The 56,177-nt window shown below is 55.6% G+C and carries 59 protein-coding genes and 4 pseudogenes (1 of these 63 running past the window's edge); 41 read left to right on the top strand and 22 right to left on the bottom strand.

The features are described from left to right. A protein-coding gene (locus tag B5F88_RS02895; RefSeq protein WP_242959609.1) for a hypothetical protein crosses the window boundary here: on the top strand, nt 1-109 show its end. It extends 782 nt beyond the left edge of the window; the window shows 109 of its 891 coding nt (coding positions 783-891); its start codon lies off the left edge, out of view; its stop codon occupies nt 107-109. Here the strand turns inward: B5F88_RS02895 and B5F88_RS02890 are convergent. The 9 genes from B5F88_RS02890 to B5F88_RS02850 all read right to left on the bottom strand — a co-directional run bounded on the left by B5F88_RS02890 (nt 24) and on the right by B5F88_RS02850 (nt 8,609). Further along, nucleotides 24-719, bottom strand: a complete 696-nt coding sequence (locus B5F88_RS02890; protein ID WP_087341479.1) for an RloB family protein — start codon at nt 717-719, stop codon at nt 24-26. The two genes, B5F88_RS02895 and B5F88_RS02890, sit on opposite strands and share 86 nt — an antisense overlap. 1 nt (nt 720) lies before the next feature. Continuing rightward, nucleotides 721-1,917 (bottom strand): ATP-binding protein, encoded by a 1,197-nt coding sequence (locus tag B5F88_RS02885; RefSeq protein WP_087341478.1) that lies wholly within the window; start codon nt 1,915-1,917, stop codon nt 721-723. Between the two features lie 197 nt (nt 1,918-2,114). Then, nucleotides 2,115-3,086, bottom strand: coding sequence for a PrgI family protein (locus B5F88_RS02880; RefSeq protein WP_087341477.1), 972 nt, complete (start codon nt 3,084-3,086; stop codon nt 2,115-2,117). A 32-nt stretch (nt 3,087-3,118) separates the two neighbouring features. Next, nucleotides 3,119-4,495 (bottom strand): C39 family peptidase, encoded by a 1,377-nt coding sequence (locus tag B5F88_RS02875; RefSeq protein WP_087341476.1) that lies wholly within the window; start codon nt 4,493-4,495, stop codon nt 3,119-3,121. Then, entirely contained in the window at nt 4,495-5,493 is a 999-nt protein-coding gene (locus B5F88_RS02870; protein WP_006573829.1) for a hypothetical protein, read from the bottom strand. Before B5F88_RS02870 ends, B5F88_RS02875 begins: the two co-directional genes overlap by 1 nt. An 11-nt stretch (nt 5,494-5,504) precedes the next feature. Then, a complete protein-coding gene (locus B5F88_RS02865) occupies nt 5,505-6,215 on the bottom strand; it encodes a hypothetical protein (protein WP_006573828.1) in 711 nt (236 codons plus the stop codon). A gap of 39 nt (nt 6,216-6,254) precedes the next feature. After that, a complete protein-coding gene (locus B5F88_RS02860) occupies nt 6,255-6,653 on the bottom strand; it encodes a fimbrial protein (RefSeq protein WP_204246187.1) in 399 nt (132 codons plus the stop codon). Between the two features lie 251 nt (nt 6,654-6,904). Next, nucleotides 6,905-7,456, bottom strand: coding sequence for a hypothetical protein (locus B5F88_RS02855; protein WP_006573826.1), 552 nt, complete (start codon nt 7,454-7,456; stop codon nt 6,905-6,907). A 16-nt stretch (nt 7,457-7,472) separates the two neighbouring features. Continuing rightward, the gene (locus B5F88_RS02850) at nt 7,473-8,609 is read right to left on the bottom strand and encodes a helix-turn-helix domain-containing protein (RefSeq protein WP_087341475.1); all 1,137 of its coding nucleotides are present in this window, start codon (nt 8,607-8,609) and stop codon (nt 7,473-7,475) included. A gap of 570 nt (nt 8,610-9,179) precedes the next feature. Between B5F88_RS02850 and B5F88_RS02845 the strand changes: the two genes are divergently transcribed. Genes B5F88_RS02845 through trmFO form a run of 7 tightly spaced genes read left to right on the top strand, consistent with a single transcriptional unit; the run spans nt 9,180 to nt 17,579 of the window. Beyond that, nucleotides 9,180-10,562: a potassium transporter TrkG gene (locus B5F88_RS02845; RefSeq protein WP_087341474.1), complete on the top strand. Its 1,383-nt coding sequence runs from the start codon at nt 9,180-9,182 to the stop codon at nt 10,560-10,562. A 28-nt stretch (nt 10,563-10,590) separates the two neighbouring features. Further along, nucleotides 10,591-11,244 (top strand): TrkA family potassium uptake protein, encoded by a 654-nt coding sequence (locus tag B5F88_RS02840; protein WP_087341473.1) that lies wholly within the window; start codon nt 10,591-10,593, stop codon nt 11,242-11,244. Nucleotides 11,245-11,254: 10 nt separating this feature from the next. After that, entirely contained in the window at nt 11,255-12,010 is a 756-nt protein-coding gene (locus B5F88_RS02835; protein WP_087341472.1) for an RNA methyltransferase, read from the top strand. Nucleotides 12,011-12,031: 21 nt separating this feature from the next. Next, nucleotides 12,032-13,258: a DNA-processing protein DprA gene (dprA, locus tag B5F88_RS02830; RefSeq protein ID WP_087341471.1), complete on the top strand. Its 1,227-nt coding sequence runs from the start codon at nt 12,032-12,034 to the stop codon at nt 13,256-13,258. A gap of 14 nt (nt 13,259-13,272) precedes the next feature. Further along, nucleotides 13,273-15,609: a type I DNA topoisomerase gene (topA, locus tag B5F88_RS02825; RefSeq protein ID WP_087341470.1), complete on the top strand. Its 2,337-nt coding sequence runs from the start codon at nt 13,273-13,275 to the stop codon at nt 15,607-15,609. A 24-nt stretch (nt 15,610-15,633) separates the two neighbouring features. Continuing rightward, nucleotides 15,634-16,251 carry a flavodoxin family protein gene (locus tag B5F88_RS02820; RefSeq protein WP_087341469.1) on the top strand — a complete coding sequence of 206 codons (618 nt, stop codon included), beginning with the start codon at nt 15,634-15,636 and terminating at the stop codon, nt 16,249-16,251. 20 nt (nt 16,252-16,271) lie between these two features. Then, on the top strand, nt 16,272-17,579 hold the full coding sequence (gene trmFO / locus B5F88_RS02815) for a methylenetetrahydrofolate--tRNA-(uracil(54)-C(5))-methyltransferase (FADH(2)-oxidizing) TrmFO (RefSeq protein WP_087341468.1): 1,308 nt from the start codon (nt 16,272-16,274) through the stop codon (nt 17,577-17,579). On the opposite strand, the gene B5F88_RS02810 is transcribed toward trmFO, so the two are convergent. Continuing rightward, nucleotides 17,576-17,827, bottom strand: a complete 252-nt coding sequence (locus tag B5F88_RS02810) for a DUF6809 family protein (protein WP_242959608.1) — start codon at nt 17,825-17,827, stop codon at nt 17,576-17,578. The genes trmFO and B5F88_RS02810 overlap by 4 nt on opposite strands. 76 nt (nt 17,828-17,903) lie before the next feature. Here B5F88_RS02810 and B5F88_RS02805 point away from each other — a divergent pair, with 76 nt between their 5' ends. The 13 genes from B5F88_RS02805 to B5F88_RS02745 all read left to right on the top strand — a co-directional run bounded on the left by B5F88_RS02805 (nt 17,904) and on the right by B5F88_RS02745 (nt 30,555). Continuing rightward, nucleotides 17,904-18,155: a helix-turn-helix transcriptional regulator gene (locus B5F88_RS02805; protein ID WP_087341466.1), complete on the top strand. Its 252-nt coding sequence runs from the start codon at nt 17,904-17,906 to the stop codon at nt 18,153-18,155. 10 nt (nt 18,156-18,165) lie between these two features. Then, a complete protein-coding gene (gene plsX / locus B5F88_RS02800) occupies nt 18,166-19,206 on the top strand; it encodes a phosphate acyltransferase PlsX (RefSeq protein ID WP_087341465.1) in 1,041 nt (346 codons plus the stop codon). Between the two features lie 87 nt (nt 19,207-19,293). Next, entirely contained in the window at nt 19,294-19,527 is a 234-nt protein-coding gene (gene acpP, locus B5F88_RS02795) for an acyl carrier protein (protein ID WP_087341464.1), read from the top strand. 65 nt (nt 19,528-19,592) lie between these two features. Next, nucleotides 19,593-20,264 (top strand): ribonuclease III, encoded by a 672-nt coding sequence (gene rnc, locus B5F88_RS02790; protein WP_087341463.1) that lies wholly within the window; start codon nt 19,593-19,595, stop codon nt 20,262-20,264. A 614-nt stretch (nt 20,265-20,878) separates the two neighbouring features. Continuing rightward, nucleotides 20,879-21,133, top strand: a complete 255-nt coding sequence (locus B5F88_RS20585) for a hypothetical protein (RefSeq protein ID WP_087341462.1) — start codon at nt 20,879-20,881, stop codon at nt 21,131-21,133. A 31-nt stretch (nt 21,134-21,164) separates the two neighbouring features. Next, entirely contained in the window at nt 21,165-22,355 is a 1,191-nt protein-coding gene (gene istA, locus B5F88_RS02780; protein WP_242959607.1) for an IS21 family transposase, read from the top strand. Then, complete coding sequence (gene istB, locus B5F88_RS02775) at nt 22,348-23,082, top strand: IS21-like element helper ATPase IstB (protein WP_087341460.1); 735 nt, start codon at nt 22,348-22,350, stop codon at nt 23,080-23,082. Before istA ends, istB begins: the two co-directional genes overlap by 8 nt. 402 nt (nt 23,083-23,484) lie before the next feature. Then, a complete protein-coding gene (locus tag B5F88_RS02770) occupies nt 23,485-24,090 on the top strand; it encodes an MptD family putative ECF transporter S component (RefSeq protein WP_087341459.1) in 606 nt (201 codons plus the stop codon). Nucleotide 24,091: 1 nt separating this feature from the next. Then, nucleotides 24,092-24,763, top strand: a complete 672-nt coding sequence (locus tag B5F88_RS02765) for an energy-coupling factor transporter transmembrane component T (RefSeq protein ID WP_087341458.1) — start codon at nt 24,092-24,094, stop codon at nt 24,761-24,763. A 14-nt stretch (nt 24,764-24,777) separates the two neighbouring features. Continuing rightward, on the top strand, nt 24,778-26,160 hold the full coding sequence (locus B5F88_RS02760) for an energy-coupling factor ABC transporter ATP-binding protein (RefSeq protein WP_087341457.1): 1,383 nt from the start codon (nt 24,778-24,780) through the stop codon (nt 26,158-26,160). A gap of 13 nt (nt 26,161-26,173) precedes the next feature. Then, on the top strand, nt 26,174-27,124 hold the full coding sequence (locus B5F88_RS02755; RefSeq protein WP_087341456.1) for an AraC family transcriptional regulator: 951 nt from the start codon (nt 26,174-26,176) through the stop codon (nt 27,122-27,124). Nucleotides 27,125-27,248: 124 nt separating this feature from the next. After that, nucleotides 27,249-29,015 carry an ABC transporter ATP-binding protein gene (locus tag B5F88_RS02750; protein WP_087341455.1) on the top strand — a complete coding sequence of 589 codons (1,767 nt, stop codon included), beginning with the start codon at nt 27,249-27,251 and terminating at the stop codon, nt 29,013-29,015. Nucleotide 29,016: 1 nt separating this feature from the next. Further along, complete coding sequence (locus B5F88_RS02745) at nt 29,017-30,555, top strand: ABC transporter ATP-binding protein (RefSeq protein ID WP_242959606.1); 1,539 nt, start codon at nt 29,017-29,019, stop codon at nt 30,553-30,555. 25 nt (nt 30,556-30,580) lie between these two features. On the opposite strand, the gene B5F88_RS02740 is transcribed toward B5F88_RS02745, so the two are convergent. The 6 genes from B5F88_RS02740 to B5F88_RS02710 form a co-directional block, all read right to left on the bottom strand. Continuing rightward, entirely contained in the window at nt 30,581-32,263 is a 1,683-nt protein-coding gene (locus B5F88_RS02740; RefSeq protein WP_242959605.1) for a recombinase family protein, read from the bottom strand. Nucleotides 32,264-32,319: 56 nt separating this feature from the next. Then, nucleotides 32,320-32,727 (bottom strand): DUF6870 family protein, encoded by a 408-nt coding sequence (locus tag B5F88_RS21270; RefSeq protein ID WP_242959604.1) that lies wholly within the window; start codon nt 32,725-32,727, stop codon nt 32,320-32,322. Between the two features lie 292 nt (nt 32,728-33,019). Further along, nucleotides 33,020-33,259 carry a helix-turn-helix domain-containing protein gene (locus B5F88_RS02725; protein ID WP_087341454.1) on the bottom strand — a complete coding sequence of 80 codons (240 nt, stop codon included), beginning with the start codon at nt 33,257-33,259 and terminating at the stop codon, nt 33,020-33,022. Between the two features lie 4 nt (nt 33,260-33,263). After that, a complete protein-coding gene (locus tag B5F88_RS02720) occupies nt 33,264-33,695 on the bottom strand; it encodes a sigma-70 family RNA polymerase sigma factor (protein ID WP_087341453.1) in 432 nt (143 codons plus the stop codon). Nucleotides 33,696-34,184: 489 nt separating this feature from the next. Further along, nucleotides 34,185-34,820 (bottom strand): CatB-related O-acetyltransferase, encoded by a 636-nt coding sequence (locus tag B5F88_RS02715; protein WP_087341452.1) that lies wholly within the window; start codon nt 34,818-34,820, stop codon nt 34,185-34,187. Between the two features lie 145 nt (nt 34,821-34,965). Continuing rightward, nucleotides 34,966-35,229, bottom strand: coding sequence for a CD3324 family protein (locus B5F88_RS02710; protein ID WP_087341451.1), 264 nt, complete (start codon nt 35,227-35,229; stop codon nt 34,966-34,968). A 297-nt stretch (nt 35,230-35,526) separates the two neighbouring features. Here B5F88_RS02710 and B5F88_RS02705 point away from each other — a divergent pair, with 297 nt between their 5' ends. The 5 genes from B5F88_RS02705 (at nt 35,527) to B5F88_RS02685 (ending at nt 39,123) form a co-directional block, all read left to right on the top strand. Further along, nucleotides 35,527-35,898: a helix-turn-helix transcriptional regulator gene (locus B5F88_RS02705; protein WP_087341450.1), complete on the top strand. Its 372-nt coding sequence runs from the start codon at nt 35,527-35,529 to the stop codon at nt 35,896-35,898. Between the two features lie 260 nt (nt 35,899-36,158). Continuing rightward, the gene (mobC, locus tag B5F88_RS02700; RefSeq protein WP_087341449.1) at nt 36,159-36,482 is read left to right on the top strand and encodes a plasmid mobilization relaxosome protein MobC; all 324 of its coding nucleotides are present in this window, start codon (nt 36,159-36,161) and stop codon (nt 36,480-36,482) included. Further along, nucleotides 36,449-37,783 carry a relaxase/mobilization nuclease domain-containing protein gene (locus tag B5F88_RS02695; RefSeq protein WP_087341448.1) on the top strand — a complete coding sequence of 445 codons (1,335 nt, stop codon included), beginning with the start codon at nt 36,449-36,451 and terminating at the stop codon, nt 37,781-37,783. Before mobC ends, B5F88_RS02695 begins: the two co-directional genes overlap by 34 nt. After that, nucleotides 37,780-38,145, top strand: a complete 366-nt coding sequence (locus B5F88_RS02690; RefSeq protein ID WP_087341447.1) for a cysteine-rich VLP domain-containing protein — start codon at nt 37,780-37,782, stop codon at nt 38,143-38,145. Before B5F88_RS02695 ends, B5F88_RS02690 begins: the two co-directional genes overlap by 4 nt. 75 nt (nt 38,146-38,220) lie before the next feature. Beyond that, nucleotides 38,221-39,123: a Bro-N domain-containing protein gene (locus tag B5F88_RS02685; RefSeq protein WP_087341446.1), complete on the top strand. Its 903-nt coding sequence runs from the start codon at nt 38,221-38,223 to the stop codon at nt 39,121-39,123. Between the two features lie 183 nt (nt 39,124-39,306). Here B5F88_RS02685 and B5F88_RS02680 read toward each other — a convergent pair whose 3' ends face one another. From B5F88_RS02680 to B5F88_RS02665, 4 genes and pseudogenes are all read right to left on the bottom strand, one after another. Beyond that, nucleotides 39,307-39,546: a helix-turn-helix domain-containing protein gene (locus B5F88_RS02680; protein WP_087341445.1), complete on the bottom strand. Its 240-nt coding sequence runs from the start codon at nt 39,544-39,546 to the stop codon at nt 39,307-39,309. Next, complete coding sequence (locus B5F88_RS02675) at nt 39,543-39,977, bottom strand: sigma-70 family RNA polymerase sigma factor (protein WP_087341444.1); 435 nt, start codon at nt 39,975-39,977, stop codon at nt 39,543-39,545. Before B5F88_RS02675 ends, B5F88_RS02680 begins: the two co-directional genes overlap by 4 nt. A gap of 1,121 nt (nt 39,978-41,098) precedes the next feature. After that, nucleotides 41,099-41,839: pseudogene (locus B5F88_RS02670) on the bottom strand (type IV secretory system conjugative DNA transfer family protein); the annotation flags it as partial. Further along, complete coding sequence (locus B5F88_RS02665) at nt 41,836-42,312, bottom strand: PcfB family protein (protein WP_076778845.1); 477 nt, start codon at nt 42,310-42,312, stop codon at nt 41,836-41,838. The pseudogene B5F88_RS02670 and the gene B5F88_RS02665, both read right to left, overlap by 4 nt. A 288-nt stretch (nt 42,313-42,600) precedes the next feature. Here B5F88_RS02665 and B5F88_RS02660 point away from each other — a divergent pair, with 288 nt between their 5' ends. Then, nucleotides 42,601-43,809 carry an IS110 family transposase gene (locus B5F88_RS02660; RefSeq protein WP_087341442.1) on the top strand — a complete coding sequence of 403 codons (1,209 nt, stop codon included), beginning with the start codon at nt 42,601-42,603 and terminating at the stop codon, nt 43,807-43,809. Nucleotides 43,810-43,967: 158 nt separating this feature from the next. Here the strand turns inward: B5F88_RS02660 and B5F88_RS02655 are convergent, their stop codons facing one another. Next, nucleotides 43,968-44,180 (bottom strand): DUF5348 domain-containing protein, encoded by a 213-nt coding sequence (locus B5F88_RS02655; protein WP_087341441.1) that lies wholly within the window; start codon nt 44,178-44,180, stop codon nt 43,968-43,970. Nucleotides 44,181-44,195: 15 nt separating this feature from the next. After that, nucleotides 44,196-45,344 carry a DUF6017 domain-containing protein gene (locus B5F88_RS02650; protein ID WP_087341440.1) on the bottom strand — a complete coding sequence of 383 codons (1,149 nt, stop codon included), beginning with the start codon at nt 45,342-45,344 and terminating at the stop codon, nt 44,196-44,198. 159 nt (nt 45,345-45,503) lie between these two features. On the opposite strand from B5F88_RS02650, the pseudogene B5F88_RS02645 reads away from it, so the two are divergent. From B5F88_RS02645 to B5F88_RS02580, 14 genes and pseudogenes are all read left to right on the top strand, one after another. Then, nucleotides 45,504-45,758, top strand: a pseudogene (locus tag B5F88_RS02645) (ABC transporter ATP-binding protein); the annotation flags it as partial. 11 nt (nt 45,759-45,769) lie between these two features. Further along, complete coding sequence (locus B5F88_RS02640; protein ID WP_087341439.1) at nt 45,770-46,138, top strand: metal-dependent transcriptional regulator; 369 nt, start codon at nt 45,770-45,772, stop codon at nt 46,136-46,138. A 62-nt stretch (nt 46,139-46,200) separates the two neighbouring features. After that, entirely contained in the window at nt 46,201-46,626 is a 426-nt protein-coding gene (locus tag B5F88_RS02635; protein ID WP_087341438.1) for a winged helix-turn-helix domain-containing protein, read from the top strand. A gap of 58 nt (nt 46,627-46,684) precedes the next feature. Beyond that, nucleotides 46,685-47,320, top strand: a complete 636-nt coding sequence (locus tag B5F88_RS02630; protein ID WP_087341437.1) for a TetR/AcrR family transcriptional regulator — start codon at nt 46,685-46,687, stop codon at nt 47,318-47,320. A gap of 8 nt (nt 47,321-47,328) precedes the next feature. Continuing rightward, a complete protein-coding gene (locus tag B5F88_RS02625) occupies nt 47,329-47,514 on the top strand; it encodes a cysteine-rich KTR domain-containing protein (protein ID WP_087341489.1) in 186 nt (61 codons plus the stop codon). A gap of 77 nt (nt 47,515-47,591) precedes the next feature. Then, complete coding sequence (locus tag B5F88_RS02620) at nt 47,592-49,352, top strand: ABC transporter ATP-binding protein (RefSeq protein WP_087341436.1); 1,761 nt, start codon at nt 47,592-47,594, stop codon at nt 49,350-49,352. Next, nucleotides 49,345-51,111 carry an ABC transporter ATP-binding protein gene (locus B5F88_RS02615; protein WP_087341435.1) on the top strand — a complete coding sequence of 589 codons (1,767 nt, stop codon included), beginning with the start codon at nt 49,345-49,347 and terminating at the stop codon, nt 51,109-51,111. The genes B5F88_RS02620 and B5F88_RS02615 overlap by 8 nt, the downstream gene beginning before the upstream one ends. After that, on the top strand, nt 51,108-52,145 hold the full coding sequence (locus tag B5F88_RS02610; protein ID WP_242959603.1) for an ABC transporter permease: 1,038 nt from the start codon (nt 51,108-51,110) through the stop codon (nt 52,143-52,145). The genes B5F88_RS02615 and B5F88_RS02610 overlap by 4 nt, the downstream gene beginning before the upstream one ends. A gap of 268 nt (nt 52,146-52,413) precedes the next feature. Beyond that, the gene (locus tag B5F88_RS02605; RefSeq protein ID WP_087341434.1) at nt 52,414-53,235 is read left to right on the top strand and encodes a ParA family protein; all 822 of its coding nucleotides are present in this window, start codon (nt 52,414-52,416) and stop codon (nt 53,233-53,235) included. After that, entirely contained in the window at nt 53,192-54,118 is a 927-nt protein-coding gene (locus tag B5F88_RS02600) for a ParB/RepB/Spo0J family partition protein (RefSeq protein ID WP_087341433.1), read from the top strand. Before B5F88_RS02605 ends, B5F88_RS02600 begins: the two co-directional genes overlap by 44 nt. A gap of 11 nt (nt 54,119-54,129) precedes the next feature. Beyond that, nucleotides 54,130-54,405 carry a DUF5720 family protein gene (locus B5F88_RS02595; RefSeq protein WP_087341432.1) on the top strand — a complete coding sequence of 92 codons (276 nt, stop codon included), beginning with the start codon at nt 54,130-54,132 and terminating at the stop codon, nt 54,403-54,405. A 27-nt stretch (nt 54,406-54,432) separates the two neighbouring features. Beyond that, a complete protein-coding gene (locus B5F88_RS21265) occupies nt 54,433-54,627 on the top strand; it encodes a hypothetical protein (RefSeq protein WP_087341431.1) in 195 nt (64 codons plus the stop codon). Nucleotides 54,628-54,695: 68 nt separating this feature from the next. After that, a pseudogene (locus B5F88_RS02585) lies at nt 54,696-55,073 on the top strand (helix-turn-helix domain-containing protein); the annotation flags it as partial. Nucleotides 55,074-55,119: 46 nt separating this feature from the next. Continuing rightward, nucleotides 55,120-56,177: pseudogene (locus tag B5F88_RS02580) on the top strand (nitric oxide reductase activation protein NorD); the annotation flags it as partial.

Genomic DNA, 56,177 nt, shown 5'->3' with positions numbered 1-56,177 from the left:
GGAATCCGAACCTGCCGCCGAGCCTATGCAGCCCGAAGATGACGCTGCCGGGGCGGCGGATACTGCGGTGGATACAGTAGTGATTCTATCAGTTGATAGATGTCGGTGAATGGATTAACGGCAATCCCAAACGGTTTATTGCAGTCATTTTGAATATGGTATTGTTCTACACGCTTGGCGTTCTGGATCGCATCAGTTGTATGTTCAGATAACTGCGCATACATATCGCCGGCTTTTTCATAATCCGGGAGGTAGGCGGTCAAGGCTGTCTTCACTGCAGGGTAATCTTTGAAAAATTTTGTTGTGTACTGGAAATGCAGCAGATACCAAAACTCAAAGCAAGGATTCGAGATCGCAATGTGAATTCCCTTTGCATCTGCCAGTTTCCTTGCTCTGGAGAGTAAGTTGTCTTTGGCGGCGATAGGATCAGGATTATTATAGTTTACATCACCGTCAGCAACGACCCACACCGCATCCCCATTTGATGCAGAAATCTGATTTTTACTTTGATATTCCACGGCTTTCCGAATCAGGCCAAGGTAATCGGTTTCACCTCCTTTGGTGCGGCTGCCGACTACACGAATGTCAATATTGGTCTGGCGGCTGCGATAATGTTCAAAATATTTCGGTTCAGTTTGAGAACCCTCCGTCACAATCAGAATGACAGGTTTTAGTTTTCTGCGCCGCTGCCCACGCTTTTCAATTTGTCCGCGTGCCATTTTACAGCCCTCCCTTGATAAAGGGAATCGCACCAAAACGGCCGATCAAATAACCCTTTTCTACTTTAGTGTCTTTGCGAACAGAAAAATCGTAAAGGGAGAACAGATCGGTGGCTGCTGTCTGCTCGTCTTTTTCTGTGAACCAAATTTGATCTCTTCTCAACAAATCCAAATCAAGAAGATTGGTGCTGTGAGATGTGAAGATCAACTGAGCACCCTTTGGATTGAATTCTGTGCTGTCAAACAGGGATACCAGATGCCTGGTCAATAGAGGATGCAGATGTGCGTCCATCTCATCAGCCACAAGAAGCGTTCCCTGGTCTAAAGCCTTTTTCACAACGCCGATCAGTTTGAAATAACTGTTGGTGCCGTCAGATTCCTCTGCCATATTTAACGCATAGGATAATGCATTTCCATTGGTATCCTGTACCGTGTGAATGGCCTCAATATTTGCAAAGCTGTCACCGTGCTGCGAAGGAGCAGGCTCTGCATCGCGCATTTGCAAAGCCTGTATTCCCAAATCTGCAACACGCAGCATAGATGCGATCACGCGCCGGTAATCATCATCTTTCAGCTGCTCTGCCTCAAGCCCATAAGCGTCCGCCACGGAATTCTTCGTGATAATCTGACAAGAAGCGAACCACTCCAAAACCGGAATCACTTTAGAGTAACTCCAGTTTGATGCAACTGACAAGTAGAGTTTGTTCGCAGAAGTGCGCTCCTTGAGCGTGTTTTGTTCATCTATATCCACCGTAAAACGAAAATCTTTGGTATTTTTTCTCTCAAAAATAAGCGCCTGTCTGCCGTTGGGATAGTAATATAGGTATTCTTCTGTAACAGCCTTATCTGCCACAGAAAAACCATACGCATATCGGATACCTTCAGTGGTAAAGATGACCTCAAAGCTGCTGGGGCGCGTTGGCGTTTCCGGATCAAACTTGAAAGGCGAACGGTCAATGGTCTTATGAAGCTGCTGGTTATGTGAGGTCAGCACATAGTTTACCATGAACCAGAACGCGTTTAGGACATTAGACTTCCCCGAAGCATTGGCTCCGTAAATGACAGCAGACTTCAAATAGCTTTTATTTCCATCCATGATAAGATGCTCTGGATGCTCATTATCCTTGCTGGCCAGCAGGGATAATACAACCTTATCTTTGATGGATAGAAAATTCTCCACACTAAATTGAATCAGCATAAGCGACCTCCTAAACCTTTTCTTTTATATATTATAGCCCGTATTTTGTGAAAAATCAACGCAAACGCAAAATAAATTCTTTGAAATGGGAATTTGGAAGGAAGCCTATGTGATAAAGATATACAGCGGTAGATCTGATAATGACAAAAAAGAAACCTGGAGAGCAGTTCGTTACTACTCTCCAGGCACTTTTGCTTTTACAGGTTCTGCCGGATGATCCGCGTGATGATGCCCACGGCCACGCCCCGCTCCATATCCAGGCGGGTGACGGCAAAGGACACATCATCCTTCTTTCCGGGCATCCGGTAGTCGTAGCAGGAGTGGGCTACCGCATTGACGCCATTGGCGAGCCGGACATAGACCACGCCTTTATGAACATCGGTGACCTTTCCGGCGTACTTGCCCTGGATGCGGCACTTCTGCAGGTTGTCCCGGTCAGTGTTTTCCGAAGTGCTCTTGATGTCGGCTCGGATGCCCAGGTCTTCCAGACTGTTGCGCCGCACACTGAGGATAATGCCGTTCTCTACCTTCTCGATGGGCAGATAATCCGCCACCGGATTGAGGCAGGCGGGCTTCTGCTCCTTGGCATGGGCAGGGCGTTTAGGCAGGCGCTCCTTTTCAGGGCGCTTCTTTGCTTTCTTTTTCGCCTTATTGGCCTTGGCAGGACGCTCCTTTTTGGCATTTTTCTTGGGCCGCAGCTTTTCACGGATCTCATAGCTGCGCACTTCATCAAACTCGGCCGGAAAATCTGCCTCACCAGACCGCCGACGCTTCGGGGCCTTTGGCTTTTTCTCCTTGGGAGGCCGCTGCTTGAGATGCTTGCCGGCCGATTTGGAGGGCGCCGCCTTATCCTCCGGCTGCTCACCGTCACCGCCGACAACGCGGCGGTTCCGCAGGTACTTCAAAAAGATGACCAGGAACTGCGAAAGGCTCTCACCGGATATGCCGATCAAAGCGACCAGCCCTACCGGAAGAGCGGTCAGGCACAAAATGATGATGCGGGTGGTCAGCCCAAACGGAAGGAACAGAAAAACCGGCGCCCCGATGGCAAACACCAGGATGCCGGCCTCGATCACATTCCGCGTACGGAACATACCGCCGAAAAAAGTGCCTGTTTCTATAAAATTCGGCGGTATGATATAAGTATCATGGTCGTTTTTGTTGCTCATGTATTACCTCGTTTCCGCAGCCGAGGGGCAGGTCAGCCTATGATCCAGAAAGGACCGCCTGCTCCAGCACGGCGGCTTGCTTCGTTTAGGATGATGGATAGATCCCAGAGCTGTTCGCTGCGCTTGTAGCTGGCCGGGTCCGCCACCATGATCTGACCGTCTTTCACGCCACGGAGAACGATAAAATGCCCGGATGAAGTAAAATGGCCCTCTGCCATAATCGCCACCACCAGCTTTCCTTCAGCCAGGGCGTCCAATATCCGCTGGGGCTCGGAAGTCGTGCAGCCGGATACCGGCAGGCCCCATGCCTCAGCGGCGGCGGGTATCAAAGCGTGATAAGAGCCGCTGCTCTTGCACCAGTAGCCGTTTTCGTAAGACCACTGAGCCATCGCCACCGGGTCCACAGTTTCATCCGTGAGGGAGGATACCACAATGGACATTGCGGTAGGCCCGCACCCGTAGCCGCCGATATTGTCGGTGCCGTAGGGCTGGCTGGCATAACGCTCGTCCAGCTGATTGAAATAGACCACCGGCGTCACGCCGTCTGTAAAGGTAACATCGCCCAGAGAGGGGATGCTGTTTCCAGTCCATTCCGTCAGGTTCTGCAGCAGGCCGTCCCCAAGGAACATGCTCAGGTTTGAGGCATAATCGGAGGCAAGCTCTTTCTGCTCGTCCGTAAGCGCGAAAACATGGTCGGCAAGATAGGACTCGCCGTTGTAGCGGATGGTGTAGACCATCCAGATCTCGGTAGTTGTGGTTTCCTCCCCGGTCTCCGGGTCTTCCGATGTGACCTCACGGCTCTCCCGCACGCTGGTATAAGAGTAGAGATGCTCTTTGTTCTCCCGCAGGACAGCGGCCAGATCATCCAGCGAAATGCTCTCAAAATCCTCATCCCGGGCAGCGCAATACTGCGAGATGATGAGGTTGGCGTTGTAGACAGGGCCGGAGGAATAGGGATTTTTAACCTCCATCTGGTCAGCGCCGGAAGCAGCAAAGTCCGCTTCAATGCGGGCCATCACATCGTCCAGCGCCTCACCCAAGATAGAGTTAATGGTAAAAGTGATGTCGTTGGCGTTCTCTACGATTGCAGTTTCGCTGTTGAGGACAGGCTGCTCCGTGTCTGCCGGCGAAAAAGCATTGATCAAACCGCCGAAAATCAGCCCGGGCAGCATCAAAATAAACAGGACCGGCAGCAAAAGCAGAATGATGATGACGGCGATGATCTTGCCAATATGCTTGCGCCCGGCCCAGACTGCCCCGGCCACAGCACCATAGGGACCACCGGCGGCAGCGCCTTTGGCCGCGCCGGAAATCGCCTTGCCGGCCTTGATGGCGCCCTTAACCGTATGCGCTGCGGAGGCCGCAGTGTCTACCGTTTCAGCAAAGCTGTCCTTGCGTTCTTCAGCCATCAAATCTTATCCTTTCGTTTGGGGGTGGGCGGCAGCTTCTTTACAATGGACTCGTTGTAGGCAATCGAGCCGTCCGGGGCCATGTAGGGCGTCTTGTCCACCGCGTCTACCGCATACTGCTTATACCAGGCAGTGCCGTCTACGGCGTGAACTGTCGTGTACTGGCCCTCCGGCGCAACATACTGGTCTGCATGGTACATACCGAAGGCAATGCCCTCCGGGTGCTCCGGTGTGACCTCCGTGCCGGTGATACGGCCGCCGCCGATTTCGACATTCTGGTAGGTGGGGATATTCTCTGCCCCAGGCCCAAGTGCCGTGTGGCCCATATAGGAGTGCAGGGCTTCAACCGCCTTCTCACCGGTGATCGTGCCCATTTGGGTGATGTTCCCAGTAGCCACGGAACCGATGACATTATTTGCAAAATTGCCGCCCTTGCTCACCGAGGAAGAATAAATGTGGCCGCCAACACCGCCTGCAGCACCGCCCACAAGACCGCCGAGGCCGGAAGGCTTGGCATCCGAGGGCGTTGTGGCCGTTTTGACGGCATTGTTCGTGACATTCCGCTTAATCACGCCGGCCAGACCGCCGCTGGCAAAGCCTGCGCCGAATCCGGCGGCGCCGCTTTTCCCACCTCCGCCATTGGCATTGACATGGGTAGAGTTGCTGCTGCGTCCGCCGCCAAAGTGATGGCTGGAAAAGTTCTTAAAGCCGCCGATGCCCTTGGCCGCAATCATGGCCTCGGCCAGCATACTGCCGCCGGTGTGTCCTACATTGACACCCAGGCTTGCCATGAACGAGTCAATTTTCTGCGATACCTTCAAAAAGCCTATCGCACACATGAACCAGATCAGGACATTGCCGGAAACCGCCTCCTTGCCCACAGCGTCCACCTGGGCTTGCACTTCTTCCTCAGAGATGGCAAAGGCCGGCTGGCAGAACAGGCAGGATAGGGCTGCAACCATCAGCGCGAGGAACAAAATTTTCTTGAATCTTTTCAAAGCGCCCCTCCTTACAAAGAGAGCGGATTGGCAATAAAAGAGCCAACCATGCTCGTGAACAGGCGCAGGCACCAGGCGTTCATAATCAGCAGAAAAATCTGCCCGCCCAGCATCCGGCACCAGGATTTCCAAATGTTCGATGTGGTCTGGCTTGCGCCCATCGAAAAAGCGACCGGCGCCGTATAGACCAGCACGCCCAGCAGAACATACCGTTCCGCCGCCTCCAGCAGCAATTTCAGGTAGTTCCAGGCCAGGATGATGACGAGGATCAAGGTGATCAGCGCCACAGCGCCATTGGCGCAAACGCCGATAATCACCAGCATGACCGAGTTAAAATCGGCAAAGCTGAGGGGCGGCAGCTCCGAATCCATGATCCAGCGGTACGGCGTGCCGCCGATGGTCAGGACGATGTTGACGATTTCATCGGAAAAGAGCGCCAGCAGGATGAAAATGACCGACCGGATGCTCAACTTGACCGGATCTTCCGCCTCAATCCCTGCGCCCAGGCCGAAGTTTTTGAACAGCTGCCAGACCCAATTCAGCAGGATAATGCCGACAGCCAGCGCCACAAAGACGCTATACATCGTTTCGGCAGCGGGAAAGTACCGCAGAAAAACAGCCATGTCACAGCCCAGAGCGCCCAAAACCGAAGTGGTCACCAGGTCAAGGCCGGCCATTACCTGCTCCGCGATCCATTCAACGATGCCATCCAGGATACCCATAGCTTACGCCTCCTTCCAGTGGGTATATTGCGGCGGCGATCAGCCTGTCCACTGACCACCAGAGAACAGAGGCGTCACATAAGCCATAATGAATCCAAGACCATTGAGGACGGCCCAGGTGATGCAGATACGCTTCAGCCACGCCCGGCTCTCATCGACTGTTCGGCCGGAGCGCGAAAAGTTCATAAGCAGAAGCGCCACCGAGGCGGTCACGATGGCCGCAATGGTGGAGATGGCGAGGATCTGCGTGTAGACATCCTGCATGATCTCCTTGGCCTTCGTCCAAACATCGGTTGCGGCAAAGGCCGGCTGGCAGAACATCATCGCCATCATCACACAGAGGAACGCCGTGTAGGCGATCCGGCCGATGGAAACTCGACGAGGCGGGCTGCTGTCATCTTCCCGCCGCTGCTGTTGAGGAATTTTCAGTTTTTTCAATTTGCGGACCTCCAATCCAAATGTGATGTTCGTCGCTCAAAGAAGCAAAGAAGGAGCCCGCATCCGTCGTGCAGATGTGGACTCCTTCTCCGGCCAAAGACCATTTAGGCAGCAAAAAAGCACCTCGGGAAAGGTGCTGTTCACTGCCTGTATTCAGTTTTGGGTGCAAGTTTGAGCATATTCAGTCTAACACATAGGGATTTACGGCTCAAGGGCAGGAACGCGCCAATTTCAGTCCCGAATTGTGCCAATTACTTGCCCGCCTGTTTCTCGGAGGATTTTGGCTCTGGGAAGAACTGCTCCAGCACATCCAGACTGTCCTTGGAGGTATAGCCCCATAGCACAGAACTGAGGGCTTCAATGGCCTCCCGCCGCTTACGGTAGTAGGTGCGGAAGGAGATGTCTCGGATATGTGGGCGCAGGTTCTCGATGATTTCCTCCACATTCTTCAACTGCTGAGGGGAGAGGAAGGAGTAGTACAGCAGCCAGTAATACGCCTCGCCGTTCTTATGGCGGGTGCGGAGCAATTCGACTGCCGAATCCAGGAGCTTCAGCATCTTGTGGCTGCGCTCAATGCACTTGGCATGGTGCTCAATGTCGCTCCCGTTCAGGTCTGCGCCGGCCAGGTAGACGGAATCCAGAAATTCCTCGATGGAAGTGCCGTATTCGATCTCGAACTTGGCCCGCACATGCTGGACGGAAATCTCCAAGCTCCAAACCACATCGCGGTATTTTTTCAGCAGTTTCCAGGTATCATGGTACAGAGGGTTCTCTGCGACATCTTTTTCAACAAATTTCTTCATGGTAAGACCTCCTTGTTCAATTCTCCACCGAGGGAGAGAGTGTAAGTTCAAAAGTGGCGACCTGCTTGTTCCCACACAGAACAGCAAGGCCAAAACGCATCAGGGACTGCTCTCGCGCGCGGGGGAGTAAATCTTCCCGGCAGTCGCCCGATAAGGGATATAACTTGTAGCGAGAGAGCGGGCAGCCAAAGCACGAAATCCCTTGTGCCATCAGGATTTGCGCCATTTTCTGAAGGATAATTTCAATGTGCGATTTTGAAACGCTGGCGAGTTCATCTGAAACGATGACCTCATGCTCCAAAGTAGAGGCGCCGTGGTCTGCACTATCCTCCTTCGGGAGTTCCAGGCGAATGTTAAGCGTCATAGCGACCTCCTCTTTATCCACCATCACATCCGAGATCTCAAACATGGTGGACAGATATTTTTGCAGATAAATCACGCTGCCATGCCGGCCCGGGAAGGACATGAGGGAGAGATAGTCCAGCGCGGCCAGCTTTTTCAGGACACGGCCGACTGTCGCCCGGGACAGCCCCCAGCGGGCAGCCAGCTCGGTGTAGGTGACAAGGGGATTTCCGGTGCCGTTGCGGAAATAGACCACCGGCCCCAGGTCTGACCCCTGCACCTGATTGTCGTTGTAGATGGCGGATACCCACAGGTCCAGCACAATGTCCATCTCGGAGCAGCGGTCTGAACTGATGAGGTCGGTGGCAACGGAAACCGGCAGGAAGAAAAAGCCGGTGTCCTTCTGGCAGGGGGCATTGTACTCCAGGACCGTATTATGCCGCGCCCAGTCGCAGATCTTATAGCGGACTACATTCCCGCGGCCCAGTGTCTGAAAGGAAATAAGGTTCTGCTTCTGCAGCCGTTCCAGTACGGCCAGCGCCTGGCACTGGAATCGGGTGCGGAACCATTGGGACAGCTCCTTGAGGGTGCAGACCCACTCGCCAGGGTAGACGGTATAGCTGATGCCGTCGATGCGGCGGTATGAGGTGCGGAAGTTTGCGTAGCTGCAAAGTACCGTAAAATAAAAAAGGCCGGAGCCTCCGCTTACGCGAATGCTCCGGTCCTCCATCAGAAAGCGGACGAACTGCCGGTAGATCCGGCAGCGTGGGTAGTCCACCACCTGTTTAATTTGTAATTGATAGGTTGGCATGGCTTTCTCCTTTTTATATATAAGGTATGAAATTGGAAGGGCCAACGAAAAAATCGTTGACTTGAACATCTTGGGGGCTTATGTTATTATTGTATTGTAAAAAGAATCGGCTGGGGGCTTTGTCGATTGGGTTCAGCTGATTGCTCTGAATGGCTTTCGTTGTTCTAAGGCACACAGCATTTGGGATGTTCTCCATTGCTCTACAATGTATCAGTCGATTTTTTGGAAATATTTTACAAAAAATTTTGTTTGGGACTTTTTGTAAAAATGCTCAAAAAAAGGACGGAAAATCGGCCTACAACTTTTTTACAACTTTTGCCCCGAACCAGACGGCACAGGAGGACACACTATGGAATCCAAAAAGTTAGAAAAACCTCGTGAAAACGGCACTTTTTCGACCGTACGAGGCGTGATGAAACCGGATGAAGAGGGTAGAAGGGTGTTCCCCACAATGAAGCCGCTGGACTGATCAGAACTGGCATACCGAAGGAAACCATTTCCTTCGGTATGCTTTTCTGCCTAAAACACAGGTGCGCGGGGCGGAAATGACCCGCGCCGGGAGGTCCCGTTGTGATCAAGAAAATTGCGCTCTGGATGCGGGATATGTTTATCCGCAACCGGAGCCTGAATGCCACCCGGGTGGTGGCGGTATCCTTTGCTGTTATCATCCTGGTAGGGGCGCTGCTGCTTACGCTGCCCATCGCCTCCCGGAGCGGGGAGAGCGCCGGCTTTTTCACCGGCCTGTTCACCGCCACCTCGGCTACCTGCGTCACCGGACTGATTCTGGTGGACACCTGGACCCAGTGGTCCCTGTTTGGGCAGGTGGTGATCCTGGCGATGATTCAATTGGGCGGCCTGGGCTTCATGACAGTGATTACCCTGGTCTCCTTCGCCCTCCACCGGCGCATTGGCCTGTCGGAGCGGCTCATTATGGTGTCCACCCTGAACCTGAACGACCTGGACGGGGTGGTGCGGGTGGTGCGTCACGCCCTGATGGGCACCTTCCTGCTGGAGGGGATCGGGGCGGTGATTCTCTCCGTCTGCATGATTCCGGAATTTGGCATAGCGGGGGGAATCTGGCGGGGTATTTTCCATGCCGTCTCCGCCTTCTGCAACGCCGGGTTTGACCTGCTGGGCGGGCGGTTCGGCGCCTTTTCCAGTCTGGTGGGCTACAACGACCATCCGGTGGTGCTGCTCACCATCGCCGCCCTGATCATGGTGGGCGGCCTGGGCTTTTTCGTGTGGGAGGACATCCTGCGGAAACGGAGCATCCACCGCCTGTCGGTGTACAGCAAGATGGTGCTGCTGATGACCGCCCTGCTGATTGTGGGCGGCGCGGCCTTCTTTCTGGTGGAGGAGTACGCCAACCCCGCCACCCTGGGGAATATGCCCTTTTGGCAGAAGCTCTGCAACGCCCTGTTTCAGTCGGTGACGCTGCGTACCGCCGGTTTTGACGCCATTGGTCAGGGCGGGCTCAGCGACTCCAGCAAGGCCTTTTCCTCCATTCTCATGCTCATCGGCGGCTCCTCCGGCTCCACCGCCGGCGGCCTGAAGACCGCCACTGTGGCGGTGCTGCTGCTGGCCCTCCGCTCCGGCCTGGCCGGGCGGGAGCAGGTGACCTTCCGGGGCCGCACCATCCCCTACCGCCGGGTGCTCAACGCTATGACCCTGGCCCTGGTGATGCTCTTTCTGTTTCTGGTGGGCTCCATGGTGATCTCCACCGTGGAGGGCCTGCCCTATCTGGACTGCGCCTTTGAGGTGGCCTCCGCCATGGGCACGGTGGGCCTGACCACCGGCCTGACCCCCAATCTCACGCCCTTTTCCCAGACCCTGATCATCCTGCTGATGTATCTGGGCCGGGTGGGTGTGCTCTCCTTCTCCATTGCCCTGATGACTCGGGGGAGGACCATGGACAAAATCAGATATCCTGAAATGAATGTGATGATCGGTTGAGCGATCGCTCCGGAAGGACGTGTATGGATTGAAAACCTTCGTCGTGATCGGCCTGGGCCGGTTCGGTACCGCTGTGGCCACCGAGCTCAGCTCCCTGGGCCATGAGGTGCTGGCCCTGGACGATTCTGAGGAAAATGTGGAGAAGGTGGCGGACAAGGTCACCCATGCGGTGACCGGAGACGCACGGGACCCGGCGGTGCTCCGGGCCCTGGGGGTGCGCAACTACGACTGCGCCATCGTGGCGGTGGGCGTGGATATCGGCACCTCTGCCCTGGTGACCCTGAACCTGAAGGAGCTGGGTGTGCGGCGGGTGATCTGCAAGGCCCAGAGCCATGTCCACCGGAAGGTACTGGAGAAGATCGGCGCCGACCGGGTGGTATTCCCCGAGCACGAGATGGGCGTCAAGCTGGCTCAGGGCCTGTCCAGCTCCAACGTGCTCAATTTCATTGAGCTCAGCGACGATTTCGGTATCGTGGAGACCGCGATCCCCAGAGAGTGGCAGGGTAAGACCCTTCTGGAGCTGGATGTGCGGGCGAAGTATAAGGTGAATATTATCGCTGTGCGGAAAAAGGGCGTGGAGGCCTTCAATGTGACCCCTGGCCCCGACACCAAAATGGAGGCGGGAGACACGGTGGTGGCGGTGGGCCGCACCGAGGACGTCAACCGGCTCCAGGACCTGTAAGGGGGCCGGTATGGAGCAGATCACCAGCCGGGCCAATCCCCTGATGGTCCATCTGCGGAAGCTGGGCGCCTCCCACAGCTACCGGAATAAAACGGGAGAGTACCTGGGCGACAGCGGCAAGCTGCTGGGGGAGGCCCTCCGGTGGGGAGCGGAGCTGATGGCGGTGGTGTGTACTCCGGGAACTGTATTGCCCCAGCTGCCCCCGGATGTGCGGGTGGTGGAGGTGCCGGAGGGGCTGATGGCCTATATCAGCCCCATGGAGACCCCTCAGGGGGTGCTCTTTTCCGCCCGGCGGCCCGGCAGCTCCCTGCCGGACGAGCTGACCGGCAGGCGATACCTGGCCCTGGAAGGGGTGCAGGACCCGGGAAATGTGGGCACCATCCTCCGCACCGCTGACGCCTTTGACGCCGACGGGCTGTTTCTGCTGGCGGGCTGCGCCGACCTGTACAGCCCCAAGACCCTCCGGGCCTCCATGGGGGCGGCCTTCCGCCGCCCGGTGTGGAGCTGTACCATGGAGGAGCTGCGGACCCTGCTGGACCGGGCGGGACTGCCCCTGATCGGCACCGCCCTGCGGGCGGATACGGTGGACGCCCGCCAGGCCGACCTGAGCCGGGCCGCCCTCCTCGTCGGCAGCGAGGGCCGGGGGCTGAGCCAGGACGCTCTGGCGGCCTGCGACCAGACCGTGCGTATTCCCATGAGCGAACGCTGCGAGTCCCTCAACGCGGCGGTGGCGGCCGCCATCGTACTGTGGGAGGGCTGGCGGTAGGAGAAAGGAAGGAGAGGGACCATGGCCCCGTTATCCTATCTCATCTGGCTGAGCACCCGGGAGAGCATCCGGGCGGATATGGCGGCGGGTCTGCTCCGGCACTTTGGGAGCGCGGAGGCGGCCTATCGCGCCGACGGGGCGGAATATGACCTGCTCCAGCTGCCGTCCCGCCTGCGCCGCTCCCTGCTGGACAAACGATTGGATAGCGTGGAGCGGATCCTGGAACAGTGCGACCGGCAGGGGATTGCCTTGCTTACCTGCCAGGACGGAGCTTACCCCGAGCGGCTGCTCCAGCTGGACGACTATCCCCTGGTGCTCTACGTGAAGGGCAGACTGCCCCGGGTGGACGGCGAGGTGGCCGTCGGTATGGTGGGCAGCCGGCAATGCACCCCCTACGGGGAGAGCATGGCGGGCCGGATCTCCATGGAGCTGGCCCGCAGCGGAGCTGTGGTGGTGTCCGGCATGGCGGAGGGCATTGACGCCGCCTCTCTGAAGGGCGCCCTCCAGGGCGGCGGCCGGGTGATCTCGGTGCTGGCCGGGGGCGTGGATGTGATTTATCCTGCCTGCAACCGCTGGTTGTACCAGGATATCCAGACCTCCGGCGCGGTGATCTCCGAAAACCCGCCGGGTACCCGGCCGGACGGCTGGCGGTTTCCCATCCGCAACCGGCTTATCAGCGGCCTGTCCCTGGGCGTGCTGGTGGTGGAGGCGGCGGAGCAGCGCAGCGGCTCCCTGATCACCGCCCACGACGCCCTGGATCAGGGGCGGGACGTGTTTGCCGTGCCCGGTCCGGCGGACGCCCCCATGAGCGGGGGCACCAATCTGCTGATCTCCCGGGGCGAGGCCAAGCTGGTCCGCTCGGCCTGGGATATCCTGTCGGAGTACACGGGACAATATCCCCATAAGCTGACCTTTCCGCCGCCCCTTACCACAGAGGAGGCCGACGCCCGACTGGCGCCCCAGCCCGTTCCGGCGAAGGCGGCGGAGCCGTCCCGGACGCCCCAGCCGGAGGAGGAACAGGCGCCCCGGATGAGCCGGGCAGAATTTGAGCGCCTGGGGGAGGAGCAGCGGGAGATCTTCCTGCTGCTGGAGGAGTGCCAGCTCACCGCCGACGAGATCGTGGGGCGCACCGATATCCCCGCCCGGCGGGTGAATACCGCCCTGACCATGCTGCAGACCCAGGGCTATCTGAAAGAATTACCGGGCCGGCGGTTTGCCGCCGCCGTCCGTTTTGACCAAGACCGATAAAGGAGTATCATGCTGTGGCAAAATCGAATCTGGTAATCGTCGAGTCACCGGCGAAGGCCAAGACCATTGGAAAATATCTGGGCCCCGGCTATGAGGTAAAGGCCTCCATGGGCCACGTCCGGGATCTGCCTAAAAGCAAGCTGGGCGTGGATGTGGAGCACGGCTTTCATGTGGACTACCAGCCCATCAAGGGCAAGGAGGAGGTCATCAGCGACCTGAAAAAGGCGGCCAAGAAGAGCGAGAAAGTCTTTCTGGCCACCGACCCGGACCGGGAGGGCGAGGCCATTTCCTGGCATCTGAAGGAGATGCTGGGCATCCCGGACGACAAGACCTACCGGGTGACCTTCAACGAGATCACCAAGAAGGTGGTCAACGACTCCATCGCCAACCCCCGGGCTATCGACATGGACCTGGTGAACGCCCAGCAGGCCCGCCGGGTACTGGACCGGATCGTGGGCTATCAGATCTCCCCGCTGCTGTGGAAGAAGATCCGCCGGGGCCTGTCCGCCGGGCGGGTGCAGTCGGTGGCCACCCGGCTGGTGTGCGAGCGGGAGGAGGAGATCAAGGCCTTCGTCCCCCAGGAGTACTGGTCCATTGAGGCCGACCTGGCCCGCATCGCCCCCAATCTGGGGCAGTTCAAGGCCGCCTTCCACGGCAGGGAGAAAAAGATGGAGCTCCACAGCAAGGACGAGGTGGACGCCGTCATGGCGGCGGTGGGGCAGGCCCCCTTTGCTGTCACCGGGGTGAAGCGGCAGGACAAGCTGCGCAACCCGGCGCCTCCCTTCATCACCTCCACCCTCCAGCAGGAGGCCAGCCGCAAGCTGAACATGACCCCCCGCCGCACCATGTCCATCGCCCAGCAGCTGTACGAGGGCGTGGACATCGCCGGAGAGGGCACCGTGGGTCTGATCACCTATATGCGTACCGACTCCCTGCGCCTGTCCGACGAGGCCACCGCCGCAGCCCGGGACTTCATCCTGTCCCGGTACGGGGCCAACTACTACCCCGGCAAGCCCCGGGTGTACAAGACCAAGTCGGGGGCCCAGGACGCCCACGAGGCCATCCGTCCCTCCAACGTGAACCTGACCCCGGAGGACGTGAAGAAGGATCTGACGGCGGAGCAGTACAAGCTCTACAAGCTGATCTGGAGCCGGTTCCTGGCCTGCCAGATGGCCTCCGCCATATACGACAGCGTCTCCATCGAGGTGACCTCCGCCGGCTACACCTTCCGGGCCACCCACTCCTCCCTGAAGTTCTCCGGCTATACCGCTGTGTATGTGGAGGGCAAGGACGAGGAGGAGGAGACCTTCCAGTCCCCCCTGCCCGATCTGAAGGAGGGGGAAACGGTGGAGCTGAAGGGCCTCAAGCCTGACCAGCACTTCACCCAGCCCCCCGGACGGTACACCGAGGCCACCCTCATCAAGGCCCTGGAGGAGAAGGGCATCGGCCGCCCCTCCACCTACGCCCCCACCATCTCCACCATCCTGGACCGGGAGTATGTGGTAAAGGAGGGCCGGGCCCTCCGTCCCACCCCCCTTGGGGAGGTGGTCACCGGCCTGATGAAGGACAAATTTACCGACATCGTGGACACCGCCTTCACCGCCAACATGGAGGAGCAGTTGGACGAGGTGGAGACCGGTAAGGTGGACTGGAAGAGCCTGCTGACCCAATTCTACGGCGGCTTCGAGAAGGAACTGAAGCAGGCCGAGGCCGACCTGGACGGGGAGCGCATCAAGGTGCCCGACGAGGTTTCCGACGTGATCTGCCCCAAGTGCGGCCGCAACCTGGTGTACAAGTCCGGTCGGTTCGGCCGGTTCCTGGCCTGCCCCGGCTGGCCGGAGTGCGACCACACCCAGCCCATTGTGGTGGAGATGCCGGGCAAATGCCCCAAGTGCGGCGGCAAGATCCTGAAAAAGACCTCCAAGCGGGGGTTTGCCTACTACGGCTGCGAGAACAACACCAACAAGGACGAGGCCCGCAAGTGCGATTTCATGACCTGGGACGTGCCGGTAAAGGAGACCTGTCCCTCCTGCGGCCACACGCTGTTTAAGAAGTCGGGCCGTGGCTTCAAGAAGCCCTTCTGCATCAACCCGGAGTGCCCCAACTTCCTGCCGGAGGACCAGAGGGGGTACAAGAAAAAGACCACCGCCGCCGAGACTCCGGCGGAGGGAGCCCCGCCGGAGGAGGAGAAGAAGCCGGCGGCCAAAAAGACCGCCACGAAAAAGACCGCCGCCAAAACCACCACGGCGAAGAAAACAGCAACAACGAAGAAAGCGACAACGGCAAAGAAAACGACGGCCAAAAAGACCGCCACGAAAAAAGCCGCCGCCAAGACTGAATCGGAGTCCTGAACGGCGGGCGGGAAAGGAGAAGCCATGAACATTCTGCTGCTGAACGGAAGCCCCCGGGCCAACGGCAACACTGCCCTGGCCCTGCGGGAGATGGAGACAGTGTTTGCCCAGCAGGGCATCGAGACCGAGCTGCTCCACATCGGAAGCCGGGATATCCGGAGCTGCGTGGCCTGCGGCCGGTGCAGCGAGCTGGGCCGGTGCGTGTTTGACGATCTGGTGAACGAGGTGGCCCCCAAGTTTGAAGCCTGCGACGGCCTGGTGGTGGGCAGTCCGGTGTACTATGCCTCGGCCAACGCCACCCTGGTGGCCTTTCTCACCCGCCTGTTTTACAGCACCCCCTTTGACAAGACCATGAAGGTGGGCGCCAGCGTGGTGGCCGCCCGCCGGGGCGGACTGTCCTCCACCTTTGACGAGCTGAACAAATTCTTTACCATCAGCGGTATGCCGGTGGCCTCCAGCCAGTACTGGAACAGCGTCCACGGCAGAGCGCCCGGCGAGGCTGCCCAGGACGCGGAGGGGATGCAGACCATGCGTACCCTGGCCCGGAACATGGCCTTCCTGGTGAAGAGCATTGCCCTGGGCAAGGCGGAATACGGCCTGCCCCAGCGGGAGCCCGTCCAGCGGACCAACTTCATCCGCTGATTCCACCCAAGGAGAAATATATGGAACCTGTATGCGTGATCGGCGCGGGTCTGGCCGGGTCGGAGGCCGCGTGGCAGCTGGCCCGGCGGGGGATTCCCGTGGTCCTGAAGGAAATGAAGCCCCAAAAGATGACCCCCGCCCACCACAGCCCCTGGTTTGGGGAGCTGGTGTGCTCCAACTCCCTGCGGTCCAATCAGCTGGAAAACGCGGTGGGCCTGCTGAAGGAGGAGCTGCGGCGGATGGACTCCCTGATCATGGCCTGCGCCGATACCCACAAGGTGGAGGCGGGGGGCGCCCTGGCGGTGGACCGCCACGGCTTTGCCCAGGCCGTGACCGAGCGGGTGAGGAGCCATCCCCTCATCACCGTGGAGGAGGGGGAGGTGACCGCCCTTCCGGCGGAGGGGAACGTGATCGTGGCCTCCGGCCCCCTCACCTCCGACCCCCTGGCCCAGGCCATCCGGGACTTTTTCCCCGAGAGCCACAGCCTGAACTTCTATGACGCCGCCGCACCGCTGGTCAGCTTTGAGAGCGTGGACATGGACAGCGCCTTTTTCGCCTCCCGCTATGACAAGGGGACCCCGGACTATGTGAACTGCCCCATGACCGAGGAGGAGTACAACGCCTTCTGGGAGGAGATGTGCCACGCCCAGGAGGCAGAGGTCCACGGCTTTGAGGACAAGCACGTCTTTGAGGGCTGCATGCCGGTGGAGGTGATGGCCCGCCGGGGCAAGCAGACCCTGTGCTACGGGCCGCTGAAGCCCCGGGGCCTCCGGGACCCCAAAACGGGGAAGGAGCCCTTCGCCGTGGTGCAGCTGCGCCGGGACAACGCCGAGGGCAGCATCTACAATCTGGTGGGCTTTCAGACCCACCTGAAATGGCCGGAGCAGAAGCGGGTGTTCTCCATGATTCCCGCCCTGAAAAACGCCGAGTTCGTCCGCTACGGGGTGATGCACCGCAACACCTACCTGGATTCCCCCCGGCTGCTGGACCGGTACTACCGGGTGAAAAAGGAGCCCAGAATCTGCTTTGCCGGGCAGATCACCGGGGTGGAGGGCTATGTGGAGTCCACCGCCTCCGGCTTTCTGGCGGCGGTGGAGCTGGCCCGGCGTCTGGGGGACAAGACCCCGGTGGATTTCCCCCAGGAGACCGCCACCGGCGCGCTGGCGCTCTACATCAGCAATGAGAGCGTCACCGATTTCCAGCCCATGAACGTGAATTTCGGTATCATTCCGCCCCTGGGCTACCGGGTCAAGGGCAAGCGGAACAAAAACGCCGAGTTGAGCAAGCGGGCTCTGGAGATTCTGGATACCCTGGACGTGAAGGACTAGAGCCGCAGCTCCCAGAACAGCTGTCCGGCCAGCCGGAAACCGTGCCGGAAGCAGGCCAGGTTTTCCTGATAGCGCTGTTCCCCCTCCAGACCGTTTAAACGGTCAACAAAGTCCAGACCCATGCTCTGGTGGAGCTGCTCATAGCAGCGGGACAGCCTGACAGCCCGGGCGTGATACCCCGGAACCTGCGTCAGGTCCAGATTTTCCTGGTTCAGCTGGTATGTAAAAAGTTCCTCGAGAAAGTCCATTATCAGATCACCTTCTATCAGCGAAATGCTGAATTAAGAATATCAGCATTTCGCTGAAAAGTCAAGGGGGAGTGGTATGTTTTCCAGAGAAATATTTGGCAGCCGCCTGCGCCGGGTCAGACAGGAAAAGGGGGAGTCTCAGACGGAGGCCGCCGCCGTTTTGAATGGAACAGCCACTCTGATCAGCGACATGGAGAAGGGGCGCCGGACCACAACGCTTGACAAGCTGGCCCTTCTGTGTGAGCATTATAACATCAGCGCCGACTATCTGCTGGGCCTGACCGACGAGCCACGGCCCCTTTTCCCAGAGAACGAACAGAGAAAGTAGAGGAGAACATATGAAGATCATCGTAGACGCCATGGGCGGAGACAACGCCCCGGTATCCAATGTGCGGGGCGCGCTGGCCGCGGTCCGGGAGTTGGGTGTGGAGGTCATCCTGGTGGGCCGGGGGGAGGAGATCCTCAAGGTCCTGAAGGAGGACGGCATCGACGATCTGCCCCCCGGCCTGGAGATCGTCCACGCCTCCGAGGTGGTGGAGATGTGCGACAATCCCGCCACCGCCTTCCGGGAGAAGAAGGACTCCTCTCTGACGGTGGGCCTTAACCTGCTCAAGGGCGGGGACGGGGCCGCCTTCGTGTCCGCCGGCAGCACCGGAGCCCTGCTCTCCGCCGCCACCCTGATGGTCAAGCGGGTGCGGGGGATCCGCCGGGCGGCCCTGGCCCCGGTGGTGCCCACCGGCGCGGGCGGCGCGGTGCTCATCGACTGCGGCGCCACCGCCGAGTGTACCCCGGAGTACCTGCTGCAGTTCGCCTTCATGGGCTCCTACTACGCCGAGCGGGTGCTCAAGCGGCCCGAGCCCAAGGTGGGCCTGCTGAACATCGGCGCCGAGCCCTCCAAGGGCACCGACCTGCAGCGGGAGGCCCACGCCCTGCTCACCGACGCGGACAAGGCCGGGCGGATCCACTTTGTGGGCAATGTGGAGGCCCGGGAGGCGGTGTTCGGCCAGGTGGACGTGATCGTGTCCGACGGCTACTCGGGCAACATCTTCCTCAAGACCATGGAGGGCACCGGCGGCTTTATGGCCAAGCAGCTCAAGGCCATGTTTACGAAGAATCTGTTCACCAAGCTGGCGGCGGTGCTGGTGTCCGGCGGGCTGAAGCAGTTCAAGAAGATGATGGACTCCGGCGAGGTAGGCGGCACCGCCCTCATCGGCATTTCCAAGCCGGTGATCAAGGCCCACGGCTCCTCCAACGACTACGCCATCAAAAACGCCATCCGCCAGGCCCGGGACTTCGCCGCCTCCGGCATGATCGACGATCTGGTGGAGAATATCGACCATATGCGCCTGCCGGCCGCCGGTCAAGTGGAAAAAATTTGACTTTCCTATTGACATGTTGGGGAAACTTGCCTATTATCATAGTGCAAACAAGCCGTCACACGACGGACGCGACAGGAGTAGATGAACATGATTTTTGAGAAGATCGCCGCTCTGCTGGCCGAGCAGTTTGGGGTGGAAGCAGACAGCATCACCATGGACACCTCCTTCGAGGATCTGGGCGCCGACTCCCTGGATATCGTGGAGCTGACTATGGCTGTGGAGGAGGAATTTGGCCTGGAGAACATGGACGAGGACGATCTTTCCGGTATCTCCGTTGTGGGTGACCTGGTCAATTATCTGAAAACCAAGCTGGAAGACTGAAACAGAAGGAAACCAGGGGAGCCCCGCCGCCGGCGGGGCTCCCGCTTTGAAAGGAAGGGACAGCGATGGAAGCGCTGGAGGAGAAGCTGGGCTATCGCTTTACAAACCGGGCGCTGCTAGAAAACGCCCTCACCCACAGCTCCTACGCCAACGAGCACAAGGCCAAGGGGGCCCAGAGCAACGAGCGGCTGGAGTTTCTGGGGGACTCGGTGCTGGGCATGGTGACGGCGGACTATCTGTACCGCGCCCACCCCGACCTGCCGGAGGGGGACCTGACCCGCACCCGGGCGGCTCTGGTGTGCGAGGGCAGCCTGGTGGAGGTGGCCCAGCAGCTGGACCTGGGGGCCTACCTGAAGCTGGGCAAGGGCGAGGACGCCGGCGGCGGCCGGGAGCGGCCCTCGATCGTGGCCGACGCGGTGGAGGCGGTGCTGGCGGCGGTGTATCTGGACGGCGGCATCGGCTCGGCCCGGAAGATCATCCAGCGGTTCATTCTGGACCGGGAGGAGGAGAAGAGCGCCAGCCGGGACTACAAGACCGCCCTGCAGGAGCTGGTCCAGCGGGAGAGCGGCCAGGTGCTGGGCTATCAGCTCATCGGCGCGGAGGGCCCCGACCATGCCAAGATCTTCTCGGTGGAGGTGGACCTGAACGGCGCCCCCATCGGCCAGGGCCGGGGCCGCAGCAAAAAAGAGGCGGAGCAGGCGGCGGCCAAAGCGGCCATTGAAAAACTGAAGGGCTGAATCCTCTGGGGACCACAGACGAGCTGTGGTCCCTTTTTTATGGGGCAGCGGCCCAAAAGGGTTTGCATTGAGGGGTATTCCTTGATATAATATTTTATTCAAAAGTTCAGTTTGCAGCGAGGTGGGTGCTTTTGTATTTAAAAGCGCTGAAAATACATAGAGAACCCACCAAACCGCTGTAATGCCTGGAAAATCGTTGATTTGATGGTATGGCTGCCTAATGAATTACACCAATTTTACACCAGTTGAGACAGGGTCTGATATAGCACGTAGGTATAGTACAGTTATAATTGGGGAAGCAGTCGTTTCGATTTTGCCTCTTTTGGCAGAAACGGCCGCTGCAATATAAAAGATTAAAGGGGTTTGGGGATGTACCAAGTAAAGAATACCCCAAAAGAATACTGCAAAAGAAACGCCCGAGACTTACGAGCCTCGGGCGTAATTCTATATTTGTGGTGTGTAAAATTGTTTTCGGTAAAATGAAAATGTAGCAAAGGCTACCCAAAAAGTGAGCACCCCAATGGCAAATAAAAATGAGCCATTGTCAGCACCCGAAATAAACGCTACCCTTTAGGTGGGATAACCCATAAGGGGGTAGCAGAAAGGTGTTACGAATGGCTCAAATCAAGTATATCAAAGACCTCTACGAAAATGAAGAGGCAAGTTTGCGGGAAATATGCCGCATAACCGGCCACAGCTTTGAGACTGTCCGCAAGTACGCCTACCAGGAAAACTGGAGCGAGGACAATCTGCCGGATATTGAGCCACAGAGCTATCCGGTGCTGCAAGACTTCATCCCCATCATTGATAAATGGCTGGAGGAGGACCGAAAGGCCCCCAGGAAACAGCGCCTACCACCGCCTGTGTGATGAGCATGGGTTTACTGGCTGCTATTCCACCGTGAAGAAGTATGTCCGCAAGAAAAAATATGTCATGAAAACTCTGAGTGCCGGGTATCTCCCACTGGAGCACCCCAAAGGCTGGGGACAGGTGGACTTCGGCCTTGCGGAAGGCGAATGGGCCGCTACTGGAGAACGCTTTCCGTTCTATGCGCTGACGATCTCATTCCCCGGCTCTAACAACGGAGTAACGCAAGCGTTCCCGTCTCAAAACCAAGAGTGCCTGCTGGAAGGCATGAAGCGGATTTTTGAGCACATTGGCGGCGTCCCTCCCAGGCTGCGGTTTGACAACATGACCACGGCGGTTGCTCAGGTACTAAAAGATGGTGAGCGTGTCCTTACGGACGGCTTTACCCGCTTTATGCTCCACTACCGTTTCCAAGCTGATTTTTGCAATCCGGCTTCCGGCAACGAAAAAGGCAATGTAGAGAACAAGGTTGGTTACAGCCGCCGCAATGCGTTTGTCCCGGTCCCAGTCATTACCTCGTTTGAGGAATTTAATGAACAGCTCTTGGAGTGGTGCGAAAAGGACGCTGACCGGCTCCACTACAAGCACAAGGTTCCCATCCGGGAACTTTGGGAAGAGGACAAGGCGGCACTTTTAGAGCTGCCGCAGTATCCCTTCTCTGTGTTCCGCTACACGACGCTTACCGTGAGTAAAACAGGCTTTGCAACGATTGAGACGAATAAATACGGGCTATCTCCCATGCTGGCCGGCGAAAAAGTACAGGCCAAAATCTTCTATGACCATGTAGCGTTTTACCACGACCACAGACCGGTTGGACGCTTTCCCAGAAGCTACAAGACCAATGATGAGGTCTACGACTGGACGCAGTATGTGTCCACCCTCTGCAAAAAGCCAGGAGCGATTGAGCATACCCGTTTCTTCCACCAAATGCCGCAACGGTGGCAGGATTATCTTGCTTCCACCAAGGGAAAAGAGCGGAAGAGCGCCCTGCAACTTCTCAGCGAAATCGTTGCTGACGGAAACTCTGAGTTCTGTGATGATGCTCTGGAAATGGCAGCCGCCAATGGCCGGGCCGATGTGGACAGCCTGCGGCAGTGTTATTACATGATTGCCAAGAAGGAGTACCGCCCAGATCCGCTTAAACTCTCCGGAGCCCCATTGCTGAACTACAATCCAAACCTCTCAGCCTATGATGGCCTGATGGGAGGTGAGGCTCATGGCTGAACAGATTGAACAGCTCATGCGGCAAGTGAAGCTGGGCGGCATGGCGAAAGGCTGGCGGAGCGTCCCCTACGAAAATACCGAGCAGTATGTGACCGATCTCTTGACACTGGAATTGCAGGAACGAGAAACCAACCGGATTAACCGCATGGTAAAGACGGCTGGTTTCCGGGTGATGAAGACACTGGATGATTTTGTGTGGAACTCCGCCATTGAACTTCCTGGCGGCTTGCCACAGGAATACATGACCGACCTCCAGTTCCTTGCCCCAAAAGAAAACCTGATTTTTATGGGGAGCGTTGGGACGGGAAAGACCCATCTGGCTACGGCTATTGCTTTGAAAGCCTGCCAGGAGGGGCGGCGTGTCCGCTTCTTTACTGCGGCGGAGTTGGCAAACATCCTGCTGGAGAAGAACACCAAGGGGACCTTGAACAACTACCCGGGTACGCTGAAAAAGGTAGAGCTTGTTGTGATTGACGAGATTGGTTTCGTCCCTCTGCACAAGGATGCCGCTGAACTGCTGTTCCAAGTGATTTCCGATTGCTACGAGCGCAAGAGCCTGATTATTACCTCAAACCTGGAGTTCTCTCAGTGGAACACCGTCTTTGGCGACAACCGCCTGACTGCGGCACTTGTTGACCGGCTTATTCACCACAGCCATATTGTGATTTTCTCTGGGGAGAGCTACCGGCTTACCCAGTCCCTAAACCGCCAGAGAGCATACACTTAGGGTACTCAAAATTAGTGCAAAAGGGCTTTGGACACCGATGTGAGCGTTTGGCCCCCCCAGGGGACTGATGTGAGCATTAGGCCCCCCAGGGTACCCACTCTTGCAAAAGGCCCTCATCTTTCCGGGTACTCAAAAGGTGAGCATTTGGTACTTGGGAAAAGCATTGCTCACGACATGAAATCTGGTGCTGAAGGTGCTCACTTTTTTGGGGCCCTTTTGCTCACATTTTCGTTTGACAAACACACACGGGGGCAATAATCTCGTCCAATCAGAGCAAAGTCGGCCAAACAGGGCAGACAACCAGATACTCAACTGATAAAATAAGGCGATGTGAGGAGGCCGAGCGGCGTCCTGTTTTTTCAACATATTGGTTAGCAATATCTAACTAAAGGAGAGTGCGTTATGTCTGAACCAATCAAGCGCCGCGGGATGAGCGGCAAGGATGTCATCACTGTAGGGATTTTCTCAGCCATCTACTTTGTCATCAACTTCGCCTTCATGCTCCTGGGCGGGCTGCACCCGCTGCTGTGGATTTTGATGCCCGGTTTCATCGCTCTGTTCACCGGCATCCCGTATCTCATGATGTGCGCCAAGGTGCAGAAGGTAGGCTCTGTCCTCCTGATGGGCCTCATCACCGGCCTCATTTACTATGTCACCGGGCAGTTTACCGTGGTGATCCTGGTCTCCTTCGTCCTGGCCTGCGGCCTGGCGGAACTCACCCGGGGCCTCACCCATTACCGGAGCATGGCTGGCAATCTGGTGTCCTTCGTCCTGTTCTCGGTGGGCATGGTGGGCTCCCCGCTGCCCATCTGGCTGATGCGGGAGGACTTCCTGCGGCAGATCACGGAGCAGGGGATGCCGGCGGACTATGTGAATACCTTGGAAGCCCTTTCCTCCAACGTCATGCTGGTGGTGCTGTTCCTGGCTCCCGTCGTGGGCGCCATCATCGGCGGCTTCATCGCCCGGGCCATGTTCCGCAAGCACTTTGAGAAAGCCGGCCTGGTGTGAGATGGAAACAGAGCAGCGAATCTTTGACCCGAGGGCGGGGCTCTGGCTACTGATCGCCGCGAACCTGATCGCCTTTCGTCCCCACGCCTTCTGGCTGGAATTGGCCCTGATCGGACTGCTGCTGGTACTGATACTGGGCCATGGGAGGCTGACCATGGCGGCCAAATGGGCGGTGGGATACTGCGCGCTGGTGGCCTTCCAGCAATTCATCCTGCCAATGTCCCCCATGATCATCGCCACCAGCTTCACCATCTTCGCCACCTACACCCGCCGGATGTTCCCATGCCTAATGACGGGGGCATTGATGCTGACCTGCACCCCGCTGCGATATCTGATCGTAGCCCTGCGGCAGTTACATATCCCCCAGAAGCTGATTGTGGCCATTTCCGTGACGCTGCGGTATTTCCCCGCCATCCGGGAGGAGATAGGCTATATCCGGGACGCCATGAAGCTGCGGAACATCCGGGGCCTTGACCGCCTGGAGTGTACGGTGATGCCTCTCATGGTATCCGCCACGGAGACGGCGGAAGAGTTATCCGCTGCGGCTGTGACCCGCGGGATCGAAAACCCGGCCCGCAAAACCAGCGCTGTATCCCTGCGGATTTCCCCTCTGGACTTTTTGGGGATGCTGGCAGGTCTGGCCTTGCTGGTGATCTCATTTGTGGTACAATAAGGGAGGCAATGACAATGATAAGCATTGACAATGTTTCCTTCGGCTATGGGGAAGCGCAGGAGACGCTCTCCCAGGTCAGCGCCGCCATCGCGCCGGGGGAGTGCGTCCTGCTGTGCGGGGCCTCCGGCTGCGGTAAGACTACGGTGACAAAGCTGATCAACGGCCTGATCCCGGCCTTTACCCCCGGCTGCCGCCTGGAAGGGCGGGTAGAGGTGGACGGACTTGACCCGGGAACGACACCTATGTACGAGCTGGCCCGGAAAGTCGGCTCCGTATTCCAGAACCCCAAATCCCAGTTCTTCAATCTGGACACGGACAGTGAACTGGCCTTCGGTCTGGAAAATGAGGGCCGGCCGCCGGAGGAGATCCGAAGGCGGGTGGCGGATACGGTGGAGGCCCTGCATCTTCAGGAATTGCAGAGGCGGAGCATCTTCTCCCTGTCCGGTGGGCAGAAGCAGTTGCTGGCCTTCGGCTCGGTCTATGCCATGGGCCCGGAGGTTTTTGTGCTAGACGAGCCCACGGCCAATTTGGACCAGGACGCCATCGCTCGGCTCCACGACCAGATCGCCTGTTTGAAACATCAGGGCCGCACGGTGGTGATCGCGGAGCATCGGCTGTATTTCCTTACAGATCTGATCGACCGGGCGCTCTATCTGCGGGACGGGGTGCTGGAGCGTACCTTCACCCGGGCGCAGTTCTGCGCCCTGACCGATAGGGAGCGGGAGGCCCTGGGCCTGCGCACCTTGATACCTGCGGGCTGCACCCTGTCAACTGTGGCGCCAGCCGGTGTGAAAGAAGGCTTGTCCGTAGAGGGCTTGACCTGCGCCTACCGAAAGGAACCTGCTGTGTTTCAAGACCTGTCCTTTTCTGCCCGCCCCGGGGAAGTGGTGGCTATCACCGGACCCAATGGCGTGGGCAAGACCACCCTCTCCCGGTGCCTGTGCGGCCTGATCCGGGAACAGGCTGGACAGATCAGACTGGATGGCAGACCGCTGAACCGAAAGGAGCGGCAGAAGGCGGCGTTCTGCGTCATGCAGGATGTGAACCATCAGCTCTTCTCCGACAGCGTGTGGGGCGAGTGCCGGATGTCCGCACCGGATGCGCCAGACTCAACAGTGGAAGGGGTGCTGGACAGCCTCCATTTGCTGCCCTTCCGGGAGCGCCACCCCATGTCCCTGTCCGGCGGGCAGAAGCAGCGGCTGGCGGTGGCCACGGCGCTGCTGTCGGAGAAACCGATCTTGATTTTTGATGAACCCACCAGCGGCCTGGACTATGCCCGTATGGTGGAAGTGTCCGGGGTGATTCGAAGCCTGGCCCAGCAGGGGCGGATCGTGCTGGTGGTCACCCACGACCAGGAGTTTTTGCAGCGCGCTTGCGACCGGGTGCTGCGGCTCTGAGAGGAGGAGAACCATGCTGGAACGCATCATGGCGGACAATGGCTTTCCCAGCCCCGTAGCAGAGAGTGGAGGATGCCGGGTCTTCCAGTTTCACAGTGAGTCCGGGGAGGGGGTCATGACCCAGTATGACCTGTTTCCCGGCGTCTATCTCATGTATAACGACTTCCACATGGAGAGCTATGACTCCGTGTTCCGCACCACGGAAGATATGCTGTGCATCGACTACTGCCGCCAGGGCCGGATGGAGTACCCGGCGGGGCCGGATGCCTACTCCTACGTGGAGGCCGGGGACTTAAAGCTGGACCGACGGCTGGAGCACCAGGGCCACTTCACCTTCCCGCTCTCTCACTATCACGGCATTACCATCGGCTTCACCCTGCCTCTGGCTGTTCAGTCTCTGAAGGAGTGGGTGCGGGAGTTCCCGGTGGATCTGGTGCGGCTCCAGGAGAAGTTCTGCGCCGGCCGCCACCCCAGGGTGATCCACGGGGCGCCCTCTGTGGACCACATCTTCCAGGAGCTCTATGCGGTGCCGGAGCAGATCAAACTGCCTTACTTCCGCATCAAGGTGCTGGAACTGCTGTTGTACCTGGACGCACTGGAACTGGACGGGAGGACAGAGAAGCCCTACTTCTACAAATCTCAGGTGGAGAAGGTAAAGGCCGCTCACCGCCTGCTGACGGAGGATCTGGAGCGGCACTACACCATCGCGGAACTCTCAGCGCGTTTCTCTATCCCTGCCACAGCCCTGAAGGAGTGCTTCAAGTCGGTCTACGGCCAGCCGGTCAATACCTATATGCGGAACCTCCGCATGGATCGGGCCGCTCTGCTCCTGCGGCAGGAGCCCCAGGCCAGCGTGGCGGAGATCGCCGGACGGGTGGGCTACGACAGCGCCAGTAAATTCGCTGCCGTGTTCAGGGAGGCCAAAGGGAAGACCCCGCTGGAATACCGGCGGGAAGGGCGGTAAATGTTTTCGTCCAAACGGGACCGAACCGGCGCGCCGGAGCGGACAGGAACAAAGTATCTCCCTATAATCGTTGTAGTTAGCGTGAGCGAACTACAACGATTTTTCTTTGAGAGGAGTGCTGTGTATGAAGGAAAGGACCTGGCTTGGCATCCTGCTGTCCTTCGCCGCGCCCTGCCGGGGGAAGATGGCCGCCTCTGTGGTGCTGGCTATTCTCAGCGTTGCGGGTGGCTTTGTGCCATACCTTGGCGTCTATCAGATCATCCGGCTGTTTCTGGAGCGGCAGGCCAGCTGGGAGGGCATCCTGTTCTGGTGCGGCGTATGCCTTGCGGGTTACGCCATCAAGGTGGCGGGCTACGCCTTGTCCACCATGCTGGCCCATGTATCCGCCTACACCATTCTGGAGGGCTTGCGCCTCCAGGCGGCGGACCGGCTTATGGGGGCGCCCCTGGGAGAGGTGGACTCCCGGCCTATCGGCGCCATGAAGAGCACCATCGTGGACCGGATCGAGGACATCGAGCCGCCCCTGGCCCACATGATCCCGGAGCTGAGCTCCAACATCCTGCTGCCCCTGGTGGTGGCTATCGCCATGTTTGCCATCGACTGGAGGATGGGGATGGCCCTGCTGGTGACCATCCCCGTGGCACTGATTCCCATGGCATTTGGGCTGCGGACTTATAACAAAAACTACGCCGCTTACATGGCGGCCAACGCCCATGTGAACAGCGTCATTGTGGAGTATGTGGAGGGTATCCAGGTGGTCAAAGCCTTCAGCCAGGGGGAGCGGTCCTATCAGAAATTCGCCAATGCGGTGAGATCCTTCCGTGATTTTACGATGGACTGGTTCCGCTGCACCTGGGCCTCCATGAACCTGTGCCTGTCCATCCTGCCCACTACCCTGCTGGGGACGCTCCCCATGGGGATCTATCTCTATCAGACAGGGGTGCTGGACCCGGCCCAGGTGACGCTGTGCCTGATGCTGGCGCTGGGGATCGTGACCCCGCTCATGAGCGCCACTGCCTTCATCAACTCCATGAAGAGCATGCAGTTTGCTGTGAAGGACACTCGGGAGCTGCTGGACCTGCCCCAGTTGTCCCAGGTGGAGCGGGACGCGCCCCTCAATGGCTGCGATATTCAGCTGCGGGATGTGTCCTTCTCCTACGGCGGCGATGGGGAAGAAGTGCTCCACCATCTGGACCTGACCATCCCCCAGGGGAAGTTTACCGCTCTGGTGGGCCCTTCCGGCGGCGGAAAGTCCACCATCGCCCGGCTGGCGGCCCGGTTCTGGGATGTGACCGGCGGCTCCATTACCCTGGGTGGGCGGGACATCCGGGAACTGCCTCTGAAACAGCTCTCCCGGGAGATCAGCTTCGTCACCCAGGACAACTTTCTCTTTGACTGCTCCCTAAAGGAGAACATCCGGCTGGGAAGGCCGGGGGCCTCGGATGAGGAGGTGTTTGCAGCCGCCAGGGCAGCCCAGTGTGAGGAGTTCATCGGCCGTCTGGAGCACGGCTGGGACACCGCCGCCGGGGACGCGGGTAAGCAGCTCTCCGGCGGAGAGCGTCAGCGTATCGCCATCGCCCGGGCAATTTTGAAGGACGCGCCCATCGTCATTTTGGACGAGGCCACCGCCTTCACGGACCCGGAGAATGAGGACAAGATCCAGAGGTCCATCATGGCCCTCTCAAAAGGAAAGACCCTGCTGGTGATTGCCCACCGGCTGTCTACCATTCAGAACGCGGATCAGATCGTGGTGCTGGAGAAGGGGCAGATCGTGGACAGAGGCACCCAGAGGGAGCTGCTGGATCGCTGCCCGCTGTATCAGACGTTGTGGGCGGCGCATGTTGGGGCACGGAGCTGGGCCGTGACATCGGGTGAAAAGGAGGGAAACTGAGATGTTTCACAGTGTCGGACGCATATTGAGGTGGGCGAAGGGCTACCGGAGACGCATGATTCTGGGCTTTGTCTGCTCCTTCTTCGCCACCTGGTGTACCGCCGGGCCGGTGATGCTGGCCGCCTGGGCCCTGGGCCGGCTGATCGGGAACGCCTGGGGAGAAAGCGAAATCTCCGCTTCGCTCCCTTGGCTGTGCCTGGTCGGGATCACGGCGCTGATTTTGCTGCGGTTCCTCTTCACCTACTGGAAGAACCGGCTCCAGGAGAGCATCGGCACGGAGCGGGCGGCAGACCAGCGCATGGAGCTGGGGGATGTGCTGAAACGGGTGTCCCTGGGATACTTCGCAAGGAACAACCTGGGGGACATCCTGACCGCCCTCACCACGGAGCTGAGCACGCTGGAACTTCAGAGCATGAAGATGGTGGACGCGGTGATCAACGGCTATATCCAGGTGGCGGTAATCCTGCTGTGCGTGGCCATCTTCTGCCCGCCCGCGGCCCTGGTGGCGCTGGTCGGCGTCTTGGTTTCCGCCTTTGCCCTGCGGGGCATCGGCCGGCAGAGCGCCCGCACCGCCCCGGTGGGCCACCGGGCCCAGGAGGCTCTCTCCGGCGCGGCCATCGAGTACATCCACGGCCTGCCGGTGGTGAAGTCCTTCGGCCAGGACGGGGTATCCGTCCAGCGGTTCCGAGAGGCATGCCGGGACAACAAGGCCATCCGCATCAAGAATGAGTTTGGATTCGTGCCCTGGAATTGCCTGCACCTGTTTGCTCTGCGGGCTGCGTCCGTGGGGCTGGTCCTTACCGCCGGGCAGCAGGCTCTGGTGGGGGCTTTGCCGCTCCCGTATTTCCTGATGATCGCCCTGTTCTCCTTCACTATCTTCGGCAGCGTGGAGGCCATCAACGACGCGGCACACGTCCTGTCGGTGACTGACTCGGTGCTGGACCGGCTGGAGGAACTGGAGCACACCGACTTCATCGACAAGGACGGACGGGAGATCACCCCGGAGAAGTTCGATGTGGCCCTCTCCCATGTGTCCTTCGGCTACGGCCAGCGGGAGGTGCTCCACGATGTGACCTTTACCGCGCCCCAGGGGACCACCACCGCCATCGTGGGGCCTTCCGGCTCCGGCAAGAGCACCATCTGCAATCTGGTGGCCCGGTTCTACGATGCGGACAGCGGGACCGTGTCCGTCGGCGGCCGCGACGTACGGGAGTACACGTGCGAGAGCCTGCTGCGGAACATCTCCATGGTCTTTCAGAATGTGTATCTCTTCCAGGACAGCGTGGAGAACAACATCAAGTTCGGATGCCCCGACGCCACCCATGAGCAGGTGGTGGCCGCCGCCAGGGCCGCTTGCTGCCACGACTTCATCATGGCCCTGCCAGATGGGTATGACACAGTGGTCGGGGAGGGCGGCTCCACCCTTTCCGGCGGGGAGAAGCAGCGCATTTCCATCGCCCGGGCCATCTTGAAGGACGCCCCTATTGTCATCCTGGACGAGGCTACAGCCTCGTTCTTTTATACACAACTTTGCGCCTGAAAAATCAGGAGAGGAAAGCCGCCGGTTAGACGGCCTCCGTCCTGACAACACTCAACTTCGGACGGTTCGCTTCGATAAAGTCCAAAATCCGTTGGTGCTGGTCTGCAAAGTTAAATTCCACATCAATTTGTTTTCCCTCGTAAATGTTAATCTGTTTAATCAAGGCAACAACAATACCGCGCTCCAAATGGTCGATGTTCTTGTACTTCAAAAAAGTTTGCAGGTACGGGTCGTCGGAAGTAATACCGTTTGAAACAAAGGTCTGTTCCTCTTGAAGATTAGCAATCGTCTGTCGGATTTCTTCGGCCTGTTCTTCAAACTTCGCTTTCATACGGTGGTATTCTTCCCGTGTCAAGTCGCCGCTTTTCCAGTCGATATACAGGCTGTCACAAAGGTTTGTCACCTTATGAAGTTCCTGCTCCTTGGTTTTAAGCTGCTTCTCGATCCTCGTTGATTGATTACGCACTACGGGGGCTTGGTTGATTTCATCAATAATTTGTGTAAGGGTTTCACAGAGGGCAATCTGTTTTTTAACGGTTTCAAAGACTACCTGCTCTACAAGTTCGTCCCGGATGGTGTGGCTGGTGCATAAACCTCTGTTCTTCATAATGTACGTTTTACAGCTATAATAAGTGTACCCCTTGGAAGTCCGGCGCGTCATGCCTCGCTTGCAATCTCCACAGCGGAGAAAGCCGGAGAACAGGTACACCGTTTTTGCTTTCGGGGAAGTACGCACATTCCGTTCCAAAAGTTCCTGCGCCCGGTCATAGGTTTCTTGGTCGATAATGGCCTCATGGGTGTTTTCCACCCAGAACCAATCTTCTTCCGGGATCGGGACAATGGTATGAACCTTATAGCTTTTTACTTGGTGCCGTCCTTGTACCATGTGGCCTAAATACGTCGGGTTTTTCAGCATATTCACAATGGTGCGGTCGCTCCAATAGACCTTGCCTGTCTGCGCATGGGGATTGTGATAGTTCAATCCCAACTGTTGCTTATAGGCTGTGGGGCTTGGAATACCTAAATCAATCAGTTTTCTTGCAATCGCGTTTTTGTTCATGCCCTCATATACATACCATCTGAAAATGTCTTGCACAACAGGGGCGGTTTCAGGATTGACGATTAGCTTATGATAGTCGTTCGGGTCTTTCAGATACCCATACGGGGCGAAAGCTCCGATAAACTGTCCTTGGCTACGCTTCATATCCAAAACGCTGCGGATTTTGATTGATGTCTGGTAGCAATGCTGGTCGTTCATGTAGCTTTGCATCTTGGTGGCAATGCTGCTGATTTCTTCGGGCCGTAGGTAGCTGTCCAGTGCTGGAAGCTCTACGGAGATAAAACGAACATCCAGAGAAACGAACACATATTCCAAATAGTGACCGCACTCATAGTCATTTCTGGACAATCGGGAAAGGTCTTTGACGATTACGCAGTTAATTTTTTTTGCGTAGATGTCGGACAAAAGCCTTTGAAAATCCTCCCGGTCGCTGTCGGTTCCCGTCCGGCCATCGTCCTGATAGTCGCCTACCACTTGGATTTCCGGGTGCTGGGACAGATAGTAGTCCAGTATGGCGTCTTGGTTCTCAATGCTGTAACTTACGTCGTGTCCGTCCTCTTTGGAAAGCCGTTTGTATTTTCCGCATTTCCAAATCTTTTTGCCGTTCTCTGTGAATGTGTTGTTAGAAGATTTTCTGCCTCGTTTCACGATACCTCCAATCCTCTATAATCACAATACGATTATAGCATAAAAAGGCGGGAAAATCAGCTTCTTTTCAGCCCAATAAAGTAATTTTTGAGAAGGCTGTCAAGGCTGTTCCCCTTGTCGGCAAAGTGAATAGAAACAACCGCATCCCCACAGCGAAAGCAGTAGGGATTTTTGATTTTTTCCAGATAGTCCATCATGCGCTGTTCAGGCGGCAGGGACGTATCAACGACAACAGAACGGATGTCCACAAGGTCGTCCTTGTTGACCTCTTTTATATTTTGCTGGCGCATACGAGCCAGCGCATCACTACTAATCACAGTGTCCTCCTTTCCGAACTGAAAGAGGACGGCATTGTTTGTTGCCAAAAATGGACTATAAACGGACGGCTGTTGGCACAGCTCCACGGGAATTTCACCCCGGCCCATGCTGATGGGTGCGCCGCGCAATGCTGTGAGGGCGTTCAACGCGGGAGTCTCATTGTCTTGCCTGTGCTTCATCGCCCACAGGTTGCCACACCTGTTTTACGGTCTGGTGTTTATCGCTCACCCGTTACAGTGGCCCCGTCCTGCGGGCTTGAAACGGCGTCATGGCGCATCGTCCGATTGGCTCAACACAGACAGATCGTGTCCGTCTGTCCTATGATGCGCCGCCGTTATCTTGCGGGCATATTTGTCAAGGTGCAGCCTGCGGCCTCCGGGTCAGCGAAAACGTGGAAAGGAAGAAATAAAGACATTTCCGTTTCCGGGGCCGGTTCCGTCACTCTATCGTGACAACGATGGAATGAATGAGCTTGATCTGCAATCGACGCTTCATGTACTCGTCCACGTCATAATGCACATTGCCGCTTCCGTCGATGTACTTTCGGACACACAATTTGTTTATGTACCCGTCGTAATGGCGCAGAATGCGGTCAATCGCATCAACGTCACCGGCGCAGGCTGCGTCAATTACAGCATCAGACAAAGGGGCAAAGCCCTTATAGCTCGGCTGCTTCATTTCCTCAACCTCCCTCCGGCATGATTGCCATCAGCTTCACTCGCAGTTCTTTCAGCGTCTTTGTCCTGTGGCGCTGTACGGCGCTTTTGGACATTCCCATGAGCCTGCCGATCTCCACGTCATTCAGCTCCATAACACAATGCAGGATCAAGATACTCTGTTCCTGCTGGGGCAGTACGGCAAAGGCTTCGGCTACAAGCTCGTTGTCGATCCGCAGGTCGTACCCGTGGGAATGAAAGATATAGCTTTCACACGGATAGTCGTCCCTGACCGAGAGCTTGTCCCAGTCCGCGGGGGAAAGCTCGTCCAGAGATATTTCCATATCCCGGCGGCGCTGCATCTCCCGCAGATAGTCAATGGCTTCATGGTAGAGAACCAGCTTGCAGTAACGGTCAAACTGGCCCCATTCGCCAAATTTGCGGTTGGGTGTTTCCATCTTCTCACCCCCTTTCTGTGGGGGATTAGGTGGGTTCCTCCCTTTCCGCACATAGAGCGAATGGAAATCGTTCTGCGGCCCGCTAAACGCCTCCTTTTTGAAATTTTTTTGAGAGAATTATTCGCCGCTGATACAGGCCGCAGAAAACAACAAATTTCGCCCGGCAGGTCATAGACCCACCGGGCGAAAGTGAAAGCAATATGAAGATAATTTACATGATATAGTTCATACTCATGGCCGCTTGTCCCCGCTGCCGAGGAAAGGCTTTTTAGGGGCGGTGCAACCCCTGTCTTATTTTGTCGAAACGCTTTTGGCTTCATGGCGGCTCCCTCCGTGGGCCGCCGATCCTGTCATCGTCAGGGCGTCGTCAGTTTGAGGGCAAAGAGAACGGCGGCCTTGATTTTCTCAAAACCGCCGAAAAAGAAATATAGGCGTGTCTATACGTCTACTGCACGACGGCTTTTTTTCTTTGCCGTCGTGCGGCAGTATTTACAAATATTTTCTTTCCAAATCGGTGATTTTTCCTGATTGAATTTCTGCAATATGCTCTTTGATTTGCTCTACCGGCCAATCCCACCATTTCATTTTCAGCAATGCTGCTATATCGTCGTTTGAAAAGCGTTTTCGTATTGGTTTAGCCGGAACGCCACCCACGATAGTATAGGGGGGAACATCTTTTGTCACAACAGCTCTTGTGCCAATGATAGCACCGTCTCCAATAGTTACTCCTGCGAAGATCACTGCCTCATATCCAATCCAAACGTCATTTCCGATAACAATGTCTCCTTTATTGTCCCACGCATCGGTTATATGGCTAACGTCAAGGCCCCATTCCTCAAAGAAGATAGGAAAAGGATAAGTCGCGAGTGAAGTCATACTATGATTAGCACTATTAAATAAAAAACGTGCGCCACAGGCAATGGAGCAAAACTTTCCGATAATCAACTTGTCGTGGTTAATAGGATAATGATAAAGAACATTATTCTTTTGAAAATCAACGGGATCATTTACAAAATCGTTATACATGGTATAGTCACCAACAACAATGGCGGGGTTGGTGATAACATTTTTCAAGTAGACGGTTTCTTTATCGCTGCTTCGCGGATATATTTTCTCTGCTTGCATAATTTTCCCTTTCTCTCTTTAGTCAATAAATATATTCTTAGTTGCGCTTCTATCATACTGCTGCAACAACAAGTTTTCTATCCACCAAATGATACCGAACCAATCTATATAAAAAGCAGGGGCTGCGAAATGCAACCCCTGCCACTTATTTCTGATAAATAATTTTTCTTATGGCATATACGGACAAACAATACTTCTCGGCTAACCGTTCCATAGAAATACCTTGTTGATATTCGTCTACGATTTTGCGGTTCCGTTGCAGTAATTCTCGTCGATAGCCCGATACTTCTCCCCATTGCTTTTGCTGTGCTTGATCGGTTGGTACATAAATATATCCACCTTGAATATAGCTTTGCAGCTCTTTGACAAGTTTTTCGGGAAGAAGAACCCTTGCATTGATATATTTCATGTTGGCTTCCTCCTTGATGGCATTATCAAGTAAGCAAAGCCAGCATAATGAATTATGCGACGCTGTTTACTCCATGCAACTGTCGCATCTTACTGGCTTTGCATGGAGCCACGCTTCGTTTCGTTTTGTCATTGATACCACTTCTTTCTTCGTTCAAACGTTATTATTATATCACGGAAAGACATCCTATGCAAGAAGCCCCAAATCAGATTATGAATTATAAAGTTTAATTCACCTGCATATAACAACATTCCATCGGGCAAATATGAATTATACAATGTAAATGGGTGATGTTATATGGCGAAAGTAGAAGATTGCCCCGGCTTTGAAACTTTCGGCGCGGATGTAAAGGCTGCGCGGAAAGCCCGACATCTGGCGCGTAAGGCGCTGGCGGAAATGGTAGGTATTGAGTGGCGGTATCTCGCCAACATTGAGAATAAAGGGACAATCCCCAGCCTCCCGGTCGTAATCCAGCTTATCAAGACCTGCGGGCTTCCTGTGGAACGGTATTTCAATCCCGAAGTGCTGCGCTCGGAAAGTGAGCAGCGCCAGCGGGTCGGCCACAAGCTGAAACTCTGTCCCGAAGAATACCTGCCGATCATCGAGGGCGCGATTGACGGGGCCATTAAAATTGAACAGCCAAAGAAGAAAGAAACGGGGGATGCCTGAAAACCATCCTCTGTTTTCTTTTGTTTGCGAGGGACGCGGAAGCGTCCTTTATTTTTTGCACTTTTTTCAGGAGAAGCCCGTATTTTGCGGGCAGTTTAAGGCGTTCGGGACGTTCTATTAGCGGAGAAGAACAAAAACAGCAAGCATAGGAAGTGTAGCCACACTTCCGAAAAACGCACCGTCCCGCCCCTGCCGGGCCGTCCGTTTTGCTTGTTGGGGAAATCCCCAAACCCCTTTGCCGGAAAGGAGCGTGAAACGCAATGGCAAACCGAAAGCGTCAAATCGTGCTGCGCGTCCCGGTGACGCCGGAAGAACGGGCCATCATCCAGCAGAAAATGGCCCAGCTCGGCACAAAGAATTTCTCGGCCTATGCCCGGAAAATGCTGATTGACGGGTATATCATCCACATGGACACCAGCGACATCCGGGCGCAGACTGCGGAGCTGCAAAAAATCGGCGTCAACGTCAACCAGATTGCGCGGCGTATCAACAGTACCGGGGCTGTGTACGCGCAGGACGTTGAGGACATCAAGGGGGCGCTGGCACAGATATGGCAATTACAAAGATCCATCCTATCAAGGTAAATCTGAAAGCTACCCTTGACTACATCGAAAACCCGGACAAGACGGACGATAAAATGCTGGTATCGTCCTTTGGCTGTTCCTACGAAACGGCGGACATTGAATTTCAAATGCTGTTAGATCAGGCGTTCAAGAAAGGCAACAATCTGGCCCACCACCTGATACAAGCCTTTGAGCCGGGCGAAACCACGCCGGAGCAGGCCCATGAGATCGGGCGGCAGCTTGCCGACGAAGTGCTGCAAGGTAAATACCCCTATGTGCTGACTACCCACATAGACAAGGGCCATCTGCATAACCACATCATTTTTTGTGCCGTGGATATGGTACAGCAGCGCAAGTACATTTCCAACCGGCGCAGCTACGCCTACATCCGGCGAACCAGTGACCGGCTGTGCAAGGAAAACGGCCTGTCCGTCGTGAAGCCGGGCAAGGACAAGGGGAAGTCCTACGCCGAATGGGACGCCCAGCGCAAGGGCAAGAGCTGGAAAGCCAAACTGAAAATTGCTATCGACGCGGCCATCCCGCAGGCCAAAGGCTTTGACGACTTCCTGCGGCTCATGCAGGCGCAGGGCTATGAAATCAAACCGGGCAAATTCGTTTCTTTCCGCGCTCCCGGTCAGGAACGCTTCACCCGCTGTAAGACCTTGGGTGAGAACTACACCGAGGAAGCCATCACCCGCCGGATCAAGGGGCTGGCCGTGGACAGAGGCCCAAAACGGAAAGCCACAAAGGAAATCACTTTACGGATTGATTTGGAGAACAGCATCAAGGCCCAGCAGAGCGCGGGCTATGCAAAGTGGGCGAAAGTCCACAACTTGAAGCAGGCCGCCCGGACGCTGAATTTCCTGACTGAACACGGCATAGACGACTATGCGGCGCTGGAAAGCAAGGTGGCCGAAATCAGCGCGGCAAACGACGAGGCCGCCGCTGCGCTGAAAGCGGTGGAACGCCGCCTATCCGATATGGCGGTGCTGATAAAGAATATCTCCACCTACCGGCAAACCCGGCCCGTGGCGCTGGAATACAAAAAGGCCAAAGACAAGGCCGCGTACCGGCGCGAACATGAAAGCCAGCTTATCTTGTATGAGGCAGCGGCAAAGGCCATCAAGGACGCAGGCGTGACAAAGCTCCCCAATCTGGCCGCCCTGAAAGCCGAATACCGAAAGCTGGACGAGGAAAAGGAACGGCTGTACCAGAAGTACGGCGAAGTGAAAAAGGAACTGGCCGACTACGGCATCATCAAGCAGAATGTGGACAGCATTTTGCGAGTGACGCCCCATCAAGAAAGGACACAAGAGCTATGAGCATACCGAGAATGAATTACCAGCAGTACCGCAAGGCCCGGAAGCTGACGCATGAGTGCTGCAATTACTGTGACGGGAACTGCCTGCTTTTGGACGATGGAGAGGAATGTGTGTGCGTCCAGAGCATTTCCTATTCGCTGCTGTGCCGGTGGTTTCGGGCCGCCGTCCTCCCGCTGGACGCGGCCCTGTGCGCCGAGATCAGCAAGAGCCGGGACGAGGTGAAACGCTGCGTCGAGTGCGGGGCCGTGTTCACGCCGAAGTCCAACCGGGCCAAATACTGCCCCGATTGCGCGGCGCGGGTGCGCCGGAAGAAAGAAGCCGAACGGCAGCGACAAAAATACTGGCAGCTTTCCGGGAAATGAGCTGCACCAGAGGTAGATTTTTTCAAAAAGATACGATAGACTATAATTATCCCCGCGAAAGAGAGGTACATAGCAATGGGTGAATTGATAAATACTAACGCGATCCAGCTATTTGAAGATAAAAAAATCCGTACCGCATGGGACGAAGAACAAGAAGAATGGTACTTTTCCATTGTGGACGTTATTTCCGTTTTGACCGGCACAGAAAATCCCCGCCGGTATTGGAGTGACTTAAAGCGGAAGCTGAAAAAAGAGGGTGCGGTTGAGTTGTACGAGAAAATCGTACAACTGAAAATGCTGTCCTCCGATGGGAAAAGGTATAAAACTGACGTTGCCAATACAGAACAGCTATTGCGGATTATCCAGTCTGTCCCCTCCCCGAAAGCCGAGCCGTTTAAGGCATGGCTGGCAAGGGTGGGCCGGGAACGGATTGACGAAACTATTGACCCGGAACAAGCCATTGACCGGGCGTTAGAAACCTATCTGAAAAAAGGCTATTCCGAGGAATGGGTACATCAGCGCCTTTTGGCAATCCGCATCCGCAATGAGCTGACAGACGAGTGGCAAAAGCGCGGCGTGGAAAAGGGAAAGGAATATGCAATCCTGACTGACGAGATTTCCCGCGCATGGTCGGGCATGACAACCCGGCAGTACAAGAAACTGAAAGGCTTGAAAAAAGAAAACCTCCGGGACAACATGAGTGATCTGGAACTGGTTCTGACAATGCTTGCCGAAGCTACCACAACGGAGATTTCTAAAACTGTAAAGCCCGCTACTTTTTCTGAAAATCAGAAAGTGGCGCAAAAAGGCGGTTCGATTGCGGGAAATACCCGGAAAGAGATTGAAGATACAACAGGAAAGCCGGTGATTACTTCCCAAAACGCCAAAGACTTCCGGCAGCTTATAACGGATATTGTAGAGGACGCCGCCGCCATGCCAGAGCAAACAGAGGAAAAAGACGACAACAAGGATGAATAACGCCTGCATTCTACGCATTTAGGCCGCTAAAAGTCCCGCCGCAGCGGGCTTCTGGCGAACGATTGACGGGGCGGCAATAGGATTTATCCAATCCCCGCCGAAACAGACTTCTAAATGCGTAGAAAACAACCCATAAGAAAGCGCCGGACGCGGCGGCCTGCTGGCCCTGCGCCCGGCGTTTTCTCATAGGCTGTCCTTTAGGATGGCCCGGATCAGCTTGTTTTGCAAGCGGTGTTTCATGTACTCGTCCAACCGCACATGAGGCGTCCCGTCCAGCTCGTAGAGCGTCCGGGTACACAGCTTGTTTATGTAGCCGTCGTAGTACCGCAAGATGCGCTCCATTGCCAGCGGATCACCAGCGCGGGCCTCTGCAAAGACTGACAGGGGCAGAAGCACCCTGCCGTGGAATGTGGGCTGCTTCATTTCGCGTTCCTCCCTCCGCTGTCCCCCAATCTGTGCCGCAGTTCGTTCAAAGTCTTTGTGCGGTGGCGCTGGACGGCGCTGCGGGACATCCCCACAAGGCCGCCGATCTCGCCGTCCGCCATAGCCGCGACAAAACGCAGAATTAAAATCTGCTGCTCCTGCTCCGGCAGGCTGGCAAAGGCTCCGGCCACCAGCTCGTCCCGGATATGCAGGTCATAGCCAAAGGCCGAGAACATAAAACTATCGCTGGGGTATTCATCCAGTGTACAGAGCTTGTCCCATTGCGCCGGGGAAATATCTTCTAAGGATGTTTGTCGGTTACGGTATCGCTGCATTTCCCGCAAATAATCAACGGCTTCATGGTACAGAACCAGCTTGCAGTAATGGTCGAGTTGACAGCGTTCCACATAATTAGGAGTGTATTCTTTCATCTTCTCACCCCCGATCTGCGGGAGAGTGAGAAGTAAAAGCTGCTGATACCACTCCTTTCACTGGCAGCAATGTGGCGGCCCCGGCCCGCACCGAATAACCGCAGGAAACAACAAATTTCGCCCGGTAGGTTGCAGACCCACCGGGCGAAAACGGAAGCGATATGCAGTTGATTTACATGGTATAATACATATTGGCAGGCGCTTTTCCCCGTAGATGGGGACGGATTTTTTTTGATAGCGCATACCCCGTTGTATTCTGTCGAAACGCTCTTTGCTTCATGGCGGCTCCCTCCGTGGGCCGCCGATCCTGCCAACGTCAGGGTATTGTTCTTTGTAATGGCACAGAATACGGCGGCCTTGATTTATTCAAAGCCGCCATGCTTTAGTTAGGCGCAGGAAAAGGGCTGCTGTACGACGGCTTTTTTTCTTTGCCGTCGTCCGGCAGAAATTGGGGTATCTTTATTTTGATATTATTTTAAGGCCCAATTCTCGCAGAAATCTCGCAGGGAAACAGGTTTTGACAAAATTCCCCCCTTGAAATCTCACAAGTTTGTGACATTTCAAAATTTCAGAATGATAGCTTGTCGTTCCTGTCCACAAAAGATAAGATAAAAGAAATTCCAAAAAAGCACTTCATCGTGAGGTTTCTGTGACATTTGATTGGTACACTATAAAGAAAAGGATGTGAGCGAATGAGAATTTTAGTGGTTGAAGATGACCGCCTTTTGAATAGGGTCAATTTATACTAAACCACACCGACTGCGCTTTAACGCACCCACGCATTTCTGCGTGGTTTTCTTTTAGACCTGTACATTCGCAGGTTCGTCAGTCCGCCCGCCAAAGCGAACATTCTAACCATAGGTATCTTATAGACCCTCGGCCTATAGGTAACACAGTCTGCCGCCAGACCACTTTCGACCACTTTTGGCAGTGGTTACGGTTACTCTCAGCCTTTGTCATGGGGCTTCGTACAAAAGCCATTACAGCTAATGCACGCCCATCAAGGGTAGGCGTTTCAGGGCGTTACCCCGTCATTCCACCTATCAAACTATCAGTTCTCCGAACAACGGAAAACCGTTGCCCGTGCGCAGACTTTTTACCGCCTGCGAACGAGTCGCACTGACCCAAAAATCCTCGGCGCTTTTTTCGCCCTCGCCCTTGGTGTTGCAGATCAGCGTGTTTACCAGCTTCAAAATGTCTTTCTCGCTGTGGATATAGCGGAACGGGTTATACCGCATACTCTTGGAAAAGTTAATGGTATTCAGCACCTTTACCCGGTAGCCGCTGCGGACAAGGAGCTGGCCCACCTCACCGATCAGGCTGCCCTTGGGATCGGTTATCACAAATGAGGTTGGGTAGTCTTTGGACACGCATTGCATAAGGTTGGGTTTTACGAAAAATCTCGTCTTGCCGGAGCCGGAACCGCCGATTACCAGAACATTTTTATTCCTTGCGGTTTTGGGGTCTTTGGGCCGGTTATTCATGGTGAGCCGTTCCGTCTGCGTCAGCAGAATGTTGTTGTCAAAGTTGGGGTCGATGTACGGGGCAATATCTTTGGCCGTCCCCCAACGGGCGCTGCCGTATTCCTCGCCCTTGCGGTATTTCTTGGCGTTCTTGCTTTTGCAGTACACCATGAGCCGCAGGGCGGCGGCACCGGCGACGCCGATCAGCAGGTCAAAAGGGTGGAAGCTGGGGGCGGCGTTTGCAAAGGCCGCCGAACAGCCGTCCATGAAGTGCAGCAGCTTTTCCGACAAGTCCACGCCTGCCGCCAGCCGGTATGCCTGCCCCAGCTTCCCGAACAGGTAAACGAAAATCAGGTACGGGAGATTGGACAGGATCAGTTTTTTTACTTCTGGTTTCACAGTGACAGCCCCCTTTCCTTGACTTTCTCCTTGGCCCGCTGCTGCGTCTTGGCCGCAGCCTTTTGTTTCAGGGCAGATAGGGTCTTTCGGATTGAGGGCCGTTCCTCCCGGCTTAACTTCTTGGCCGTGAACTCCTTGAACGCCTGTTCCAGATTGTCGGCCTGCTTGGTCTTGAAAATCACGATATAGCGCGGCGGGTGGGTGGAACTGTCTTTCCGCAGCGTGTAGTCAATATCGTATTTCTTGGCGCAGGGCTTGAACAGGCCAATATTCGCGTCGGTGATTTCGATGTTGGAGAGGGCCGAACCGTCCTTTTTGAGCTGCCGCAGGCTTTGGTGGCCGTGGTGGGGCTTGGCTTTGCCCTTTTGCCGGGCGGCCAGAAATTTCTTCATGGCCGCCTGCAATACTTGGCCGGTCAGCTTCCCGGTTTTCACCGCTAACGCTATGGTTTTCTGGTCTACTTCTTCCTGCAACTGCTATCCCTCCTATTACAATAAATTTGGACAGGAAAGCCGGGCAGCCAGTCCGGCTTTCTCTCCATCTCGTGCCTAAGCTACAATAAGGGGAGCAACTGGCTGACCAATCCCTCCTTGGGCTTTTATGTCCGTTCGAAAGACTGTCAGCCATCCTCTTGTTGCAGCGTTCGATTTGAGCAGGTTGAGCCACCGGATACCGGAGAGTTCGTGTCACCCAATAGATTGAATCGGCAACGAGAAAAGATGGATTTCCGGTTGCAGATTCTTGGTATTGGAGGAATGTGAATGAACTGTGTTGGCATCGATGTTTCCAAGGGCAAGAGCACGATTGCAGTCATGCGGCCTTTTGGAGAAGTAGTGGTTTCACCCTTTGAAGTGTGCCACACCGCCAGTGAACTGAGTGAGCTGGCAAGGCTGCTCAAAAGCCTGGACGGTGAGACCCGTGTGGTGATGGAATCCACGGGCAATTACCATGCGCCGGTGGCCTGGCTGCTCCACGGCGCGGGGCTTTATGTTTCTGTAGTCAATGCAATGCTGGTGCACGACTACGGGAACAACAGTTTAAGACGGGGCAAGACCGACAAGAAGGATGCCGTGAAGCTGGCCAACTACGGTCTTGACCACTGGCTCACACTTCCGAGATATGTCCCGGAAGAAGATGCCCGGCTCATGCTGAAGACCTGCTACCGTCAGTACCAACAGTATTCCAAAGTACAGACCATGCTGAAAAACAACTTGATCTCCCTGCTGGACACCGCTTTTCCTGATGCAAACCGCCTGTTTACCAGTCCGCCCCGCGCCGATGGCAGCGAAAAGTGGGTGGACTTTGTAGCTGCTTTCTGGCATTGCGAATGTGTCTGTGGCCTGTCTAAGAAAGCCTTTACCACCAAGTACCAGAAGTGGTGCAGAAAGCACAGCTACAATTTCAGTGAAGATAAGGCGCTGGACATTTATGTCTCCGCCTGTGGACGCTTCGGTGTCATGCCGAAAACAAAGACGGCAAAACTTTTGGTAGAACAGGCCATTTCCCAACTCCAGGCAACTTCCGCCGCATTAGCTGCTCTCAAACAGGAGATGCAGTCTCTGGCAGCTTCTCTGCCAGAATATCCTGTAGTGATGGGGATGTTTGGTGTTGGCCCCACACTCGGCCCCCAACTCATAGCTGAAATTGGAGATGTGCGCCGTTTTCATTCCAAGAAAGCGCTGGTGGCCTTTGCGGGTATTGACGCCCCGCCATACCAATCCGGCCAAATAGATGTCCGCAGCCGCAGCATTTCCAAGCGGGGATCTGCCTCCCTGCGCAGGACACTTTTTCTGGTGATGGGCGTCCTCCTGCAATGCGCTCCAATGGATGAGCCGGTCTACCAGTTCATGAACAAGAAACGCTCTGAGGGCAAGCCATACCGTGTCTACATGATGGCATCCGCCAACAAGTTCCTGCGCATCTACTACGCCTCTGTGAAAGCCTACTTGGATTCTCTGGAGCACAACTAATTTTCGTGTCATACCATCTGGTTGGCCGCCGTTTCGATTTTGAGATGCTCAGCGGCTTGATTTTGTGTTGTCTTTTTGCCGCTCCCTCAAATCTGAAATTTCTACTTGACTTTTGTTAGCAGGTCTTTGGAAGTCCAGCAGGCAGGCGGCGGGATGGCTTAAATCCGCACCCGCAGGCCGGAAAGGTCGTCGGCGCGGACGCCTACCAGATACCAGTCCTCGGCCATTTCAATGCGGGTGGGCCGCCATTTGCCGCCCACCATCACGTCAAAGGTTTCTCCACAGTGCAGCCCGCCATAGTAGTCTGCCAGATCAAAGCGGATGTCGTAGCGGTCTGCCTGTTCGTCAAAGATCAATGCACCCTGTTTCATAGGGCCGTCCTCCTTTCAGATTTTCCCGGTCGCCATATCATGGGCCACAAGGGAAGAATAGTAATTCCCAATCGTGGACGGGGCATTGAACAGCGCCGCTCGTAGATACTGCTTGATGTTTCGGATTTCCGTGGTGTTCTTGTTCAGGCAATCCAGCACGAAACGGATGTGTTCGCTGTCCAGCTTCATAAACTTGGATTTCACCAGTTCCGCCGGATAGTCGTCACCGGCAACACGGATGGTCTTGCGCCGGGTGCAGACGGTTTCAAGGATCAGGTCTACAATCTCGTCCAGACGGTCGCCGTCATAGGGCAGATCGGCTTTCAGAATGTCATAGCTGATATTGTCCTTGATGATTTCCTCATACACCCGGTATGCCTCATTCGCATCCTTTCGCTTCCGTTCCGGCGGCTGTACCGCCTTGCCCTCCGCAGGAGAGGGGTTTGGGGAAAGGATAGGAATGGATTGGGTACTTGATAGATCAGTAATTGATTTTTCTTTACTTGATATATCTTTATTTATTTGCATTGGATTTCCCGATACCGGGTTTTCCGACGTTGGATTATCCGATGTTGGATTTTCCAACACCGGTTTTTCCAATCCCGGCTGTTCTTCATCCTCTGCCTCTGGCCGAGGCTGCGGCTGTTCGTAGATGGTATAAACCATGTCGGCCATCTTGCCCTTGCCGTCCCGGTTCTGCTGGCGGGTGATATACCCGGCCTTTTCCAGTTCCCACACCGCCGTCCGTATGGCGTCGATGCTTTCCCGGTTGATAAGGGACAAGCCTTTCAGCGTATAGTCCCAATTTTCCGGCAGGGACAGCATTTGCGAAAGCAGCCCCTTGGCTTTCAGGGACAGGTCTTTGTTTCGCAGGTGGTGGTTACTCATTACCGTGTAGCCCCGGTTTTTCTCCACACGAAAAACTGCCATCTCGTTGTCAACTCCTTTCACTTGGAATAGAACCGCGTCAAGGGCGGTGAGCTTGCCCGGCTGGTAGGGACACTCTGCATACATGCAAAACTGGTATTTCCAGTCGGGACGGTAGAAACGGCAGTCGCCGCAATCCTCCGGCGCTCCGGCGTCGCCGCTGTCGTAGTGGTCGAAACCGGGCTTGCCTTGCATGAGGCTTTCAAAGGCGCGGTCGCTGCCGGATGTGAAATACATGGCGTCGCCTCCTTTCGGCTCTGGGAATAAAAAAGACGCCTTTCTCGTTGCAGACTAACGAAAAAAGCGTCTTAGTGTGATTATAGAGCCGTTTAATTGTCTTTAGATTTTTTGAAAAGTCCCGTATTTATGCGGGTTTGCGCCGGTTGTGCTAATGGGAACGAGGCTACAGCCAGCGTGGACCCGGAGAACGAGCACCTGATCCAGCAGGCCCTGTCCGCCCTGACCAGGGGGAAGACGATCCTCACCATTGCCCACCGGCTGGCCACCATCCGGAACGCCGACCAGATCCTGGTGGTGGAGGATGGCCGCATCGTCCAGCGGGGCACCCATGAGGAGCTGATGGTCCAGGGTGGGCTGTACCGGCGGTTCATTGAGATCCGGGAGCAGGCTGAGGGTTGGCGTATCCAGTAGGGAGGGGCATCATGGGACTCCGAGCATCTGGTGAAGATTATCTGGAGGCTATCTTGGTACTCCAAAAGCAGAAAGGGGTGGTACGCTCCGTGGATGTGGCCCGACACTTGGGAGTTTCCAAACCCAGCGTATGCCATGCGGTAGCAACACTGCGGGAGGGAGGCTTTTTGCTGATGGACGAAGACAATTTCCTGCACTTAACAGATGCGGGTTGCGAAGTTGCGGAGCAGGTTTATGAAAAGCACCGCTTTTTTACCCAGCGCCTGATTGCTGCCGGAGTGGACCCGAAAACCGCTGAGGCAGATGCCTGCCGGATCGAGCATGTCATCAGTGAAGAGAGTTTCCAACGACTAAAGGCAGCGGTAGAGGCTGAGTCATAAGCACAGCAAAAGGAGGGATCCGTGCGTACGGCTCCCTCCTTTTGCAGTCGGGAGGTAATATAGTGGAAGAAATCATTGTCATTCGGGCCGCAGACCCAGATGGCAGCCTATTCAGGGCAGTTGTAGATACTTTGCGCGACAGGAGTGGGCGGAGGGTCGAGGTCATTCCGCTGGTTTCGCATGTGCTGCGTATTGGGGAACTGGAGATTCATCATGCGCACCGCCGGGTACTCATGGCTGGTAGAGAAGTACAACTCAACCATGGGGAATATGCCATGCTCTACTGCATGGCCAGTGCACCTGGGCAGGTGTTTTCTAAGGAACAGCTTTATACAGCGGCTTGGGGTGAGGAGCAACTATATGGGACGAACTCTGTGGAAAATATCATCTGGAGGCTGAGGCAGAAACTGGAGGTGGATCCCAAGCATCCGACATACATAAAAACCGTCTTTCGGAGTGGATATAAGATAGTTAGCGGAGACTATTGACTGCTTGTTTCTTTTGTGCTATATTAAAACCGATGGTTTTGATTGATGAGGTGGTCACTTGGCAAAAAGAATAGCAGGTGTGACGGAAAAACTCATGGAATGTGCAAAAGAAGAATTTCTCACAAACGGATATGAGAACGCCTCTCTGAGAGTGATAGCAGAAAAAGCTGGCTCCAGCAAAGGGGCAATCTACATTCGATATCCGGACAAAGAGAGCCTGTACCGCTCTCTTGTGCAGCCTGCCATGGATGATTTTTGTGGCCTGATACAATCAGCGTTGGAGCAATTTAATCAGTTGCCTGGGGCTGAGCAGACCAGCCAAATGTATTCTTTCTCAGACCATGGCTTTTGGGCCTCTATAGACTATATTTATGACCACTTTGACGAGTTCAAATTGCTCCTGACCAGCGGGGAGAGCAGCACATATCAGGAGTTCCTTCATCGTGTTGTGGAACTGGATACACAATGCACTATGCGATATATTCAGGCATCCGGAAATGATGCGATCTCCAGCGGCCGCCTCACACCGGAACTAAGCCATCTGCTGTCCAGCGCCTTTTATACTGGCATATTTGAGGTGGTCATCCACGATATGCCAAAGGAGCAGGCGGTCGAGCATATCCAGAGGATGCGGCGCTTCTATACCGCTGGCTGGAAAACCATCTTCTTCGGAGATGGAGGTGAAAACCAGTGAGCGGGTGGATCGACCGGAGCGGCTGGGTTCACTGCCCTACCTGCGGCAACAAGACCCGCACCAAGGTAAATCCAGACACCGTTCTAAAACGCTTTCCGCTGTTCTGTCCCAAATGCGGAAGGGAACACATCGTTGATGTGCAGGGACAAAACATCATATTGTCAGAGCCAGACGCCAAGACGCAGAGCCGATGATTTGCAGGATGATCCTGTGGGTTGTCGGCTTTTTTCTTTGTTGTTTGGTTAGAATGTGCTAACTTTGGGGGGATACGATGCAGAAGGAAAAGAAACTATTTAGTTTGATGGCATTTATCGGACCGCACCGGGCGGGGTTTATTACCGCGATTGTTCTTGCTGTTCTCAGTGTAGCCAGTGGAATTGTGCCATACTTTGCTGTGGCAAGAATGGTCAACCTGCTTATCTCTGGTGAAAAGAACTTTTTGATTTATCTGATCTGGGGAGCGGTCGCCTTGATCACTTATCTGCTTAAGTCCGTTCTTCACGGCATTTCTACCCGATGCTCCCACGAGGCTACCTTCCATGTGCTGTCAGAACTGCGGCGGGCCGTAGCGGATAAGCTGACCCGCGTTTCCATGGGGTACCTGACCGATACCCCGTCGGGCCGCCTGAAAACGACCATGGTGGAGCGCGTGGAGCAGATGGAGGTCCCGCTGGCCCACATTATCCCGGAGATGACAGCGAACCTGTTGATTCCACTTGCTATCGTGGGTTATCTCTTTGCTTTGGACTGGCGTATGGCGCTGGTATCGCTGATTACGATTCCGGTTGGAATACTGTGCTATATGGCAGAGATGAAAGAGTATCCGAAAAAGTATGGTGCGGTGGTCCAGGCAGGCAAGCACATGAGTGCCACCACGGCGGAGTATATCAACGGTATCGAGGTCATTAAAGCATTCAACCAGAGCACGGCATCCTACGGAAAGTTTACCGATGCGGTTCGACAAAACACAGACCTTATATTGGACTGGATGAAGTCTACACAGGGCTATTCGGCCCTCATGATGACCATTTGGCCTGCCGTGCTGATTGGCGTTCTGCCCATTGGCTGCGTCTTTTATAGGAATGGCAGCCTGACCGCTCCTGACTTTATCACAATCGCAATCCTGTCCCTTGGTATCGTGGGGCCGCTGGTTGGGGCAATCTTTCTGACCGATGATTTTTCTAAAATTGCGACCATCACAGGGGAAATCGGCGCTGTGCTGTCCGAACCGGATTTGAAGAGGCCCGAGCAGAGACAAAACCTGCAAGGGTTGGACACTGATCTGCGAAATGTGACATTTGCCTATAAGGATACACAGGTTTTGAACGGCGTCACGCTAAACATTAAGCAGGGTACGACGACTGCATTGGTGGGGCCGTCTGGCTCCGGCAAATCCACCATTGCCAAGCTCATCGCCTCCTATTGGGACGCCGACGGTGGGAGCATCACCATTGGCGGGATAGATGTGAAAAAGATGCCGCCGGAGCAGGTAATGGATCTCATCGGATATGTCTCCCAGGACAACTTCCTATTTAATGTCTCAGTACGGGATAATATCCGCATGGGTAGACCGAAGGCCACTGATAGAGAAGTAGAGGCTGTGGCAAAGGCGGCCGGCTGCCATGAGTTTATCATGGGCCTGGATCATGGGTATGACACTGTTGTGGGCGGCGCAGGCGGACACCTCTCCGGAGGGGAGCGCCAGAGAGTCGCCATTGCGCGGGCTATGATGAAAAACGCCCCGATTGTAATTTTGGATGAGGCGACTTCCTACACGGACCCCGAAAACGAGGCAGTGATTCAGGACGCCATCGGCAGACTGACCCGTGGAAAAACACTCATCGTCATTGCCCACCGCCTGGGAACCATCACCGATGCAGACCAAATTGCCGTGGTGGCGCAGGGTAAGATCTTGGATGCGGGAACACATGAAAAACTGCTGAAACGGTGCCACCTATATGCTCAGATGTGGGCGGCCCACACTCAGACAAAAGATGCGGACATGAGAATAGGGGGTGGCGAGCATGTTTGACGCATATAAACGGTTTTTTCGCTTTGCCGGGGAGCAGAAAGGCTCCTGGTACAAAGGAATGGCCTTTGAGTTGCTGCGGAGCATTTTTGAGGCTTTGCAGTTTGCGGCGCTATTGGTTGTGCTCCGCGCCCTGGTAGAGCAGAACATGCCCGGGATCACCCCGTGGGTGGCCTTTGGGATCATGGCAGTCAGCGTGGCCGGAGCCGCCCTGTGCTGGTATCTGGCCCACAACAGCGAAGGCCACGCCAATTACCGGATGTGTGCGGAAAAACGCATCCATATCGGAGAACGCATGAAGTATATGCCCATGGGCTACTTCAACGCCCAGAGCCTGGGCAGCCTCACCGCAGCTGCCACCTCCACTATGGAGGACTTGGAGAGCATGTCCTTTGCAGTGATTGCCCGGACGGTGGTGGGCATGATCCGGACCACCATCTTCTCTTTGGCGGTCCTGTGCTTTGACTGGCGCATTGGGCTGATCTTCCTGCTTGGTATGCTCCTGTTCCTCTGGGTCAATTCGCTTTTACTGAAGAAATCCAGAGAATTGTCTCCGGGACGGCTGGCAGCCCAGACAAGACTTGTGGACGCTGTGCTGGAATACATACAGGGCATGAGCGTGGTACGCGCCTTCCATGGAGATAAGGCGGCTAATCAGACGCTGAACCGCACGATTGAGGAGACGGAACAGCAGAATTTCAAGCTGGAGCGCAAGCGTATTCCCTACAATGTTTTGGAGCAAATTGTCCTGCGTGTCACGGCGGTGGTGGCGATTCTGCTCTCAATCTGGTTTTTCCTGCAAGGTAGTATGACCCTTTTTGCCTGCCTGATGGTGGTGGTTTCCGCTTTCTTGGTATACAGCGAGCTGGAGTCTGCCGGTGAGATGTTCTTCATGCTGCCTATGATCGACGCTTCCATCGACCGGGTGGAGGAGATTGACTGCGCACCCCGGATGGACGAAGGCGGCTCCGTACAGACACCGAAACACTGCGATATTTCCTTCGAGCATGTGGACTTTTCCTATGGGGAGCGGAAAATCATCCGCGATGTCAGCTTTACTATCCCGGAAGGGACAACAACTGCCATTGTGGGACCCTCCGGCTCCGGCAAGACCACCCTCACCAGTCTTATGGCAAGGTTTTGGGATGTGGACAGCGGCACGGTCAAGCTGGGCGGCATCAATGTGAAGGACTATGCGCTGGATAGTTTGATGCGCAATTTCAGTATGGTCTTTCAGCGCGTGTACCTGTTCAACGACAGCATTGAGAACAACATCAAGTTCGGCAAGCCGGATGCCACCCATGAGGAGGTGGTGGCCGCGGCAAAGGCGGCTCGGTGCCATGACTTCATCACGGCCCTGCCGGACGGCTACGATACCATCATCGGTGAGAGCGGCGCCACGATCTCCGGCGGAGAACGCCAGCGGCTCTCCATCGCCCGGGCCATGCTCAAGGATGCGCCGATCATCATTTTGGACGAGGCCACGGCCAATGTTGACCCGGAGAACGAGGTGGAGCTGCAGGAGGCTGTCAAGGCCCTGACTGCTGGGAAAACACTGGTTATGATTGCGCACCGGATGAAAACTGTCCAGGAGGCGGATCAGATCCTTGTACTGGATCAGGGGCGGATTGTGCAGCGGGGCCGCCATGCGGAACTGATGAAACAGGGCGGCATCTATGCGGACTTTGTCTGCTCCAGGAGTTCTGCGGAATCGTGGCGCATTGCAGGGCGGAAAAGCAGAGAGGTCAAAGCAGAGATATGAGTAAGAGAATATTGGCTCGGCTCGGCCTGCTCATTGTTGTCCTGTTTGGTGTTACTGTCCTGACTTTCTTTTACACCAATCTGTCCCCGGTAGACGCGGCTGAGGCACTGGCGGTACGCCGCTACAACCGCCCCACTGCACAGCAGGTTGAACTGGTGCGGGAAGAACTCGGCCTCGACCAGCCGATTCTTCAACAATATGGATCATGGCTGTGGAACGCTCTGCACGGAGATTTCGGAAACTCCTATAACACTGGGCGTCCGATTGTAGAAGAATTGACTGCTGCCATCCGTCCTACGTTGGTCATGGCGGCCATGGCACTCCTGTTTGCAACCCTCATCAGTATTCCGCTCGGAGTGTTATCCGCCAGCAGAAAAGGGGGCTTGTCAGATCGCAGTATTTACCTATTCGGCATAATCTGCATGTCTCTGCCAAATTACTGGATCGGTTTCATGCTCCTGCTTGCTTTTGCGGTCTATCTTCCTATTTTCAGTATTATGGGAGCGGACAGCCTAAAGGATTTCATCCTTCCGGCCCTGGCACTGGCTATCCCTATGGCTGCCGGCAATATTCGTGTGTTTCGCTCCTCGCTTTTGGACGGATACAACAGTGATTTTGTTTTGTATGCCAGGGCACGGGGCGTATCCGAGTGGAGAATCGCCAATCTGGTGAGCCGCTTTGCTCTGCCGCCGCTGATTACTATGCTGGCTCAGAGCTTCGGCTTTATGATTGCGGGCAGCGCCATGGTGGAAAGTGTGTTTTCTATCCCGGGGCTGGGCTCCATGCTGGTCACTGCACTGGGAGCCAGAGATACCATCACCATCAATGCATGCGTGTTGCTCACCGCCGTCATTTTTGTCCTGGTCAATTTTATCGCGGATTGTGTGAACACACTTCTAAATCCGCAGAGCCAAATAGGAGATGGCCCCAAGCGGCACAAGCACTATCAAGCGAGTACAAAAAAACCAAGAGAAATCAAGACTTTTCTCCAAGTCAGGTATAAATCTGATGCAAGCAAAATCAAGCCAAAATAAAGGGGTTTTACCCCCTCTTGTTGGCAGGATGTTAGCAAAAACAAGGCTTAATAGCGTGTGCTTTGAGTTCGATTTCTCTCGGAGCAAACTCAAATTATGCTGCGTGAGTATCTATTTGGTCTATCACTTATTGAGTATACTATCATACATAGTGCCCCATTACAAGAGATGTGTGGGGCAAGAAAAGTGCCTGTTTTATCTCTCAGTCGAGAGGTAAAGCAGGCACTTTTTTCATATCTAAAACTCAGAGTGAAACGAGGTGAAAATGATGAATACGCAAATCATCGCCATCGCCAATCAGAAAGGCGGTGTGGGCAAAACAACGACCTGTGCGAACCTGGGCATTGGGCTTGCACAGGCTGGAAGAAAAGTGCTGCTGATTGACGGAGATCCGCAGGGCAGCTTGACCATCAGCCTGGGCCACCCTCAACCGGATAAGCTGCCCTTTACCCTCTCTGATGCTATGGGCCGTATTCTGACGGATGAGCCAATCAAACCTGGTGAGGGCATTCTGCATCACCCGGAAGGCGTTGATCTGATGCCCGCCGACATCCAGCTCTCGGGCATGGAGGTTTCGTTGGTAAATGCCATGAGCCGGGAGACCGTTTTGAGACAGTATTTGAACACGCTTAAAGGACAGTATTCCCATATCCTGATTGATTGCCAGCCCTCCCTGGGTATGCTCACAGTCAATGCGCTGGCAGCCGCCAACAGGGTCATAATCCCCGTCCAGGCGGAGTACCTGCCCGCCAAGGGTCTGGAACAGCTGCTCCAGACCGTAAACAAGGTAAAACGGCAGATCAACCCCAAGCTCCAGATTGATGGAATCTTGCTGACGATGGTGGACAACCGCACTAATTTTGCCAAGGAGATTGCTGCCCTGCTGCGTGATACCTATGGTAGCAAGATCAAAGTTTTCAAAAGCGAGATTCCCCATTCTGTTCGGGCAAAGGAAATCAGCGCCGAAGGCAAGAGCATTTTTGCCCACGACCCCAATGGCAAGGTGGCCGAGGGGTATAAAAATCTGACTCAGGAGGTGATAAAACTTGAAAAGCAGCGCGAAAAAAGTAGAGTTGGCTCCATACGATGACTTGTTCTCCACCGAGGAAAGCCGCCAGGATGCCAAGCTGGAGAAAATACGGGAAATTCCTCTGTCTGAACTGCATCCTTTCAAGAACCATCCCTTCAAAGTCAAGGATGACGAGGCCATGATGGAGACCGCCGACAGTGTTCGGCAGTATGGTGTTCTGGTTCCGGCGATTGCCCGCCCGGACCCGGATGGCGGCTATGAGCTGGTTTCTGGGCACCGACGGCACAGAGCAAGTGAACTGGCAGAGAAAGAGACTATGCCCGTTATCGTCAGAAATCTGGACGATGATGCCGCCACCATCATCATGGTGGACAGTAACTTGCAGCGAGAAAGCCTGCTCCCCAGTGAAAGGGCCTTTGCATACCGTATGAAATTGGAGGCGGTCAAGCACCAAGGAGAACGCTCTGACTTAACTTCTCGCCAAGTTGGCGAGAAGTCACAGACCTCTATTCAGCTTGTTGCAAACCAAGCCGGTGAAAGCCAGCGACAGGTGCAACGCTACATCCGCCTGACTGAACTGATCCCCGAACTCCTGGATATGGTCGATGAGAAGAAAATCGCACTCAATCCGGCCTATGAACTGTCGTTTTTGAAACCGGAGGAACAGAAACAGCTCATTGATGTTATGGAGGATGAGCAGGCGACGCCCTCCCTCTCCCAGGCGCAGCGAATGAAAAAACTAAGCCAAGAGGGCAAGCTCAACGAAGATGTGATGCTGGGAATCATGTCCGAGGAAAAGAAAGATGTAGATCGGGTAGTGCTCACATCGGAAACCTTACAAAAGTATTTTCCCAAGAGCTATACACCACTGCGTATGCAGCAAACGATTATTAAGCTGCTGGAAGCGTGGCAGAAAAAGCGCCAGAGAGACCAGGAACGATGAAAGGAGCGCCTATGAGAGATATTTCAGCCCGTGAGCTGAAAGGACACAACATTCTCGCTGTGGAGCGTTTCCAGGACAGCACCCGATGGATGATCGAGTTTTCCGTCCTGCGTCCCTGCTCCTACGGTAGTCCCGGCGATGAAATGCGGTTGTTTCTCACGGAGGACGGGTATCAGGCCGCCCTCGTGAGCCAGAAGCGCCGGGAAATCAAAATCAAGCGGTATGCCCGTGTGATCGAGGGCCATGTTCTCGACTTCAAGCCGGACAAGCACCGCCACCACCCGTAAATCCGTCATCACTACGAAAGGAAAGGAATGAATATGTGTACTGTCCAAAGCATCAAGGATGCTATCCGGGAAAACTGCCAGTCCCAATATGACATGGAATCCACCGACATTGACCGGGTTTTGCAGACCCTCCCGTTTTCTCAGGAACCGGGACCATTTTCTAAGCCGAAATCGCAAAGGCCGCTGTATTGGTTCCACGCAAGAAAATATCAAAAAGTATAACTGCCACAATTCTTTTTACAGGATTGTGGCTTTTTTCATGGCCCTGAGAACAGAAAGGAATGAAGTCAATGGCGGTCTTTCGGATTGAAAGAACCCGCGACTATACGGTAATGAGCAATCATCACCTACGGAACCATGAATTGTCCCTGAAGGCAAAGGGGCTGCTTTCCATGATGCTGTCCCTGCCAGATGACTGGAACTATACCACCCGTGGCCTTGCGAAAATCTGCAAGGAGGGTGTGGACGCCATCGGTAATGCGCTGCGGGAGCTGGAAACCGCCGGTTACATCGTGCGCCACCAGCTGCGGGACCGGCAGGGCCGGATCAGCGACACCGAGTATGTCATATATGAGCAGCCCCAGCCCCAGCAGCCGGAAACGCCCCAGCCGGATACGGCTGTACCAGATACGGCTTCACCAGATACGGAAAACCCGTATCTGGATAGGGTTGGCTGTCCTGATAAGCGGCTTATTCTCCCACGAGCTGGGACATGTGCTCTATACTGACTTCCTGCTTTACCAGTCCTACCATGTTTTCCAGGAAGCAGGGAAGTGGTTTCCAGAACCGCCGCTCCTTTGGAACATGGCTGAACGAGATGCGGAGGCGGATTTATGGGCATACCAGGCCGCGGAGCCGAAGAATAAGGAGCTGATCGGCCGCATATTGCACGACATCTTGAACATCCTGGAAGATGGCTATATCGAAAACAGGATGTTGCTGGACTACCCTGGCATTTTAGGCGGCAGCCTGGAGAAACTGCGCCAGGTCCGGTTTGCGGATTACCCCACAATAGAGGATTTAATTGAACAGGAGGGAGATGGCGGCCACATTTGGCTGAGTATCCGAAATGGGATACTCTCCTACATGCTTTGGGGCGAACTCAAATATGGCGGAACACCGCTCTCTGACGAGCGGATTCAGATGGTATTCTCCCTTTTGGGGAATCTGGATAAGGCTTTAGTCAGCCGTGATGCCAGGGATCGATGCAGAACGGCAAATTTGATTCTGATTCGCTGCTGGCCTCATATCAAGGATATGCTTGAAAACCTCAAGGAGCAGGCGGAAAATGCCGCCTCGGCAGGAGGAAGTGCAGAGCAGGGCGATCCCAACGATCTGCTGAGCAGTATCCTCTCCTCACTTGCTGGCAGCAGTGAGGAAGGCACTGGAGAAACGTCTCCAGTGGGAGGAAGTCCTGCTGCATCGGAGAGCAAATCGGCTACCGGCTCCCAGCGTGCGGCAACCGCGGTTTTGGCTTCGGGTTCTGCCTCTGAGGATCAAGAAAATCAAGAGACAGAAAGCGGTGCCGCGGAAAATACCAGCGGAAAGGACAGCGAAGATACCAATGAAAAGGGTGCTGAAGCACTGTCTGAAGGTAATGCTGGTTATGGTGTCGGATCTGAACAAAATGAGGCTGGTAGTGCGGAAATACTGTCGGGGGGCGCTAGGGCTTGTTTGAAAAATCAGGAGACTTGTTCTAAGTCAACAGAATTGCAATGGCGGCAAGGTGAACGAAGGCCAAGAAGGAGGTGTCCAGCATGTCGTATCTGGTA

Origin of the sequence: Flavonifractor sp. An306, from assembly GCF_002159455.1 — a bacterium.
In the GTDB taxonomy this organism is placed as follows: Bacteria; Bacillota; Clostridia; order Oscillospirales; family Oscillospiraceae; genus Flavonifractor.
The sequence above is the reverse complement of the archived record's forward strand: the minus strand, read 5'-3'. Positions and strand labels throughout refer to the sequence as shown.

What these genes read in the sequence shown, in the direction of transcription:
- B5F88_RS02810 (WP_242959608.1), bottom strand. Translation starts at nt 17,827, where the DNA reads ATGGACTTTCTCGAGGAACTTTTTACATACCAGCTGAACCAGGAAAAT.
- B5F88_RS02695 (WP_087341448.1), top strand. Translation starts at nt 36,449, where the DNA reads ATGGCAATTACAAAGATCCATCCTATCAAGGTAAATCTGAAAGCTACC.
- B5F88_RS02880 (WP_087341477.1), bottom strand. Translation starts at nt 3,086, where the DNA reads ATGAGCAACAAAAACGACCATGATACTTATATCATACCGCCGAATTTT.
- B5F88_RS02705 (WP_087341450.1), top strand. Translation starts at nt 35,527, where the DNA reads ATGGCGAAAGTAGAAGATTGCCCCGGCTTTGAAACTTTCGGCGCGGAT.
- mobC (WP_087341449.1), top strand. Translation starts at nt 36,159, where the DNA reads ATGGCAAACCGAAAGCGTCAAATCGTGCTGCGCGTCCCGGTGACGCCG.
- B5F88_RS02640 (WP_087341439.1), top strand. Translation starts at nt 45,770, where the DNA reads ATGGGACTCCGAGCATCTGGTGAAGATTATCTGGAGGCTATCTTGGTA.
- trmFO (WP_087341468.1), top strand. Translation starts at nt 16,272, where the DNA reads ATGGAACCTGTATGCGTGATCGGCGCGGGTCTGGCCGGGTCGGAGGCC.
- B5F88_RS02890 (WP_087341479.1), bottom strand. Translation starts at nt 719, where the DNA reads ATGGCACGCGGACAAATTGAAAAGCGTGGGCAGCGGCGCAGAAAACTA.
- B5F88_RS02865 (WP_006573828.1), bottom strand. Translation starts at nt 6,215, where the DNA reads ATGGGTATCCTGGATGGCATCGTTGAATGGATCGCGGAGCAGGTAATG.
- plsX (WP_087341465.1), top strand. Translation starts at nt 18,166, where the DNA reads ATGAAGATCATCGTAGACGCCATGGGCGGAGACAACGCCCCGGTATCC.
- dprA (WP_087341471.1), top strand. Translation starts at nt 12,032, where the DNA reads ATGGCCCCGTTATCCTATCTCATCTGGCTGAGCACCCGGGAGAGCATC.
- B5F88_RS02745 (WP_242959606.1), top strand. Translation starts at nt 29,017, where the DNA reads ATGTTTCACAGTGTCGGACGCATATTGAGGTGGGCGAAGGGCTACCGG.
- B5F88_RS02710 (WP_087341451.1), bottom strand. Translation starts at nt 35,229, where the DNA reads ATGAAATATATCAATGCAAGGGTTCTTCTTCCCGAAAAACTTGTCAAA.
- B5F88_RS02725 (WP_087341454.1), bottom strand. Translation starts at nt 33,259, where the DNA reads ATGAAGCAGCCGAGCTATAAGGGCTTTGCCCCTTTGTCTGATGCTGTA.
- B5F88_RS02770 (WP_087341459.1), top strand. Translation starts at nt 23,485, where the DNA reads ATGTCTGAACCAATCAAGCGCCGCGGGATGAGCGGCAAGGATGTCATC.
- B5F88_RS02690 (WP_087341447.1), top strand. Translation starts at nt 37,780, where the DNA reads ATGAGCATACCGAGAATGAATTACCAGCAGTACCGCAAGGCCCGGAAG.
- B5F88_RS02660 (WP_087341442.1), top strand. Translation starts at nt 42,601, where the DNA reads ATGAACTGTGTTGGCATCGATGTTTCCAAGGGCAAGAGCACGATTGCA.
- B5F88_RS02760 (WP_087341457.1), top strand. Translation starts at nt 24,778, where the DNA reads ATGATAAGCATTGACAATGTTTCCTTCGGCTATGGGGAAGCGCAGGAG.
- B5F88_RS20585 (WP_087341462.1), top strand. Translation starts at nt 20,879, where the DNA reads ATGGCTCAAATCAAGTATATCAAAGACCTCTACGAAAATGAAGAGGCA.
- B5F88_RS02720 (WP_087341453.1), bottom strand. Translation starts at nt 33,695, where the DNA reads ATGGAAACACCCAACCGCAAATTTGGCGAATGGGGCCAGTTTGACCGT.
- B5F88_RS02675 (WP_087341444.1), bottom strand. Translation starts at nt 39,977, where the DNA reads ATGAAAGAATACACTCCTAATTATGTGGAACGCTGTCAACTCGACCAT.
- B5F88_RS02755 (WP_087341456.1), top strand. Translation starts at nt 26,174, where the DNA reads ATGCTGGAACGCATCATGGCGGACAATGGCTTTCCCAGCCCCGTAGCA.
- B5F88_RS02620 (WP_087341436.1), top strand. Translation starts at nt 47,592, where the DNA reads ATGCAGAAGGAAAAGAAACTATTTAGTTTGATGGCATTTATCGGACCG.
- rnc (WP_087341463.1), top strand. Translation starts at nt 19,593, where the DNA reads ATGGAAGCGCTGGAGGAGAAGCTGGGCTATCGCTTTACAAACCGGGCG.
- B5F88_RS02655 (WP_087341441.1), bottom strand. Translation starts at nt 44,180, where the DNA reads ATGAAACAGGGTGCATTGATCTTTGACGAACAGGCAGACCGCTACGAC.
- B5F88_RS02835 (WP_087341472.1), top strand. Translation starts at nt 11,255, where the DNA reads ATGGAGCAGATCACCAGCCGGGCCAATCCCCTGATGGTCCATCTGCGG.
- B5F88_RS02610 (WP_242959603.1), top strand. Translation starts at nt 51,108, where the DNA reads ATGAGTAAGAGAATATTGGCTCGGCTCGGCCTGCTCATTGTTGTCCTG.
- B5F88_RS02680 (WP_087341445.1), bottom strand. Translation starts at nt 39,546, where the DNA reads ATGAAGCAGCCCACATTCCACGGCAGGGTGCTTCTGCCCCTGTCAGTC.
- B5F88_RS02750 (WP_087341455.1), top strand. Translation starts at nt 27,249, where the DNA reads ATGAAGGAAAGGACCTGGCTTGGCATCCTGCTGTCCTTCGCCGCGCCC.
- B5F88_RS02855 (WP_006573826.1), bottom strand. Translation starts at nt 7,456, where the DNA reads ATGAAGAAATTTGTTGAAAAAGATGTCGCAGAGAACCCTCTGTACCAT.
- B5F88_RS02650 (WP_087341440.1), bottom strand. Translation starts at nt 45,344, where the DNA reads ATGTATTTCACATCCGGCAGCGACCGCGCCTTTGAAAGCCTCATGCAA.
- istB (WP_087341460.1), top strand. Translation starts at nt 22,348, where the DNA reads ATGGCTGAACAGATTGAACAGCTCATGCGGCAAGTGAAGCTGGGCGGC.
- B5F88_RS02685 (WP_087341446.1), top strand. Translation starts at nt 38,221, where the DNA reads ATGGGTGAATTGATAAATACTAACGCGATCCAGCTATTTGAAGATAAA.
- B5F88_RS02850 (WP_087341475.1), bottom strand. Translation starts at nt 8,609, where the DNA reads ATGCCAACCTATCAATTACAAATTAAACAGGTGGTGGACTACCCACGC.
- B5F88_RS02875 (WP_087341476.1), bottom strand. Translation starts at nt 4,495, where the DNA reads ATGGCTGAAGAACGCAAGGACAGCTTTGCTGAAACGGTAGACACTGCG.
- B5F88_RS02715 (WP_087341452.1), bottom strand. Translation starts at nt 34,820, where the DNA reads ATGCAAGCAGAGAAAATATATCCGCGAAGCAGCGATAAAGAAACCGTC.
- B5F88_RS02805 (WP_087341466.1), top strand. Translation starts at nt 17,904, where the DNA reads ATGTTTTCCAGAGAAATATTTGGCAGCCGCCTGCGCCGGGTCAGACAG.
- B5F88_RS02885 (WP_087341478.1), bottom strand. Translation starts at nt 1,917, where the DNA reads ATGCTGATTCAATTTAGTGTGGAGAATTTTCTATCCATCAAAGATAAG.
- B5F88_RS02765 (WP_087341458.1), top strand. Translation starts at nt 24,092, where the DNA reads ATGGAAACAGAGCAGCGAATCTTTGACCCGAGGGCGGGGCTCTGGCTA.
- B5F88_RS02595 (WP_087341432.1), top strand. Translation starts at nt 54,130, where the DNA reads ATGAGAGATATTTCAGCCCGTGAGCTGAAAGGACACAACATTCTCGCT.
- B5F88_RS02615 (WP_087341435.1), top strand. Translation starts at nt 49,345, where the DNA reads ATGTTTGACGCATATAAACGGTTTTTTCGCTTTGCCGGGGAGCAGAAA.
- B5F88_RS21265 (WP_087341431.1), top strand. Translation starts at nt 54,433, where the DNA reads ATGAATATGTGTACTGTCCAAAGCATCAAGGATGCTATCCGGGAAAAC.
- B5F88_RS02605 (WP_087341434.1), top strand. Translation starts at nt 52,414, where the DNA reads ATGAATACGCAAATCATCGCCATCGCCAATCAGAAAGGCGGTGTGGGC.
- acpP (WP_087341464.1), top strand. Translation starts at nt 19,294, where the DNA reads ATGATTTTTGAGAAGATCGCCGCTCTGCTGGCCGAGCAGTTTGGGGTG.
- B5F88_RS02820 (WP_087341469.1), top strand. Translation starts at nt 15,634, where the DNA reads ATGAACATTCTGCTGCTGAACGGAAGCCCCCGGGCCAACGGCAACACT.